The following is a 57,671-nucleotide window of genomic DNA, read 5'->3' on the forward strand; positions in this document are numbered from 1 at the left end:
TTTCATTTTACTTCACTATTCGATTGTTCGAATGTTCTATTATTCAATTATTTTATAACCCTGATTCTGTAACTGTTGATAGATTCATGCAGCAAATTAAAAACTACTCCATGAAACAAAAATTTAGAACCTGGTGATCTATTGTGCAAAAGAGGGGTTTTGCTATAAGTTAATTAGCCTTCTCTTCTTTCTCTTTTGGTTGTGCTGTTTTTTCCGGACGCATTTGGGGAAAGAAAATCACGTCCTGTATAGATTTAGCATTTGTCAGCAACATCGTCAAACGGTCGATTCCAATACCCAATCCAACTGTAGGAGGCATTCCATATTCTAAAGATCTCAGAAAGTCCTCATCCAGCATCATAGCTTCCTCATCTCCTCTTTTGCCTAATTCAAGCTGTTCCTCAAAGCGTTTTCTTTGGTCTATTGGATCATTTAACTCTGAAAAAGCATTACATAACTCTTTACCATTGCAAATAACTTCAAATCGTTCAACAAGACCTTCCTTACTGCGATGCTTTTTAGCCAGAGGTGACATTTCAATAGGGTAATCAGTGATAAAAGTGGGATTAATTAATTTCGGCTCACAATGCTCACCAAAGATTTCATCTATTATTTTTCCTTTACCCATATTGTCTTCTAATGGAACATTCAATTTTTTAGCAACCGCTCTTAAACCGGCTTCATCCAGATCATCAATCTTTTCGCCGGTAAAGTGTTCGATTGCTTCAAACATAGTATATCTCTTCCATGGTCTTTTGAAGCTCACTTCTTTTCCGTAAATGTCAATTTCCGTATTATTATGAACCTTCAATAGTATGAATTCTATCATTTCTTCAAACAAATCCATCATCCAGTAGTAGTCTTTGTAAGCTACGTACAATTCCATCATTGTAAACTCCGGATTGTGAGACCTGTCCATACCCTCATTTCTAAAATCTTTAGAAATTTCATATACCCCGTCGAATCCACCTACAATAAGCCTTTTTAAATACAACTCATCTGCTATACGAAGGTACAATGGCATGTCTAAAGTATTGTGGTGCGTCACAAAGGGTCTTGCAGCAGCACCTCCGTAAAGAGGTTGTAATACCGGAGTTTCCACTTCCAGATAACCTCTTTCATTTAAAAAATCACGCATTGCCTGAATGATTTTTGTCCTTTTAACAAAGGTTTCCTTAATTTTCGGATTGATAACCATATCTGCATAGCGCTGACGATATTTAAATTCCGGGTCGCTAACCGCGTCATAGACAACACCTTCTTTTTCTTTTACAACAGGAAGAGGCTTTAAAGATTTTGATAAAAGTTTTAATGATGTTACATGTAGGGTTGTTTCTCCTGTTTGAGTAGTAAAAACATGACCGCTAACGCCAACAAAATCTCCTAAATTAAGAAGCTTTTTGAATACAGTGTTATACAGCGTTTTATCTTCACCGGGACAAATTTCATCTCTGTTTACATAAATTTGAATTTTTCCGGCACTATCCTGAAGCTCTGCAAAAGAAGCTTTACCCATAATGCGAATCATCATGAGTCTACCGGCCAAACTTACTTCCTTAAAATTTTCAGGATTCTCTTTAAAGTTTTCCTTTATTTCGGTGCTGAGGTGGGTAACCTCAAAGCTTTCTGATGGATAGGGCTTAATGCCCAGTTCTTCTATCTCTTTAAGAGCTTTTCGTCTGATAATTTCCTGTTCGCTTAGTGCCATATTGCCGCTTTAAAATATTATTAATTATTGATGCACGGAAAGATTCCTTTCATTAAAGAAAATTAAATTTCCATATAATACATCCTTTTGGGAGGTGCAAAATTAGAAATAGTAATCCAAAAAAGATAATTTTAGAGAAAGTCTGTTTACTCGAGGATTTTAAACTCTGTTCTTCTGTTCATTTTTCTACCATCAGGGTTGTCACTTCCGTCTTCTAATTGATTAGGGGCTACCGGATGTTCAGAGCCGTAACCTTTGGGGATAAGTCGGTCTTTATCTATTCCGGAATCGAGCAAATAGTTTACACAACTTTCAGCTCTTTTTTGTGAAAGGCTTTGGTTAAAAGCGTCACTTCCAATATTATCTGTATGGGAGCTTAACTCAACTTTTAAATCCGGATTTTCTTTTAGTAATTCATAGAGTTCATCCAGAACTTCTTTTGAAGTTTCATTCAATTCATATTCATTGTATTCAAAATAAATATTTGAAAGACTATAGGTTCTGCCGGCTTCCAGCGGCTCCAGATAAAAATCGAGGTAGAGGCTGTCCTGAACATGATTTCCGCTCAAAAAAACAGGTGTTGACTGCGGGAGAAATCCACTTTTTGAAATTTCCAGTCGGTAGTCTTTTCCTTTTTCAAGGGTTAGATATAAGATTTCATTAATGGCAGTATCCATTTTTTTAGGCATTAGTTCAGTAGTTTCCCAATTATGTGCAGAAACAACAAAAGATTCCAGCGCTTCTCTGTCACTCTGATTACTTGCAGACAATACTAAAACGCTGTGAGTAGCCGGTTTTCTCTCTACTTTAAAAATGTCATCACAACATGTTAGCCCTCTGAGAGACATGGTTCCCGGTCTGTTTGAAACAATATAAAAAGTGTTTGCATCTTCACCTTTTACAAAATACATATCATCTAATGGTGAGTTAAAAGGTAGTCCAAGGTTTTCAACTTGCGTCCACCGAAGCCAGTTATCATCCGTTTTAAACAGGTCAAACCCACCAAAGCCGGGGTGTCCGTCAGAGCTGAAATACAAAGTGTTTGTTCCCGGTTTAACATACGGGCTCCGTTCATTTCCTGCAGTATTTATTGGCGCTCCGAGATTTTTGGCTTCAGAGGCAACACCATTTTGTGAGATGACAGAGTACCAGATATCTAAGCCCCCTTTACCACCCGGTCTATCAGAAGCAAAAAATAAAACATCTCTTCCTTGTCTATCTGTCGTAACACTCGGGTCTGTTAAAGTGTAGCGTATATTATTTACATGATCATTTAGTTTTTCAGGTTCCTGCCAGGTATTATTTTCATAAGTTGTTCTAAAAATTCTACATCTGAGTCTGCCGCTCGGTAATTCTACGCAGCGGGTAAAGTAAAAACGCTTTCCGTCAGGCGTAAAGGATCCGTGTCCGCTGTGAATACCGGGTTCATTTACCGGTTGAGGAAGGAGCTGCCCCGGGGAATAAGTGCTGGCTTTGATTTTACTTCTGTAAAGGTGTGCAGTATAAGTCCACCTTCCAAATTGCGCTTTTCTTAAATTAGAATCTATATTTATAGAAGAATAAAAAAGGACTGAATCACCTAATACGAAAGGTGCAAACTCAGTATAAGGAGCATTTATGTTTTCCCCGACAGATTCTACCGAATATGGAAGTGTATCCTGTAAGTTTGACATTGCAAAAAGACAGTTTTGAATGTTGTTTTCAGCGAGTAGTTTATATTCTTCTTTATTTCGGGGAAATTCTGAGTTTTTGAAATTAGTCAACCGAACAATCGCCCGATTATATTTTGCTTGTCTGAGTAAACTTACTCCGTATTTATAATTAAAAAGAAATGGCAATTCACTTTCAGCATCTTCAGAAGTAATCTTTTCCAGGAGGTCAAAGTATATTGCGGCATCTATAAAATTTCTCGTTTTAAAGTGCGCCAGTCCGATTTTCCAGATTGCTTCAGTATTTTTTTCATCCTGTTCAAGCGCTTTTTCAAAATAGTCTATGGCATCGTAGTAATTTTCTCTTCGAAAATCACGGTTTCCCAACCTCAATAATGCCCGCAAAGGAATAAGCTCCTCTTCGACAACAGAAATTGAGTTTTCTGCGATTAAAGGACTTCCCGAATCCTCAAAAAGCTGAATGAAAAAGATTGTAAAAAAAAATAAAATAAACCGCATTATCCCTTTTTATAGGTGTTTATAAAAACTCAAAAGGGACTTATTATATTGTAAAAGATTAAAATCGTGGGCAAAAGCGAACTGGCGTAATGCTTTGACGATCTTCCATACCGTGTATATAAATCAGAGAAAGTTCAAGTCCACCATTCCCGCGACTTGCTGTTCTAAGGTCAGAAGTGTTTATGTCATAGCTGAAGCCTACTCTCAGGTCACTGATTTCAAAGCCTGTATACAAGATAATTGCATCCTGCAATCTGTGCCAGGCACCAAAAAATACAGTTGAATTTCCGGATAAGTCATAGCCTAAAGCAGAACCTATGCTAATTTCTCTTGCTTCACTTTGCATCATAATTAGGAAACCGGGCATTATTGTAGCATAATCACCCACTCTGATGTCAAATCCACCATGACCTACATAACGGTGCTCTAATCTATTATCTGAGTTTTCAAGAAATGACTCTTCCGGTTGATTTATGTGATGCAATGAAAATCCACCATACCCTAAAGCTCTGTCAGAAATTACTGATTGCCATAAAATACCTGCATTAAAATCAGGATATAAAATAGAAGTGTTGGCAAAATTTTCACCGGAAGGCAGTCCGGTATTCACGTTTCCGTCTGCATCAATCTGCGATTCAAAAATTAAACTGTTAACATCTACTCTTTTTTGAACTACTCCGCCCTGAACGCCAACTGAAATAGAGTGTCTGTTATATTCATCCAACACCTTGTGATATGCAAAAGAAGCGGTAGCAGATTGAGTTGTAAGGTTCCCGTCTCCGGCTACGTCACTATAAACATTTAAGCCGACACCCATTTGGTCAAAATTGAGTTGGTTTCTAAATAATGAAGCATCAAAAGAACCTCCATAAGTGACATATGGTCTGGTGACAGAAAAGTATTGATTTCTGTATATTCCCGCAACCCGAAAACTCCCGTTAAAATTACCTGTCATTGCAGGGTTCAAATTAAGGGGAGATGCAAAATATTGTGAAAAATGTATGTCTTGAGCTTTTACTTCTTTTAAAGTAAACAGACAACTAATTACTATTGCTACTAAACAAAATATGCGAATCTTCATTCTTAGATAGTTTTAATCGAACTAAAATACAAAAAAACGAATAATGTAATAGATATTTATACTTTAATCATTAAAATAAAAATAACTGCTAAGTCTAATCCTGTATTTTTTCTCCAAAAGCCAAATCTCCTGCATCACCCAATCCGGGAACTATATAAGCTTTTGCTGTCAGCTCATCATCTATATCTCCTGCCCAAAGATGCACTTCAGGGAGGTTTTTCTTCATATGTTCAATTCCAACAGTAGAGGCTATTGCTGTTACAACATGTATCTTTTTTGGCTTGCCGTATTTGAATAGCTCTCTGATAGTTAAAACCATTGAAGCTCCGGTGGCAATCATGGGGTCAGAAACTATTAAAACTCTATTTTCAAGAGAAGGGCAGGAAGCATATTCTAATTTTATTGAGAAGTCGCCACTTTTATCATGTTTTCTAAAAGCAGAAATAAAAGCCGAGTCCCCATTATCAAAAAAGTCAAGCAATCCGTTATGCAAAGGAAGTCCCGCTCTTAAAATTGTTGCCAGAACAGGCTGTTCTTTTAAAACTTTACAATTTGCAATTCCAAGCGGGGTTACAACTTCTTTATCAGCCCACTCTAATTTTTTGCTGATTTCAATTGAAAAAATAGCGCCGAGCCTTTCGAGGTTTCGCCTGTATCTGAGACGGTCTTTTTGAATTTGAGCATCCCGAATTTCGGCCATATACTGAGAGGCTAAGGAATTTTTCAAGCTAAGGTTATGCACCATAATGTCAGTTTTTAAGCATTTTAAGATACCAAGGTAATATATTTCTTTTCAAATGCCAATATCTGGTCTCTTCGGCACCGAAACTTTTAAAAAAATTAGCAATAGATTCTATCATACTTCCCTCAAAATCAAGCGTTTTTTTAGTACCTGCATTGCTTAAAATAATATAATTAATCAAATGATGCATTGCACATTTTTCTTTTCCTTCCGCATTTGATGCCGGTAGAATATTGTAAATTCTTTTTTTGTCAAAGATAAAAAACCCGGCGGAAATCAACTCTCTGTTTTCATTTAAAACCCCAATTACCTGACCCACTCCATAATAAATGCTGTGATGAATAACTCTATGTAAAGTGTGATACTCTTTGTCCTTTAGTGCTTTAACTTTACTGCCCGGATTGTTTTTAAAAAGCTCTACCATTCTTTCCGGTGATATGCCGGCAGTAATATGCAGTTTATGCTTATCTGCCTTTTTGAGGTTTCTTTTCAAATTTTTTGAATAGGATTCAAAAAGTGTTTCATAACTCTTGTTGAGATTTAAAAGCAGGTTTACCCGGGGGGTTAGCTCATAATCAGGGTAGCGAAACTCATTCATCTCATTGAGATAGATGTCTATATACTTATATTTCTCAGGGATATTTTCAAAAAACATTGTAAATAATGCTTCATTAAATCCAATTCTGGAAAAAATGCCCAATTGCTGTGCAAAAAAAGGTTGAAAAAGATAATCTATTCCGAATTTTCTGTTGAACACCAACGGAAATACAGCATGATAATTACCGAGAACCATTCCTTCCCAATTCTCACAGATATTGTCGAGATACCATGTATATCCGTAAGGCCTTGGATTATGTGCAAAATGAACACAACCGTTCCATACCTTATCCTCAATATCTTCTCTTTTTAGTATTTTAATTTTCATGAAGTCTTTTTTACTCTAAAAACCTAAACAAACAGTTATGGTTTCATTATTTTAAAAAGCTAACAACATTAAGAGTGATAAGTTTTTTAATTAAGAGTTAAAAGTCTTGTCTCCAAAGCGGCATTGTCATACATCTCGGGCCTCCAAGTCCTCGTGAAAGCTCCGCAGACCTAACTTCTAAAACATCTACACCGGCCTCACGCAAAGCTCTGTTTGTGTGCTTATTTCTATTGTATGAGATAACTCTGCGAGGACCAATTGCAAAAACATTTGCCCCGTCATACCATTGCTCCCGGGATGCATAGTCAGGGTTTCCGTCACCTGTAGAAATAACTTCAAGATGATCGATTTCATTTTTTAAAACCGAGACAAAGTCCTCTTTAACAGTTTCCGTTACTATACTCATTTCTCCACTGACACCTTTTTCGTCTGCCCGGTAAACTTTAGTTTCCAATATGGCCTCTAAAGCATCGGGATAAGTTACAACCAGATTTTCATCAATGATTGTAAAAACAGTATCCAGGTGCATAAAATTTCTTTTATGTGGTAAATTAACTTGATAAACCCTTTCTACACTGCTGTTTTTAAATAGATTTCTGGCAAGTTCCTTAATTGCTGATTCGTCTGTTCGCTCACTGTTACCTACCGCAAGTGCTTTTGATGAAAGTACTATTACGTCTCCTCCTTCAATACAGGGCTTATCATCGTCAAAAGTAAACTCTCCCCCATCAAAAACGGGTACAAAATGCTCTTTGAAATCAGGATGGTGTTCAAAAACATTTCTTAAAATAGCAGCCTCTCTATGTCTTGCCTTTGTTTTCATTCGACTGCATATAACTCCCCCCGGAGTAATTGCTGCAGGGTCTCTCATGAAATATAAATTAGGTAAGGGGTGTATCAAAAAAGTTGAGTCAGACTCATTTTTTAAAGTAGTGGTTTTAATTCTATGCTTTATTTCCCGTACTTTTAAACCTCCTATCATAGCGTTTGCACATTCGGCAGTCGAAAAACGATCGATAATTTCCTCCGCCAATCTAGCATGACTACTTCTTTTTAAAGCATCTTGAAAACATTTCAGCAAAAGATCATCATCTATAAAGATGTCAATGAGCAAATCTTTTAAGCGGTAAATTTTTGCGCCACAAGACTGACTTATTAAATTGGTAAATTCCTTATGCTCTTCCTGAACACCTTCGAGATAAGGCACGTCTTCAAAAAGGTATTCTTTAATATTATAAGGAGTTAAACGGTCTATTTCTCTGCCCGGCTGGTGGGTTAAAACTGCTTTTAAAGTGCCAAATTCACTATTCAATTTGAGGTTCATGATTAGGTTTTTTGCAAAGCTACAACTTTAAATTATCATAAGATATTTTGAATGCCCGGAGAATATATTATAGTGTATAATGCCTGCCTTTAGAATATATAGTCTTGTAGAGTGATGCTTTCAGAGAAATTAAAATCTATTTTTTATACTACAAAAGAAAATGTTTATGATGTCAATAATTTTTAAGATATTTGCAAACATTTAAAAATCTAAATACATAGATTTGTTTGTTGAATTTAAAAAAACCTTGTTTTTTGTATTGCTGATTGCCTGCTTTACCCCATGGGCAACAGCACCTTTAGCCTTGTTAGCCGGCATTTTGTATGTAGCAGTTTTTGGATTTCCTTTCACCTTCAATGTGAGTACAGTTTCATCAAAACTTTTAAAAATAGCAATTGTTGGATTGGGTTTTGGAATAAGCGCTTCAGAGATTCTTAATATAGGTGTAAAAGGCTTACTATTAAGTTCGGGAGTGGTTATCTTTACTCTTTTAACAGGTTTGTTATTTTTAAGACTCTTCAGACTCCCCTTAAAAGCAGGGATATTGGTCGTAAGCGGAACAGCAATTTGTGGAGGAAGCGCAATAGCAGCAGTAAGTCCTATAATTAAAGCAGACTCAAAAGACATGGGCTTGTCTCTTAGTCTGGTATTTTTGTTAAATGCTGTGGCTATTTGGTTGTTCCCATATTTGGGTATGCTTCTGAATATGGAAAGTGTTTCATTCGGTTATTGGTCTGCTCTTGCGATTCATGATACGAGTTCCGTATTGGGAGCAGCATCAGTTTTTGATGAAAAAGCACTGGAAGTAGCCACAACAACTAAATTGCTGAGAACTTTATGGATTATTCCACTCAGTATCGGAATTTGGATATGGTCAAAAAAACAATGGCCGGAAAAAAGTGGTAGCCGTGGAAAGATAGCTTTTCCTTATTTTATACTATTCTTTATATTAGCAGTGCTTATGAACAGTATTCTTACAGATGGAAATCAGATATTTGAGCAACTGTCAAATGTTTCCAGAACCTTGTTAGTTGTCGTGTTATTTCTAATAGGAACCGGCATCAATAAAAAGGACTTCAAAATGTCAAATCTAAGTATCATAATACTAGGTGTTGCGCTTTGGGTATTGCTAAGCACTACTAGTTACTTTGTGATAACATCCTTTTAAAAATTACTCCGTAAGTAAAATTTCATTCTTTTCTGTTATTCTGGACTCAAACTGAATTCCGGCAGCAGGAACCAAATCTTTTTCAATTATTTCTACACTCTGCCTAAAAGATTGTCTCAGCCTGTGTATTAAGTTTTCTCCGGAAACCTTAAAAGAATCTGCATTTACAATGACATCCGGCAAAGGCAAAATCTCATATACCGGCTTATTTTCCCGGTAGTATCTGTGTACCCAGGTTGGGGTATAAGTTATAGCTTTAATTTGTATCTGCCCTGTAGTGTGATTTTTGTTTACTTCTATGTTTAAAATAACACCGTCTTCTGTGTATCTGTTATTTAACGTTTCATAGCGCTGATTGGAAATAAAATTCCCCAAAGAATAGGCCACAACTGTTATGTGGCTGTCTATTGGTGATTGAATAATTTTAACAGGTTGCAATACGTGTGGGTGACTTCCAAAAATTATATCAACCCCCATGCGGTTAAGAGAGTCTGCAATTTCCCGTTGAAAATGATTTTCGCTTCGATGGTATTCATTTCCCCAATGCAGGTAAAAAATAATTACCTCAGCCCCTTTAGATTTCATGGAATCGACAGTTACTTTCATTTCCTTAAAAGCATCATTAAGCTTTTCATAATCAAAAGAGTTAATTAAGTTTTGATGTTCCTTTTTTACAATTAAACCATTTATAGTTTTTTGGTTGTTGACTTTAGGGGATTCATAAGTATAAGAGGTAAAGCCAATCGTAATCTCGTTTTTATTTTTAAGTATAAAATTATCGGTAAGCGTGTCTTTTCGTGTACCTGCACTCAGTAACTTGTTTTTTTCCAATACGCTCAGTGTTCTCAACATACCTTCACCTCCCATATCATACAAATGATTGTTTGCAGTGGAAATAATGTGAAATCCGGCAATTTTAAGTGCTTCTGCCAATGCATCCGGAGTATTGAATTTCGGGTACCCGCTGTATGGTCTGCCGGATCCGGCAAGAGTTGTTTCCAGATTTCCAATCAGAATGTCAGAAGCATTAAAATACGGACTCAGAAAGGCAAAATTATTTGTAAAGTCATATGTGCTGTCGTTAACTCTCTGGGCATTTATTTGCGTTTGATGAACCATTATATCTCCAACCGCACTAATCGTTAAAGTTGTGTATTTTGGCTGCCTCTCTTTCGTTGAATCTACTACTTTGACAGAACTTACATACTCATCGAAAGTTGTGGTTTTAGTATCGGCAGAAGTGCAGGCATTTAAAACAGAAAAACCAAATGCTAAGACAAGAATTAGCGATATTCTATAGTGGCCTGAAAACAGGCTTTTCCAAAAAATGATATTAGATAACATCTATAGGAGTCGTTTGTTAAGGTATACGAATTTAACAAATAAAGGATATCTATCTAAGGATTATGATTTTAAGTTAATCAAAATATTCAGGGTTTAGCAATGCTACCGATCGAATAGATTGAAAATCTTTCAAGTGTATTCTGTAATATTCGATTAATTTATTCAGCAGGAAATTTTTTACTTTTTCATTAAAATGTAGTGTACTTTCTTTTTGTAGTAATGCATTTAGAAAAGAAGTAGCCGGACCTTCAATGATGTCTGCATAGTCAGGTTTTGAATCACAAAAAACACCCTCTCTCATGTCGAAATATCGTTTATTTTTCCCTTCGTTTTGAGGTTGAAAACCAAGAATTTCTGATAGGTTTAGTAAAAAGTGAAAGACAAAGTCATTTTGATTACCTGAATTTTCCAATGTAAGTATGTCTCCATAAACAAATTCAAAAATTTGCTCATTGAAGATGTCTTCAGGCAGGGAGCGATACAGAATTTCTGCGATAAAAATGGCAGTAGTACTTTTTGATATACTATTTGGAATTTTTGTTATAACCGGATTGGGGTAAGCCTCTTTTATTCGTTGAAGGGATCTGTTTTCTTTAAAATAAAAAACGATGTCCAGTGGTTGAAGGTGCTGGAAAAGACTGTTGTTCATTCGGCTTTTTGTTGTTCGAACTCCATTTATTATAAATGATTGTAACCCTTTGTCCTGTGTTAAAATCTTGCATATAATGCTGGTGTCACCATATTTTATATGATGCAATACAATTCCTTTTGTTTTATGCAACATATAACAATTTCCTTTTAGCGGACAAAAAATATTTTACTAACCATAGTTTCTTCTCCGGTACTGTTTGTACTAAAAACCAGATAAACGCCGGATTTTGCTTGTCCTCCGTTGAGTCTGTTGCCGTCCCATATTGCCTGTCCGCCTAAAGCACGGGTTTGATAAACCAGCATTCCGTTCACATCTGTTATTCGTACATCAGCATTGTTTACTAAGCCTTTTATTGCAATGGGGCCGCTGTATTCAGGTCTGACAGGATTAGGATATACCAGTACATTTTCGTGCGTTTCACCTCCTCCGGTTGCATCACTTTTATACGATACTATTCCTTTATCTGTACCAATAAATACCTCCCCATTTGAATCCTGTATAGATATTGAGGTTATTACATTAGAAAGTAGCGGACTGTTATTAACCGTAAAATGGTGAATTTCTTCTGTTCCATCGGCTGATACCAGAAATATTCCGTTATTGGTTCCTACCCATTTTCTGTTAGCTCCGTCTACGGCAATAGCATTTACTCTTTCTGCTTCAAAAAGATATCCTGCAAAGCCGTCAACAACAGTGGTGATTTGCTGTGCATCACAACCCTGATCGCTTAATACTTGTCCGGCACAGAAAAAAACAGCCACCCCTTCGGCTGTTCCAACCCAGATTCTACCCTCTTTATCTTCGGCTATGCTTAATACATCCGCTGAGGGTAAATTACCATTGCCGGAACCTGTTCCCAGTAATCGGGATTGATTATTTGAATTGTTTTCGAGGTCTCCATTTTCAGAAAAAACAAAAAGACCGTGAGTGTTAGATCTTGAAACAATAAACCATTTTTGATTTCTGCTGTCGACGATTACATCTGTTAGGGTATTTATACCGCCCGGTGGGCGAAAGTTAAACCATTTATCATCTGCCGTTTTAACTGCAACCGGGTCCGGTGCCAAAAAGTTACTTATCCACAGGTTTCCGTTTCTGTCAAAAGCTAATCCTGTAATGTTAGTTCTTAATGCATCACCCAAAGCAGCCTGTAAAGGACTGTTATATTGACTGTAGATAGATAATTCATCATTTTTCCAGCGTATCAATCCATTGTAAAAAGAAGCAAAGTAGATTTCTTTTTCATTATTGGGATTAGGGGCAAGATTTATAATATTAAAAACGGTATCCAAAATTGGGCGGTTAAAACGATTGTAGGAATTCCACCAATTTCCGGTATATTCTAAAAAGCCATCTCTGTTGAAGGTATAGTTCCATGAGAGATTTGCTCCACCCGGTGCAACATAAGTTCTGCCATTTCGGGAGCTCATTCTGAAAACCCTTGATGTCCCCGGACTGTTGGGCCGGATTTGACTAACTGAATTAGGACTCAAGCGTACCAATCCTCTGAAAACATCTGCAACCCAAAGAACCCCACTTTCATCAAAAAGTGCATCTGAAGGTCTGACAATAGAATTATTTGTATAAATTAAGCCATCTAAATCGGTGTCATATACCAAAATCCGACTGTCTATTACATCTTCATTGTCAATTTTTTCCTGCGGTAATATCAATTTATTATTGGAAATGCGCATTCTGTTAGTACGCCAGTTTGCTTCATCAAAAACAATTTCCCATCCGCTACTTCCTTTTTTTAGCAAACGGTTATTCAACATTGCAAAAAGGCGGTTATCATAGGTAATAATGTTTTGCACTTCACCGGGCATTAAATCACCGGTATGTGGCTCCCATGACCAAAATTGAAAATTTGCTAAAATTGGGGCATCTAAAGGGGCCTTTCTAATTCCCTGAGAGGTAGCTGCATAAATAGTATCTTCCAAAAAACTCACATTATTTACACGTAGTGGGTCTCCATCTTCCCCTATATAGTAGGTATCAGCTATTTCATAAGACTCTAAATCAAGCAAAACAATTCCGAAAGCGGTCGATAAATAGGCAATTTCTTCTTTAATTGTCACATTTAAAATCCTTTTATCACCTAATATATTAGCTCTTAAAATATCAGAAACATTAGTAAACCGGCCATTTTTTAAAATGTCGATATTGCTGTTTTCGTAAATGATAATCAGCTTTTCAAGTTCTTCATGATACTTCAGTATGGTGACATCTGTATCGGCCAGACCACTGTTTTTATCAAATAGCTTGTTTGCCCTGTCAGACTTTCCATGAGAAAAAAAGAAAATGCTGGTTGCACAATACACATATTCGTTGTCTATGGCCAGAGAGTAAGCGTTTTGATGTGGTACATGAACATTCCAACTGCCTATAGGCCTTGAAAAACCAATAATAGTAGTAGAGAAGAAAAAAAATACAATTAAATAAAAGAATCTTTTGCTTCCTTTGTTGCGAGCCTGTCCGCTTTGATGAATTAACATAAATAAATTAAGTAACAAAAATCGAGTATAACAAAAATACAAACGAAATCTATCAATTACTATTATAATATGGTAAAGAGTTCGATTTTCTTCATGTTTTTCATGCTTACTTTACCAATATATTTTCAGACTTCAATAGCTTCAATTATTGATAAATAAGTTGTATTTTCGTGCATCTATAAAGGAACGATATATGGAAAATGAAAAGAAAGATTTGTCTTTAGCAAACAATCAGTACACAGCAGACAGTATTCAAATTTTAGAAGGACTGGAGGCGGTTAGAAAAAGACCGGCTATGTACATTGGTGATGTAGGGGTGAGAGGTCTTCATCACCTTGTTTACGAGGTAGTTGATAACTCTATTGATGAAGCAATGGGCGGTCATTGTGATATGATTGACATCACGATTCATGAGGATAACTCAATCACTGTTTTAGATAATGGTAGAGGTATTCCGATAGAGATACATAAAAAGGAGAAAAGAAGTGCATTAGAGGTTGTTATGACTGTACTTCATGCGGGAGGTAAGTTTGACAAGGATTCTTATAAGGTTTCCGGTGGTTTACACGGTGTAGGTGTCTCTTGTGTTAACGCCTTATCTGTAAATTTAAAAGCAGTAGTCCATAAAGATGGCAAAAAATATATGCAGGAGTATGAAAAAGGAAAGCCTGTTTATGCTGTAAAAGAAGTAGGAACTACTGATATTAATGGTACGGCAATTACTTTTTTACCGGATGAAAGTATTTTTCATGACATTAACTATAAGTATGAAATCTTATCTGCGAGAATGCGAGAATTGTCATATCTGAACAAAGGTGTTCGTTTGACAATCCGTGACATGAGAGAGAAAGATGAAGACGGTAAGGTTTTGGAAGAGTCCTTCTTTTCAGAGGGAGGCTTAAAAGAGTTTGTCGTTCACCTGGATTCTACCAGAGAGTCTTTAATTGAAAAACCTATTTATATTGAAAACGAAAGAGATAATGTGGTTGTGGAAGTCGCCATTTTGTATAATACCGGTTATTCTGAAAATCTACATTCTTTTGTAAATAACATTAATACAATTGAAGGAGGGTCTCACATAGCCGGTTTTAGAAGGGCAATTACAAGAGTATTTAAATCTTACGGAGAGAAAAATCAGTTGTTTTCTAAATTAAAATTTGAAGTAACCGGAGATGACTTTCGGGAAGGTTTAACCAGCGTAATTTCAGTTAAGGTTCCTGAGCCACAGTTTGAAGGTCAGACGAAAACAAAGCTAGGAAATTCAGAAGTTGTAGGAATTGTTGATACCTCAGTAAGTGAGGTTTTGACAAGTTATCTGGAGGAAAATCCAAAAGATGCCCGTCAGATAATCAATAAAGTCATTTTAGCTGCTACAGCCCGACATGCAGCAAGAAAAGCAAGAGAATTAGTTCAGCGTAAAAGTGTTCTTAGTGGAGGTGGTTTGCCGGGTAAGTTAGCTGATTGCTCAGAGAAGGATGCTGAAAAATGTGAAATTTATTTAGTCGAGGGTGATTCGGCAGGTGGTACAGCTAAGCAAGGCAGAGATAGAAACTTTCAGGCAATTTTACCTCTTCGAGGAAAAATTCTGAATGTTGAAAAAGCCATGGAGCATAAAATTTACGAGAACAATGAAATTAAAGATATTTTTACTGCTTTGGGGGTAAATATCGGAACGGCCGAAGACGACAAGGCTCTAAATATAGAAAAGCTAAGATATCACAAAATAATTATCATGTGTGATGCCGACGTCGATGGAAGCCACATTGTTACCCTTATTCTAACATTTTTCTTTCGCTATATGAAGCCATTAGTTGAAAGAGGTTATGTCTATATTGCCACCCCACCCTTGTATCTTGTGAAAAAAGGCAAGCAGTTTCGTTATTGCTGGACGGAAAAAGAGCGCATAGAAACAATGAAAGAGTTTGCCGGTGGTGGAAAACTGGACTCAGTACATGTTCAGCGATACAAAGGTCTTGGTGAGATGAATGCTGAGCAGCTTTGGGACACAACTATGGATCCGGAATTTAGAACTTTGCGACAAGTAACTATAGATAGTGCAGCTGAAGCAGACAGAATATTCTCTATGCTTATGGGTGACGATGTTCCTCCTCGCAGACAGTTTATCGAGCAACACGCTAAGTATGCAAAACTAGACGTATAAGAAGGTCTCAGAAATTTTAATTTGCTTTATAATCCAACCATAAAGCCAACCCTTATAACAGGATTTCTGTTGACGGAATATTGGCTTTGTAAAAGGTCAAACAGAGCCATAAAGTAAAACGCAGAATTTCTTCCAACCGGTTGAGCATAACCTCCACCTAAATAGAAAGCATCTACGTTTAAGCGTCCTCTTTCTACAATTCCTCCTGTATTGTCAATTACAAAGCCTTCCAGGTTTATAACTTCATATTCCGCATGTGCAAAGAAGTTTTCTAAAATGTAAAAGCGGCTAAATACGCTGCCTCCGTAAATATTTGTGCTGAAATTATAAGGTCTGTAATTAAAATATTGATAAATTCCTCCTAAACCTAAAGCCAGACGGTCTGTTACAAAATAACCTGCCATGGGAGATACATTAACATAAGTATATGTACCAAATCCGGCACCTATACCTCCGCCCATAAAAAATCTGTCCCATTGAAATCCCCTATCCCGCTGAGAAGGTCTGTCCTCTCGCTCCATTTCTTCTTCAAGGAATTCAATTTTTTCTTCTGCTTGCAATAAAAAAACAGAAGTAGTAAACATAAGAAAAGCTAAAAAAATGATGCGCATAGACTAAATTATAGGTGTAAAACGGCTTTTTAAGAAAACAATTTTATAAAAACTCTTTTACTTTAAACTTACGAATTGAAAACTTTGTTCAATATCTTTGATTTATTGCTTTTTTAAGCCGGAAATAATTATTCATTTAACATAGTGATATGGGTATCACTTAATTTATTAAATTTGTTAAAAATACGAGTTTTTAGTCATGAGAGATAATGAAATATTTGAAATCATCAAAGATGAATCACAAAGACAAAGAGAGGGGCTTGAGCTAATTGCTTCAGAAAATTTTGTCAGCGACCAGGTTATGGAAGCGATGGGTAGCGTAATGACCAATAAGTATGCAGAGGGATATCCCGGTAAACGATACTATGGAGGGTGTATTCATGTTGATCGTTCTGAGACACTTGCTATTGAAAGAGCAAAAACTCTTTTTGGAGCAGAATATGCCAATGTTCAACCCCATTCCGGAGCACAGGCAAATGCAGCGGTAATGCTTGCTTTACTGAATCCGGGAGATTCTATTTTAGGTTTTGATTTATCTCATGGCGGTCACCTGACTCATGGTTCACTAGTGAACTTTAGCGGTAAGCTTTACAAACCCCACTTTTATGGTGTTGAAGAAGAAACCGGACTTATAGATATGGATAAAGTTGAAAAAACAGCTATGGAAGTTAAGCCAAAGCTGATTATCTGCGGGGCTTCAGCTTATTCAAGAGATTGGGATTATGTAAGGTTTAGTGATATTGCCAAAAAGTGCGGAGCTTTCTTATTAGCCGATATATCACACCCTTCCGGAATAATTGCCAAAGGATTGTTGAATGATCCTTTACATTACTGCGATGTTATAACAACGACAACTCATAAAACCTTGAGAGGTCCAAGAGGAGGCTTAATTTTAATGGGTCAGGATTATGAAAATCCTATGGGTCTAAAAACGCCTAAGGGTGTTGTGAGAAAAATGTCTTCGATCTTTGATTCAGCAGTTTTCCCCGGAACCCAGGGCGGACCATTGGAACACGTAATTGCTGCTAAAGCTGTTGCCTTTCACGAAGCACTGACAGATGAGTTCATGACATACACGGTACAGGTGTTAAAAAATGCAAAGGCAATGTCTGAAAGCTTTATGGAAAAAGGCTATAAGCTTATTTCAGGAGGTACGGACAATCACCTTATGCTGATAGATTTGCGTTCAAAGAATATCACCGGAAAGCAGGCTGAAGCTGTTTTAGGAGAAGCGGATATAACCATTAATAAAAACATGGTTCCTTTTGACGATAAATCTCCTTTTGTAACTTCAGGAATGAGGTTAGGAACTGCTGCTCTTACTACACGAGGAATGAAAGAGTCGGATATGAAGCAAATTGTAGAATGGATTGACACCTTAATTCTCAATAAAGAGAATACAAATACGATAGAAAAAACAAAAAAGGAAGTCCATGATTTTGCCATCAACTTTCCGGTTTTTACTTGGTAGATTTATACTGATATTTCTAGTTTATTGTTTTTTTACTTTTAAAATAACCGCAAACTCTAAGTATGATTTCAGTTATGAATTTAGCCAACTGATAAAGGAAAAAAATTATACTGAAGCCTTAGAAGCTGTCCATAAAAGATTTCCTGTTTCAAGTGATTTGAAATTCTTCAATTTATCTTTAGTTGAAGTTCATGCAGGAAACGGGGATGCTGCACTTGACTATCTGAACCAAATTGTCTTTCCTGAAAAATTGTCAGAATTCGTTTTTTTAAAGTCTTTTGCACTGTTTTTAGAAGCAAGCTTTGAGGAGACAAAAAACTATTTAGAAGAAAAATCGGGGATGCTAAATGAAAATAAAAAATTGGCAAATGTCTACCTGAAAAGCCTTTTAGAGCTTACTGACTATCAAAAAGCAGTTCTATTTTTAGATACCACACAAGCTTTTGACAAAGACCAAAAGCAATTTCACCTCTGGAGCATTATTTTTTATCACGGAATAGAAGATTGTAAAAATGTAGCTGCACATGCTATGGAACTTTACAATTCGCAACAAAACCCGGGTTTCTATAAAGCCGGACTGCTAAGTCTTGCTTGCGCAAAAGAGTGGGAAATCGTTCAGCGTTATATTGAAAGGGAATCTGAAAATAATTTGAATGATACCGTTGCATTTATTAACTGGCTTTCTCATAATCAGTTTCAGCATAAAAATCAGGAAAATAAAGACAGGGCCTTTCGGTCTTATGTCAATTTTAAACAAAATCCTCAGCAGCTTTTAATGTTAGTACTGCACTTTTTGTATCAGCAATGGCTTTACCTTTTACTTATAAGTCTTTTATTTATCTGGTATTTTTTTCTTGTTCCGAAAAAAAAGAGCAAATTATAATAACTATTTAAAGTCTTTTTAGCGATTTTTTCATCATAGTTGGGTGTAAAATTCCACACTTTTTTTAATTTTATTTATATAGATTAAAGACAATAAAATCAGCCAGGTATAGCTTTGAGTTTCAATGTTGTCTTTTGGCTGCATTATTGAACAGCATATTACAAGAAAAATATTTTCTTATATAATTTAAATGTATATCTGATGAAAAAATTAATGATTGTTTTAGCTGTATTGGCTTTTGGTCTTGCAGCATGTAATAAGGATGAAAAAAATGGTGAAGCAAAAGTAGAGTTCCGCCTGATTGATGCACCTGAGCTTTATGATGAGGTGAATGTACACATTATTGGTCTGGAACTTATAAGACCCGGAGGGCCTGTCAGTTTAGCGGTTAACCCGGGGGTTTATAACTTATTGGACTTTACCAATGGGAACGATACTATAATTGCGACAGATTTTATTCCGGCCGGAAAATTAAATCAAATAAGATTGATTTTAGGTGAGGACAGCAATACGATTGTAAAAAATGGAGTCGTTCACCCTTTAAGTACTCCAAGTGCACAACAATCCGGTTTAAAAGTGAATGTAAACCATGATTTGGTAGAAGACATGGAATATGTTTTTTGGATAGATTTTGATGCTTCTAAATCTATAGTTGAAACCGGCGCAGGAGCATTTATTCTAAAACCGGTTTTGAGAGTATTTCTGGATGGTGTTTTTGGAACTCTTTCCGGCAATGTTTCTCCCGTCTTGCAACCGACTGCCGTCTCAGCTATTACAGGGTCGGATACTATTTCTACCTTTATAGACCCCAGTGGCGGATTTTATATTATGGGTCTTGATGCCGGTACTTATGAGGTTTTAATTACGCCTCCGGCTCCTGCTAATGATACGATTATATCAAATGTTGATATCGTAAATGGACAAAATACCGATTTAGGTACGGTACAACTAAACTAACTATGTGGACGGATATGCCAGTCTGATAAAAATCAGGGTAAAAGCTTTTACCCTGATTTTTTATTTTACAATTTTACTGAAAGCTTACAGCTAAGTGTTATAAAAACTATTATTTAATAAAAAAGAGTATGAGTTGTATCAGCTTTTGTTCACTGACCTAACCCATACTCCTTTTTCTAAAGCCTTATTTTCCTTACGGTTTATTCAACAATAATCTTATTGGTTACAAAACGACCTGTTTCTAAATCTGTCAGTCGAATAAATAGTAAACCTTTTTGAGCATTTTCAAGATTTATCTCTAAAAACTGGCCATAAGTAACCGTCTCATAATAAAGACTTCCTTTCACATTATAAATTTGAACTTGCCAGTTTGTGTTAATACCTGTTTCTATAACAAACTGTCCGCTATTCGGATTTGGATAAACATTAATCTTCGATGTTAAGTCCGCTTCCTCAATATTGGTAATTACAAAACTTCCTGTAGACACATCATCTGTCAGATATAGTTTATCCGGAGCACAATCAAACTCATAAATAGCATAGTAGTAGGTTGTGTTGGGTTGCATACCGGTTAGGTTTACAGATAATCCTGAACCTGAATAAACAACAAATCCATTACCCAGTTCTGTACCTGCTGTGCCGTAAGCCTGATTAAAAGTATAAGCAGTGCCGTCAGTTGGAGGCGTATCAGGACTTGCACTTTCACTAATAACTAACATTCTGCCTGTGCCGTCTCCATTTGTCCAGTTTAAAATAGCATCTGTTGAACTCAACGGATCGACAATCACATTAGAAGCATTAATTTCAGGTCTGGTACATGGAGGCAATACCTCTAAAACAATGGAACCGTCCAGCATAGGCGTTTGATCGTCTTCTGCAACTAAAAGAAAGCTTTCTGCCTCATCATAAATGAGGGCAGTAAAATCGTAAACACCGTTTGTCATAGCAAATGGACCTAAGCCATTCGTACTGCTGAGAGTTCCGTTTCCGTTACCCTGAACTAAAGTAACACTTCTTGGAACATTTGAAATATTTCCAAACTCATCCGTAGCTCTGACAGTTATATTAAAAGGTTGACCTACTATGATTTGAGAAGGAACATTTGCAAAAACTAACTCAGTAGCCTCTACAACTATCAGGTTTTCCATAGGGTCGGTAAAGATTGTACTTAGCTGAGCAATCCCTGAGCTTTCACAGTCATTAGCTGTTACTATGTCTTCGGGTAATAAAGCCAGCTGCACTCTTTCACCATCGGGAGCTGTTCCGGCTAAGAAACTGATACGTAAAGTAAAGTTTGCTGAATCATTATCCTGAGCTATCATATCCGGTACTGATGTGAAGATGATCTCGTTACTTTCAATAACACCATTTCCTATTTTAGCTGTACCATTAAACAAAGCAACCGCTTGAAAAACCTGCGTAAAGTCACTGATAGTATTTGCCGGGCCGGGGATAAATTTCAGGTCCGTAATAATTGTTGGCAAATCATCCGGATCGGAAAGGTTTGCTCCGCCATCTCTAATTGTAAATTCCAGAATCTGAACACCATCTGTAATGTTATTTATAGGCCCTGTATTTGCCGGGTTAATAGTAGGACTGCCTGAGTTTGGTACAATTACCAAATCACTTTCAGGAGCATAAAAGTTTTCAGAATCTACTTCAATATTTCCAAGACCAATTCTTGGGCGGGTACCACCACCAGAGCCATCTGTATAATATAGCCATCTAAGGTGAACAACTTCTTCATTGTCAGCATCTGCCGGAATAATTACGTTTTCAAAACGAATGCTATCACCATTTGAAAGGCCATCAGAAGAAAATTCAAGCGCACCCGGTATATCTTCAAATAGACCCTCATCTCCAACACGATACTGCAAGCGAATATTATAAATCCGGCTTCCTCCTGTTTGGGTTATTAAAGTTCCGGTCCAGCTCACGTTTAGATTTGCTCTGTTAGAAGCGTCTAAAGCAAGTAATGCACCACCCATAAAGATATTATTTACCGTAGCGCCACTTTGGCAATCATCAAACTGAGGACTGCCGGTATTGATAAAGCTAATACCATTGGAGCCTTCTCCATTTATTCGTGGCCTTGCAGATAAATTATATGCACAATTATAAGTACCGGCTAAATCATTGTATATCAAGCCGGGATCTTGCTGATTTGCATATTGAAAAGTCATACTTTCGGGATAAGTGCCTGCCGGTTCACTTGCATCCCACTCAGTGAAACTATAAGCTCCTTCACATAGCTGAAAAGGTGTTGGTAAGTCAAGGTCAGGAAGCGTTTCACCAATTAAAATAATACTTGAAAAATTAATGTTTCCGGAGTTTATCAATAAAGAATCAAAATCAGTCGCAATCAGGTCTGCCAGATAGCGAACATAAATAGTTGTAGTATCAACTTCTCCGTTTGTTTGAGTTAAATTTAATGAAGTGCTGTATCCAAAAGCCTCTGTAAGAGAAATCTCAAACTTGGCAGGAGCATTCAAACTAAGGTTTTGAGTCAGGTTTTCAGCAGCGATTTCGAATGACTGTGCAGCAGGAGTAACTCCAACTATAGTTTCAAAACTGATGGTATCCATACTTGTCCATACTGTTGGAAGAGGAACACTTGATTCAGAATAGGCTAAAATAAATTCCCCGGTTTGAGTAAAATTCACTGAAGAAGTGATGTTTCCACTGCCTGCAGCCGAGCCAAAACCACCTAAGTCAATCCAATCAGCGCCATCTTCCTGTGCGATACGTAAAATACCCGGATCAGAAACATTATCATCTGTTCCGTAACTTAACTGAATTTCTCCATTTACTATTGATGGAGCACCTGAAGAAACTTCTAAAATGTAATGTCTTACAGAAGAAACAGAATCTAAAGTAGAAGGGAGAAATTTCAGCGGAGCCGAACCTTCTATTTGCTCAAAAGTATATTTTGCAGCATTTGCAGCAGATTGAGTTATGCTGATAGAAGCCGGTCTGTAGTTTCCGGCTTTTCCGGTAGGGAAAGACAGTGTTACAGCTGTATCTGTATCTATAACTGCTGATGCAGGTCCATTGATAAATGAATTTATGCTGCCACCACTTAAAGCATAGCCGGGGCCAAAAATTAATTGAGCATTTTCGCTGGTATTTACATTTCCGGAGACCAAGTCCAGTCCTCCTTTTAAATACATATTGGTTCCGGCAACTAAGTTTCCGCTTGCTTTATCTACGATTATATTATAAAGGGTATCAGCATCTGTGACCATCGAGTTAAAATTTTGATTTCCCGTTCCATTAAAGATAAGCGTGCTTTGGCCTTCATCTATTTTGTCAACCGTTTCGCCGTAAAAGTAATTACCTCCAATGTGAATATTATTATCGAAAAATCTTGCATTACCGGTAAATGCTCCCGATATGGTTAAGTTTGATTTTATAAAAATGTCATTGTTACCGCTATTGGGCCTGAAGTTTATATTATCTGCCTGAGTGCTGATATTCAAAATGTTCAGATGCGCTGCGATAGGCTCATTGTTGTTATTCCCCTGAATATTATGTGAGTTGTTATCATCAAAGCGGCTTAAAACTACAGCACCGGTAAGCGTATATCCGGATGAACTTCCGCCCATGGAAAGATTATTTCCTACTATAATCAGACTACCTCCGTCAACGAAAGATGCATTAGATCCATAATTAGTCGATAAACTATTTTCAATATAAAACTCATTAGCATTGATCATAAAAGAGCCTGAAGTTTTAGTGCTTTGAAAATTATACATCAAAAAGTCATTGTCTGATGCAAAAACCTGCATTCCATTTCCTGAGGTAGTTATGTCTAAATTTTCACTGCAAATAAGACTCATATTGCTGTTAGAGTCAATAAAAAAGCTACCTCCTATGGTAAGTTCAATACGACCACTGGCCGGTTCGGCTCCAAATGTATTCTCGTTGGTCAATAAAAGGTTTTCAGAAACCTGAAAATCACTCGTTGCAAATTTATAAGCTCCCGAAAGGACTAAGTTTGCATAAGCTGCTGCTTGAATTTCAGTAGAGTCAGTTTGGTTATAAGAAACTGTGCTTCCACCGGAAAGCTGTCCTAATTGGGGGATAAGTTCATTTTCTAAAATAAGAGTAGCTTCGTTTTGTACATCTATCAATGCATTTAATTCAAAATTATTGGGAACAATAAGTACAGTTGAGTTTGTACCGTCTCCTAAAATTGCTTTTGCATTTGAACCTGTAACTGTCCAGTCTGCGCTTAGCTGAAAGGTATCTCTGTTTACTATGTTAAATCGCTGATCGTTATCACTGAAGTTAAGCGGGCTGTTTCCGCTGCCGTCGGCATTTTCTCCCCAGGTAGTTACATCATTCAGGTCACCGGTGGTTTTGGAATAGAAATTAGTAAAAGAAGTGGCATCAATTCCGGTCAATAAAACATCGTCAATTCGATAAGTACCCGGAGCATCAACGGTCCAGCGTAACTGTAAGTTGCTTAGATTTTCTGCTGACTGTGGTAGGTCTATAGAAACTCCGTTGTTTACCAAATCCCAGCTTCCATCATTGTCCACGTCATTAAAGGATACGCTGTTCCAGTTAATTCCATCTGCCGACCACTCTAAAGTTATTGGTGGTTTTGTGGCAGTCCTTCGGCCACCCCAAATTATACTTAAATTTTCAAAACCAACCGTTGAAAGGTTGTTGTTATAGACAAGGCTTCCAACCTGATTATTGGCAGAGCGGGCTTGAGCACCACCGGATGCACCCGGATAACCGCTTGAAGAACCGGTAGTTGCAACGCTCCAAACAGTTGCAGTATCACCGCCCCAACCGTCAGGAAAGGCAGCTACAGAACCGAAATCTTCATAAAACAGAGTGTCTTGAGCCTTACTTTCTAATAAAAAGCCGCTAAAAAGAAAGCTCAGTAAAATGACAAAAGTTAATTTTTTCATAGGAAATGTTTTGGGTGTATTAGTTTTCAGGATTTATAAATACTGATTTTAAAGAGATAAAATAAGCTTGTTGTTAATATCAATTTTAAAATATATGCAAAAATAATCAAAGACTTCGATAAAACAATTAATAGAGGTTGAAAACCCAACCAATTCTTATTTGGTCCTCTGACCAGGGCAGTCCGGTTTGCTCTTCTTCCAGTCTGTGCCAGTATTGAAGGCGAATCAGGTTGTCGTCTCCATTAATTAAAAAGTTATATGCAAAGGAAATAGTTTTTCGTGTATTTCCCACAATAAGGTCATGTGGATTTAACTCATCATATCTTACAGCAAAAACTGATTTAATAGGTTTTATGAAATATGAAGCCTGAGCCATATAGCCACCGGCTCTAAAAAAATCAGTTTCAGCATTGTATAATAGTGTTGGCTGATTGGGATAGGCCATAATTTGAAGCCATTCTAATTGAACATTCAAACCCATGTACTGAAAGGAAGCATCTGCACCATAAGTATATTTTTCACCATCTACATTTAATAATTGATATCGGCTTCCGGCGGTAACATTTTTATCTGTATATCTGCCGTTTAAACCAACAGAAAACATAGGTAAGGGGCTCACATTTAAATCCATTTCTCTGTATCTGAAACGGGTAGGGTAAGAAAGGTCCGTCCTGAAAACATACTCCAGTTTCCCGCTCGGATCATTATCTCCTGCCAAACCGGTTTCTCCAAGTCCGGTATAAGCCCCTGCATAAACTCTTAGACGTTGTCTCCACATCGACCTGCTCAGCGTTACACCCAAATCTCTGCGGTAATAAACATCTCCCCGGTTCATTTCTGCACGTTGAAAGAAAGGCATTCTTCGAAAGGGAACCATTGAATTTCTGGAAAAAGGCACTTTCTGATAACCGACCTTTATATCGACAGGCAAACCGGTATATGAAACCCAGGCATCCATTAAAAAAGGATTTTCCCCATCATATTCACTTAAGGCTAAGCCTGAAAAGTCAGCCTGCAACTCATAAGAAAAATCATGATAGTGTCTTCCGTCTATTTTAAGCTGAGCATCTTTCAGTCGGAATCTGTTCTTTCGAAAATTTGTTTCATCATCCGCATAAAAACGATAATTGTAGTAATTTGTAAAAGCCGCTCCTATTTCGATGACATGATCTTCTTTTGTAATAGTAAATTGCGCCTTTAAGGTTTGAGAAAACCCAATTACAAAGCCCAAAACAAGAAAGCAAGCAAGGCTGTTTCGATGAAAAAACCGTGTATAGAACATTTATGGAGTGTTTACCGGTGATTTAAAAATATACAATCTTTCCATATCATCACTAATTACATAGAGCTTATTATCCGGGCCAAAGACAAGTCCCTCCGGATTGATTATTCTCAATGGAATTATGAGTTCCGGCATATATGTCAAAGGGTTAACTTTTATGATTTTTCTGTCCTCATCACTCAACAACCAAAGGCTGTCATCATACCAGGTAGCATCAGAAATATCTCTTGCCAACTGAATGATTACCTTGTTTGTAACCTGAAAGTCATGGTTTAATTCAAAAATGACAATGGGGTCTTTCTCGGTAATTAATATCCACTTAGATTTTGCATGATTATAAGTAAAAGACTCAAAGCCTTTATTTCTACCACCGGAATAAGGAACGTAAACCGTTCTTTGCAAACTGAGATTCTCATGGTCGAAAAACCGGATTCTTCGATTGCTTTCTTCCACCACATAAACAAAATTACTGTCTACATAAACAGCTTCAAAATCTATACCCGTAAAGGAAGATTTGCGAATTATATCACCTCTGAGGTTTGTTTCATATAGATAGCCGTCATCGCTTACTATAAAAAACCCATCATTTGTTAGGTTCATTGTTATTCCTGAGGGCTCCGGAATAGATAAAAGGATAAATTCTAAATGTTTGGGCGTTGGCAAACGCTCTGTTTTTCTCATGTCACGCCTGTCCTGACTCCACAAGTCAAGGGGCAAATGAAGTGAAAAAAGGAATAAGAACAGAAATAAAGCCTTGAATTGAAACACTTGGGTGTTAAGGAGTTTATTCATTTGGTTTGCCCGGTGTAGGATTTATCAAAAAGAACCAGTTAGGACCGCCATCAGGAATTCTGCCATAGCTGACACCGGATTGCTGCGGACCAAAAGTCAGCGTATCTATTGCAATAAAAGTATTTTCATCTTTTTTATAAAAAATACCTATTTGCTCACCGTCTCCGGATAGTCTGAAGTTGGTGTGAATATTTGAAGCTACTGTATCATTACCGTCAGCAAATAACACTATATACTCTTTTGCTTTTAATGTCATTTCAGGAAGCAGATACATGTCCGGCTCTTCTAAATCATCGGTTATATACCAACGACCGGCAGCTAAGGTGACAGTATAGTTTCCGGGATAATACAGTTCTATCCAGTCTTCATCCTGACCAAATTCATTGGTGAGCCTGCTTCCGCGTGCAACAAACTCATTGATGAATAAAAACCCCTTGTCAATTTTATCAGACCATACATCTTCGGACATTGGCACCGGTGCATTTACGCCTTCAAAAATTCTGTCTTTTGTACATGCATTTAAAGCAAGCAAGATGACGAATAAAATTAAATACCTATGCATGATTTTTTTACAAAAATCGGCAAATATCAGCAGTTGAAAAGCTTCGGAAAGTTAAGTTAATATTAAATTTTGGACTAATGGAAAAGGAGGTTACGATTACTTTTGGATTAACTCTCTCAAACGCCTTAGTGCCTGTTGGTTTTCAAGATTTTCTACAGACTCTAAAATGTCATATTTTTCTTTAGTTGTCAGCCTGAGACTCAGGGCAACTCTTTCTTCTTTTTTACCCGGTATGTAGTTAAAATTTATCAGGTCTGTGGGAACGTCTAAAACATCTTTTACAAACTGATACATAAAAGCATTATTATAATCATGTTCTTTACTCAGATTTGAATATAGATTTCCTACCGGGGTAAACATTCTTGAAAGAAAAGTTGGTCTTCCGAAGCTGCCAAAATCGTCTTCATGTTTAAACGCTCTGATTTGAACAAAAATAACCCCACCTGTATGTTCATTAATCCAGTTTTTCATGGCATGCACATATCTGGTAGCTAATTGCAGTCCGAAGTTATCCCGAAAGCCGGCATCCATCACTTCTGTTTGCGGGCTTGTCGGTAAGCTTACATTTGGCAAAATATAGGGATACGTGCCATTCATTCTTACTGCGGAGATAAATCTTAAATTGCCACCTCCCTGTTCCTCAAATAAGTTTTTAAAATCGACAGCATCTACCACAAAGTTGTCAATTTGACCGCGGTTTAAAACCGGCCTCATTAAATATCTGACCGGTTGTGGAGAAATCAAAAGCTTTCTACCATCATTTATTATGGTAGGTGTAATAATCATTTTCGGGATAACTGCCTGAGCTTCATATTCCAGATATTCATCTAATCGCTTATCTAAGTAATAGCCATTATTTCTTAAAAAAGATTCTTCAAAAACAAATCCGCGGTCTTTATGATAAGTATGACCTCCCCATTCAAATTTTTGCCAGGGATAAAACAAATCGTTTACAACACTGGTAAAAATTAGCGGAGTTAATAAATCCTCCGCCACATTAAAACTATATGCCGGGTCATGAAAATCATCAATATTACCGAGTGTTTGTTGTAAATACATTTCCCGTGCTTGTGCAGCTCCAAACATGCCGCCACTGGCACCGGTTATCATAGTTGTATAATTAAACAATTGATTGTCCATCAGGCTGTCGGCTTTTTGTAAAATCCGGTATGTAAACATGGCAGCACTATTTCCACCTCCGCTGATAGACATTACTATCATTCTTGGTTTTTCTTTGCCTAACTTTTCTTTCCAGTTGTTTAAAATTTGCTCGTTGTGTCTGATATCTGCCTGCATATTTTCATATTCAGCCATGCCTTTGAGTTTTGCCAGAGAATACTCCGCCGGTGGAATATTGTAGTCAAGGCCATAAGCGCGATTATCAAAAATAAATAAATCGTATTTACTTACCTGATTTAGTCCAACCAGTAAAAAAATAAATAAAGCTGTCTTCCAGGAGCCCATCCAAAAAGAGAAAACCCCCGACAAAGACATCAATAAGGCAAAAAGCAGGAATATACTGGCTGCTGCCGGAATTCTAAAGGCCTCATAATCAATTAAAACACCCAATGCGGCCAATAAAAAAATACTCACCAACTGTATAACTAAGGCATTGAAATGGTGTTGCTTAAAAACGCGTTTTAGTATATTGTCATCATAGTGTTCAACACTTCGGGTGTGTCTGATTTTAAAGGTGCTGGTGATAAAGTAGTCCACCTTCATGATGTTGCTTGTTTGCTGCAGGTCTTCCCACTTTTGGGCTTTGGTTTTTGTGAGTTTTCTCAGTGGGCTGTCTTTAGGCATTCGAAAGCCAAACAATTGAAAAACATTTTTATTGGTGAAATAGAAATAAAGGCTTGACAGCATAAGGCTTGCCACAATGCCCAACAGTAAGCTTAAGATGAAATAAATTGCATTTTCCTCCCCCCGAAATTCATTATTGATTTGAAAAACAAAAATGTAAAAGGAATAGCTGGCGATAAAAAATACAGGTAAAATAGAATTATTAAGAGAAAACATGGCAAACGGCCTCTTCAATGTAGCCATAAAGGGAAAACGGTGACTGTTCAGTACATAAGTTGTAATATTCCAGGTTATCAGGAAGCCTCCCAGAGTAAGGCCTACTAAGAAGAAACTAAGGAAATTCACTTCTCCGACATATTCCGGGTCTAAAAACAGAAATGAAATCCCGTGTGTTTTGCCAAAGCTTCCGGCAATTATAAACCACAACCAAAGCCAGATTAAAAGCAGAACCAGGTGATGCTTAACATGCAATACCAATAAACGAAAAGGGAAAAAATAAGGCAGACTTTTTAAAAATTGCATATTATGTCTGTGAAATAAGCATGATTGTAATCAGTTTTTCAAAAATATAAGCTTTTTTATTAAATCAGTCTATTACGGAGGAAATGTCAGTCATTTTTTATGAAAAAAAGCACTTATCATTAAAAGCCTCATTAGTAATGTGTCTGATGTTATAAATATTAATTTTTACGTAAAAAGAGACTTTTTGTTTTTTTGGAAGAAGCTACTAAATCTTTTGGGATAAAAAATGAAAGAATATGAGTGGTAGATGTGGGTTTTAAGGCAGTTTTAAAGAATGTTTGAGGGGATTTCAACGACTAAAACAATGAGAAAAATCCGGTTTTTAATTAAGCAAAAAAAGCATGCTAAAAAAGGCTTAAATATTTTCGAACAGTTGTGTTTAATTTAAAATCATTTTTTTTATCTTTGCGTCACCATTTTGGAGAGGTGCCTGAGTGGTCGAAAGGAGCGGTTTGCTAAATCGTCGTACCGTTTACGCGGTACCGCGGGTTCGAATCCCGCCCTCTCCGCAGAATCAAAGAAAATTTCGGGGTGTAGCGCAGCCCGGTTAGCGCACCTGGTTTGGGACCAGGGGGTCGCAGGTTCGAATCCTGCCACCCCGACTTTTTGAAACGCAAAGCTTTATTTTTAAGGCTTTGCGTTTTTTGCTTTTTGGGCAGTTTCTCCTGAATAGTGTTGGCTGTTTTTTTTGTGGAAATAGATTCTTTCTAAAGGGATTTAAGGAGACGCTTATATACCTGGAAGAAGATCTCCCGGAAGCCGGATTTTATTCGTTGGATATCCCTGAGCAAAGTGAAAGTCCTGTTCTGGCATTTAACTACGACAGAAGTGAATCCGAAATGTCATTTGTCGATGCTGCAACGCTTAGAAATTATCTTCCGCAAACAAATTTTGAAATTCTTGAGGTTACTAAATTCGCTGAAATTCAAAAGGCGATGGTAAGCCTTAACTTTGGTAGTGATTTTTGGAAATGGTGTATTGCTATTGCTCTGCTTTTTCTTGCTTTTGAAATTTTACTATTACGCCTTTGGAAAAAGTAGAGAGGGAGAGAGGAAAGAAGACCCAAGAGCCCAAATTCCAAGTAGACCAAGACCCAAGGGAAAGTAGGCAGCGGCAGTAGGCACTAGGCAGGGTGAGAAGCCAAGAGACCAAGACCTAAGAGAGAAGTTGAAAGTAGAAAGTTTATAAAGTCTGAAAGGAATATGGTAGCATTTTATGGAAAAATTATGATTGCAAATTTAAGGAGAGCACAGTGTATCTAATTGTCACTCAGGTTTTTTCTATAATTTTTATTTCTTTAGGCATACGGAATTTGATTATGAATGAAGAAATAATTGTCAGCCCACCAATCAGAAAAATAGCATATTCAACTCCGAATAAGTCGGCTGTAATACCGGAAATTACAGCACCAAAGGCATAACCTAAATCTCGCCAAAGTCTGAAAGTGCCTATACTTTCTGCTCGTTGTCCTGGACTTGTGGCTTGGGCAATGGTGCTGAGGAATGTGGGGTAGACCAATGCCGTTCCTAAACCTAAAATTGCCGATATGGAAGCTAAAACATAAAAGTCGTTACTAAAGGGAATGAGCAAAATAGCCAGACCTTGTAAAAGCATTCCCCAAAACAGCATTGCTTTTTTTGAGTAATGGTCAGACATTTTACCTGTAAAAAGTTGTCCTATACCCCAAACAGTTGGATAAATAGCAGTGATTATTCCAATATTAGTATTGTCGAAATTAAGCGCAAACAAAACAATTGGGAGTAAACCCCAAATCATTCCGTCATTGAGATTGTTGATTAATCCTGCTTGTGTTACTGAGCTTAGTGTTTTGTTTTTAAATGTTGTATCAAAAAACACATTTTTAAGTTTTACAGTATTGTCTGTTTTGCCTTCTTTTTGGACAAAAACATTAGTATCTTTTACCCATAAGGCAGTTAATATAAAACCAACAATGGAAATAAAAATACCAATGTAAAATGGGTAAGGAGTGACTCCATACCTATTGGCTACATAACCTGTCAATAATGCTACTAAGCCAACTGCAAAATACCCTGCAAACTCATTTAAGCCCATTGCTAACCCTCTGTTTTTTTCACCGACAAGATCTATTTTCATTACCACTGTGCTGCTCCAGGTTACACCTTGGCTTACTCCCAGTAGCACATTGGCAAAAATAACAAAGCTCCAATTGGGGGCATACATTAACATAAACGGAACCGGTATTGCGATTAACCAACCGTATAAAAGCAGATTCTTTCTTCCAAATTTATTAGCAAGCCTTCCCGTGTAATAGTTGGCAATGGCTTTTGAAATTCCGAAGGCTGTTATAAATGAAAGTATGGCTGTCTTTGAAGCTATCCCAAATTCTAACTCAGCAAATTGCGGAATAATAGTACGTTCCATTCCAATCATTCCACCAACAAAAGCATTGATGATTACCAAAATGGTGAATTGCTTCCAATTTTCTCTTAGTCCGAGCTTTATATTATCTGTATTCATTTTTGATTTTATAGAATACAAAGGTCTGATGATTTAGTAACTAATTATTTTACAAATGATAAATAATCAACGAATTTCAGCTCTTATTCTGCTTAACGACACCTGGGTAATTCCAAGATAAGTAGAAATATATTTAAGAGGGATTTTTTGGACATAGTCAGTTGTTTCTAAAAGCTCTAAATATCTTTCTTTTGCCGTGTTAAATTGCAGACTTTCAATTCTTTTTACCGTATTCACATACTCTCTTTCAAAAAGCAGACGGAATAGCCTTTCTATGTCGTGGTGTTTATCGTATAACTTATTAAATAGAGAATCGGAATCAATACTTATAATAGTTGTTTTTTCAATGGCTTGAATGCCTTTTAGTGTTGGCTCTCCGGTAAAAAGACTTTCAGCTCTCACGATAAGTTCGTTTTCAAAAGCAAAATGCTCGGTAATATCATTTCCATCCTTGTGATAAAAAATTCGAGCGCAGCCATCTTTAACTAAATAGACCGTTCGACACCTGCTTCCAACATCCTGTATTAAATCATTTTTAGAGTAACTTTTTAAATAAATAATCTGCTCCAAGGCTTCTTTTGCCTCCTCTGAGACCTTATAAATGCTATCAAAAAAAGAATTAATCTCCACAGCTAATTAATTTTAGTTTTTTCAATGTAAAATAGACAAAACCTAACGATACTTTTTATTTTTTCCCATATAGCATAAAAAAGCCCCTGAATTCAGAGGCTTTTTTGTTTTTAAACGATTTATATTTCTAAAGATTAAATCTCATCTTTCTGAAGGTGCATTCTTAAAAACCCTGACATAGCCTTGTAAAACTCGAAGCGATTTTCTTCATTCAGGAAGCCGTGTCCTTCATTTTCTTTTACAAGATATGGAACACTGATATTTCTTTCGCGAAGAGCGTTTACAATCTGATCGGATTCCGCTTTGTTAACTCTTGGGTCTTTGGCACCCTGAGCAACAAATAACGGAGCTTGTATATTATCAACCTGATAAAAAGGAGAGTTTTCTCTAAACATAATACTGTCTTTTTCAGGATGCCCAACCATTTCGTGCATCATATCCAATAATGGCTCCCAGTAAGGAGGAATCGTTTTCAGGAAAGTAAACAAATTGGAAACGCCAACATAGCTGATGCCGCAAGCATATAATTCCGGGGTAAGTGTAAGTCCCGCTAAAGCAGCATAACCACCATAACTGGCTCCGTAAATTGCAATTCTGTCCGGGTCTGCAATACCTTCATCAATCAACCACTTAACGCCATCTGTTACATCGTCTTGCATGGTTTGTCCCCATTGCTTAAAAGAAGACATCCAAAATTCTTTACCATATCCGGTAGATCCTCTGAAATTCATTTGAAATACAGCATAACCTCTGTTGGCTAATAATTGCACTTCAGGATTAAAACCCCAGTTGTCTCTTGCCCAAGGTCCACCATGAACATTCACTACAACCGGTAAATTTTCTGCTTCCTTGCCAACCGGTAATGTTAAGTATCCGTGAATAGTTAAACCATCTCTTGACTGATAAGTTACAGGCTTCATCTCAGCCATTTCTTCTTCATTTAATTCAGGGTTTACTTCTGCTAAAAACTCAAAAGTGTCAGCTTTTCTGTCATACAAATAAAAGGAACCCAAAGACCTGTCAGAATAGGTTCTTACTACCATCATGTTCTCATCTTTTGTAGAGCTTGTAATGCCGTATTCATATCCGTCAAACTCTCTGTCAAGTCTTTTGATAACATCCTTCATTTCATTGTCAATAACATATCTTTCTCTTTTCCAGGAAGTAAAACTTACTGTGGTTAATACTTTTCTTTTTCTTGAGTAATTTAGTCCTGAAACATCAAAATCCGGATTTTTGTAAATTTCCTCAATTTCCTCTCCGGTTCTGATATCCATCTTAACAACAGCTGTTTTATCTCTGTTTAAGTTAGATAAAGCATAGACATTTTTGTTATCAAAGGTGAAAAACAAAGGGCTTATAGACTCCGTAAAAGGAACTGTTTTAACCGATTGAAATTCATCCTCTTCAGTTTCTCTGTAAAGCAAAGTAGTGTTAACTCCGCCTTCAATTTTTAATGCTACGCGTATTTTTCCGTCGTGATCAGTTAACCAACCCATTATAGGGTTGAACATATCGGTGTTTTCGGCTAATTGTTCTAAATCACCGGTCACTATATTTAGTCTGTAAGGCTCATGAAGCTGAGGATTGTTTTTGTTAAGCCCAATTATCATTTCGTCTTCAATATCTTCCAGCTCATCTATGATTTGTGCTCTGACATCTTCAAATGGTGTTAAATCTCTTTGATTTGAACCGTCTTTATTAACCGCATAAATTCTGTAATTTTCATCTCCACCACGGTCGTTTAGGTAAACAAGTCTGTCATTATTTGCCCAAAAGTAGGCCATTATATCACGATGCTCGCTATCCGTAATGCGCTTAACATCTCCGGTTTCTCTGTTTTTAACATGTATGTTTAAACGGTTTTCATAAGGACTCAAATAAGAAATATATTTGCCATTCGGAGAAATTTGAAATCCTGTCTCTACCGGGTTTTGAAAAAAGTGTTCAACAGGTATACTTCCTTCATCCATTTCAATTAATTTCAAAACTTCTAAAGAATCATTAACAGGATCAATCAAGGGAAAGTTTGATTCTCCGTTTTTAGCAGTTTTTTCTCCATCAGACTCATTACAGGCGGTAAAAAAGGGAACAAAGCTGACTATCATAAGTATTAAAAGGTTTCTTTTCATTTTCCGGTATTTAAATTTTAAGTTGCAAATTTAATAAAAACATTTTTATTCTTTCTAATTCTAAACAAAAACTAAAATGTAATGTATCTCAAGCTTTAAGATATTAAGCCGAATAGATTACTTTTATTTTTTTAAAAAAGCGTAAGTTCGTATTTAAATGAAAAGCTATTATAAGAAAAAAGTCATTGAGGCAGGCTGTGATGAAGCCGGCAGAGGGTGTATTGCAGGTCCCGTTTTTGCGGCAGCGGTAATTCTGCCCGCTGATTTAAAAATTGAGGGATTGAACGACTCTAAACTACTTTCAGCAAAGGAAAGAAGTCGATTACGCACAGAAATAGAAAAAAAAGCTATTGCCTGGTCTGTTGCAAAATGCAGCGAGGACGAAATTTTTAAACACAACATTCTCAGAGCTTCTTTAATGGCTATGCATAAAGCATTGAGGGGCCTATCTGTATATCCGGAGTTTATATTAGTGGACGGAAACCGATTTGTCCCTTTTGATGAAGTAGAGCATTTTTGCGTAATAAAAGGAGATTCAAAATTTACTTCTATTGCCGCGGCATCTGTGTTATGTAAGTTTTACAGAGATGAATATATGCTTGCATTACATGAGAAGTATCCGGTTTATAAGTGGTCAAAAAATAAAGGCTATCCGACTATCGAACACAGAAAAGCTATAACAACTTATGGTTCTTGTGAATATCATCGAAAGGGTTTTCGCCTCTTATCGGAAAAGCCGGTTGAAAAGCTGTTTTAAGCAGTGTTGAACTAAGGTGATTTTTGCCAAATTTCAGCCGGTATGCTAAAATCAACGAGAAGCTTTTTAACAACATTACCTTTCACAATATGCTGATTCACAATTTCTTCAACATCCCCGGCTTCTACTTTTCCATAGACAATTCCCTCAGGGTAAATAACTACTATGGGGCCGTATTCACAAAAATCAAAGCATCCGGCTCGCTGGGCTCTCACTTCTGAATTCAGCTTTTTATCCTTCAACAATTTCTTAAAAGCGCCTACCAATAAAAGCCCGTTTCTTTCTCCGCAACAGGTTCGCCCCCCTTGCTTTCTTTCATTGGTACAGACAAAAATCTGATGATTATATGGTGTATTTGATTTCATAAGGCTTAAAAATAAGTATTCGCTCCATATTTTTTTAACCAGGCTTCGCTTTCTCTATAATCAGGCATAACACTTTCCACGCATTTCCAATAAGCAGAAGAATGATCTCGGTGAATGAAATGTGCTAATTCATGGACAATCAGGTAATCAACTATCTTTTCGGGACACAAGAGTAATCGGGTAGAAAAACTTAAATTGCCCCGGCTGCTGCAACTGCCCCAAACTCGTTTGTTATTTCTGAAACGAACTTTTTTAACCTCTACCTGAAAGTGTTGACGATTTATGACATCGACTTTATCTACCATATAGGAGTTGAAAAACTTAGCCAAAGCTCTTGCTAATGTTTCCGAAATTTCTTTTTTACTTCTTTGTATATGAGCCAGAATGTGAATCTCATTATTTTTAATACTTATTTTTTCCCGATTTTCTACTACTAAGAAATTTATTGAATAGGTCTGCCCAAAAAGTTTTAGCTCGTTAATTTTAGAGTAATCTTTATAAAGTTCTTTTTTTCTTTCAAAAAAGTCAGGAATTTCTTGCAATTTTTGATTTGCCCAATCTGTATACTTAGAAATGTAAAAGTTTTTTTCATGTTTATTCATTCCTTTCGGTAAACGAATAATAACACCTGTTTTACAAAGGGAAACACGGGAATTTGATCTTTTTTCAATGTAAACATAAATGTTTACTGCGTAGTTGTTGAAGTAGATGGTATCGTGAAGCGTTTTATTTATTGCTCCTGCCATTTTCTCTTCATTATTTATTTACTTGATTGATATACTTTTCAATAGCCATTGTCATTGAAGGAGTGTCTTTGGTTGGGGCTTTTATCTGCATTTCGAGTCCGGCATCCTGAATTGCTTTTTCCGTGTAAGGTCCAAAGCCACCAATCCGGGTCTTGTTTTGCTTAAAATCCGGAAAGTTTTCAAAAAGAGACTTTAATCCGGCAGGACTAAAAAATATGATTGCATCATAAGTAAGATCTTTGAGGTCAGATAGGTCAGTGCTGACTGTTTTGTACATAATTGCCATATCAAAGTTGACATCATTTTTTTTCAGGGTATCCAAAGCATCTTTCTTGTGCACATCAGAGCAGGGAAGTAAAAAGCGCTCTTTTTCTTTATGTTTGATAACCAGTTCGATTAAGCTGGAATTGCTTCCGTTACCAAAAAACACTTTTCGTTTTCTGTATAAAATATACTTTTGCAAATACAGCGCAATTGATTCAGAAATACAAAAGTATTTCATGTCCTGCGAAATTTTTAATCTTGATTCTTCACAAATTCTAAAAAAGTGATCAACGGAATTGCGGCTATTGAAAATCACAGCAGTGTATTCCGGTATTTCTATTTTGTTTTTTCTGAAATCTTTATAAGAAACGGGCTGAACTTCAATAAAAGGACGAAAGTCTACCTTTATCTTATATTTATTTGCAATGTCAAGAAATGGAGATTTTCCATTTTCAGGTGGGGGCTGAGATATTAGAATTGACTTTACTGGAGGTGCAGTCTTATTTTTTGCCATACAAACTAAAGTTTGGTTTTATATCAATTGCGCATTTTGTAAAATTTTAATAAATAAAATCACGGGCACAATTTCAAGAGTGCAAATATACAAAAAAAACAACTTTTTTTCTGTTAAAATATAATTTTTCCCAATAATTAATCCTTTGATAACCCTCATAGCAATTACAAGAAACACTATTACAATTGATATGTAGGCTGAAATAGCAGAAACCTCAGGCGTAGAAAAGGCTATTAACAAGCTAAAAGGAATTAAAAGAATTCCGGTTGCCTTATATATTTGCCAACAGTTAAAGCTGAATAAGCGCAATGAACTACCAAAAGGAAATATTAATGCCATAATCCGTATCAGTAGTGTTTTAGATAAAAATAACAATACGATTATTCCCAATATCCATAAGAAAACTGAAATACCCGCTTTGTTTAATGTAATGCCCAGCAAAGGAAGTAGATAAAACAGCCATAAGCTGAAGCTGATTAAAAAAACAATATTCAATAGCAGATAAGAAAACTGAACACCTATTTTTTGGTCATAATAAATTTGCTTAGAAATGGTTACGCTGCTTAAAGAGCGCCAGATATTCTGATAGTTTCTGCCGGTGACGTTTTTTGTTATGGCAATCAAGAGAGTCAGTACAAGCAATATAAAAAAAGCAGTATTCTGATTGGTTTTTATTTGCCGGGCATTGATTACTAAAGTTGACGTTTTGCCTGGTTTATTAAGTATGTCGTGTTCAAAAAAATGTTTGGGATATTCTTTAGATGGGAAAAGTATTTCCTTTGCTTCAAAGTCATCATAGGGCCCGTTATTTTCTACAGCTGCCTCAGCGAAAAAAAAAGTACTAAACAAAACTACACATAAAATTATGCTATATAATGAATTCATTTTTGGAAACATTATACACATAAGTTCATTTTTTTAATCTTTAAAGTTAGCAAAAAGCAATTATTGAGCTCATTCATTTTAATATTAACGGACTTTATAAATTTTACGTGTCATAACATGATTACCATTGTTAATGCTAAGAATATATTGACCTGCAGGAATCCCGGTTAAGTCAATTTTAGATAAGTAATAACCCGGAGAATTCTCATTTAGCTGTTGTTTGAAAATCGTTTTTGCACCCATGTCCGTAACCGTCAACTTCAGATTTGCCTCTTCAAATAAATAATACTGTAAAGTAAAGTGATTTTCAAAAGGGTTAGGGTAAGTACCCAAAATAGTCATTGGAATTGATTTCTCAGGACTGCTTGAAAAAATAGAAGGTGCCGGTGCCAAAGAAGGGTTTGGAATATCCTGAACAGAACCCGTTGGTGACTCCCTGAAAAAACGCTCCTGATGATTTACAAACCAGGATGCAGCCCTGCTATCTTCATAAATTCTTTCGGTAACTGTTGGCACATGATACCAATCTGCCTGGGTTCTGTCTTCTGTGATATCTAAAATTGTGTAACCTCTTTCTGTAATGTTGGCCCACTGAACATGACTATTGGCAGCTTGTATTAAGTTCAAAGGCAACTGGAAAGGGAATCCGGGCGATGTAATGCTTGTTGTTACAACTTCTACAGCCACATTATTTCCACTGTTATCTATTAGGTTATTCGCCCATGAAGTGTGGATGTCACCGGTTAAAACCACAACATTCTCTACATTATTCCCTAAAATATCATTGTATAAATTAGCTCTTTCAGCCTGGTATCCGTCCCACTGATCGGCATTTAAAACCTGACCCAAAGCCCTTAAAGGAGCCATCATCACCTGTTGCCCAATTATTTTCCAACGGGCATTTGAGTTAGTCATTTGATCTATCAGCCAGTTATACTGCACATCTCCCAACATAGTTCTGTTTGGGTCATTCAAATCTGAAGAAGTAACTCCTAAAGGTTCATCTCTTGCATATAAACGGGTATCTATCATTATAAAATCGACCAAATCTCCAAAGGAAATATTTCGCCAGATTCGTTCAAAATCAGAAGGGTCGGGTCTTCTCATTGGCAACCATTCATAATAGGCGGTGATAGAGTTACCTTTTCTATCAAACCAGTCACCCTGAGAAGCATCATGATTTTCTGCACCGCCAAACCATGAATCATTAGCACTTTCATGATCATCCCATACAACTATCCAGGGGTAATTTTGATGTGCCAGTTGTAAATCCGGGTCTAAACGGTAATGTGAATAACGAATTCGGTAGTCTTCTAAAGTTACAGTTTCGTGATCCGGATTATGTGCTCTTTCAGCAGTAAAGTAACCGTATCCGCCCGTTTCATATTCATATATATAATCCCCAAGATGAATCACCAAATCTATATCATTTCTGCTTGCCATTCTTTCATAAGCATTGAAATACCCTGCCTGATAGTTCGAACAGGATACTACAGCTACTCTTAATTGATCAACATTACCGCTTGGAGCCGTTCGTGTTCTGCCAATAGTGGAAGTTTCTCCTAATGCATTAAATCGAAAATAATACCAGGTATTCGCTTGCAATCCATCAGCATCAACATTAACCGTGTAATCCTTACTTGCATCCGTTGATGTATTACCACTATTAACAATTTGGTTAAAGAGGGTGTCTAAGGCGATTTCCCATTCTACATCAATAAAAGCCGGGTCATTGTCTCCGGGGGTTACTCTCGTCCATAAAATGACTCTGTCTGCCAATGGATCTCCACTGGCCACTCCATGATAAAACGGAGCAAGTTCAGGGTTTAAACTAAATCTCTTAGCCGTTGCCTGCAAATCAAATATGCAGAGATAGATAAATAGGGCTGTAAAAACGAAATAAGTACTTTTTGTAAACTTCATAATTGCTTTAAAATTGATAAACAAGGTTGGTAATTATTTGATAAAAAGTGGTTTAATTGACTAAGGTTAATTTTTATTTACATCAAAGTCGCTCATGTCTGTTGCCTGACTTGTGCTTTCAGAGGGTTCGAGCTCTTTTAATTTTGGTAAATCTTCCGGTCCGTTAATACCGAAATGTTCAAGAAATACTTCACTGGTTGCATATAAAACAGGCCTGCCGGGGCTATCCGAGCGACCTTTAATGGAGATGAGTTCTTTCTCCAGTAATTTATGTATAGTATAATCAGCACTAACGCCTCTGATGTTTTCAATATCTGATTTCGTTACAGGTTGCTTGTAAGCGATAATTGCCAAGGTTTCTAGAGCTGCCGCAGACAGTTTCTTTTTTTCCTTTATGTTAATTTGCGTTTTAACTATTTGATAATAAGGTTCTTTAGTGTAGAACTTGTATCCCATATTGACCTTTTCTACTGAAAAAGGAAATTCATCACTATTGTATTTTGTAATTATCTTTTCAAGTAATAGTTCAGTCTCCTCAAGAGAAAAAGTTTGTTGAAAACATTTTTCTAAAGCCTGCAAAATTTCTTCGGGACTGATAGACCCGGTGGAAGAAAAAATAAGGGCTTCTATATGTTGCTGTATGTTTTGCATAACTCCAACAAAAATAAACAAACTGTTTGAATTTTATGTACTTAAAAGCTTTATAGAGAAACACTTTTTTTTGAAATTAAGAAACAAAAACAAAACTGGCACATTATGTGTATTTTAGCATTCTGAAAGTTTTAATTAAGTGACTTGATTGTGAAATCAATCGGGTTTAATACATATAAAATTTAGTATATGAAAAACCTTATACTTTTAGTTGTCTTAAGTATTTTTACTTTTTCTGAGTCTGCTTATTCACAAAGCAGAGTCGTTTTTACAGAAGAAAGCAGCGAAACATATGTTTTCAGAAACCAACAGGCACAATCCCAGTCCGGGTCTCAGGTGTATGTAAACAGAATTATCAATTTACTGGGCAGAGGCATTCAAAAACCGGTCAATCAAATACGCTTTGATGTAAAAGTAGATTATAAGCTGGAATATATAACTTCAAGCGGAAATATTGCAGAAATAGCCCTTTCAATTCCTGAAATGTCTATTGCAGGGGACTATCTCTACAAAGGTTTTCCCATAGCTGAAGAACTCAAGCCCTCCGCAATTGGAGCGGAAGTTTCTCTTCAGGGAAGAGGAGGAGAGTCTGTTTTTTATGAAATGCGTCCAATTATTTTTCAGGGCGTTCCATTTCAACTTTCAATAACAGAAATTCCGGATACATTCACAGTCAGGCGATTAAATTTGAACCGGATAAATCTGATTTATGATAATAATTCTTTAGGTGCATTAAGCCAAAGGGTTCAACTTATAGATGCGTATTATTTAAGTGAAAGTCAATTGTATGATGTAAATAGAATTTTAAAAAGTATTGACCCATATAATCTGGAAAAGATTGATGAAAATCAACAAAAATTGAGTCAGGCAGAGCTATTGCTTCAGCAAATGAGTAATTGGAGGTTTCCTCGCCTGTTGCCCTTAAGCTCCTATGATCCCGTGAGCTATGTACCAAAATTTAATGCAGCGGGTATGCAGGCTGCTGAGGTGAGAAATGAGTTGCAAGAAGTAGCCGGAAATCTGGATAAAATGTATTACGACAGAGGTATGCAGGCATTAAACAGAAGTGATTTTGAAAGTGCTAAAAGTGATTTTCAACGGTCTCTTCAGTTCAATCCGGATGCTTCAATAGTTGTTTTTCAATACGGATTGACGCAACTGGCAATAGGAGATACCTCAGATGCTATCACTACATTGTTAAGGGCTGAGAAAATGTCTCACGAAACAATGAGCATTCCCAGACAGATAAATCGTGCATTGAAAGATATCTATGACGGAGATATAAAAACGGCAGAAGAAAAATTTCAAAAAGGCGATTTAAACGATGCCTATTACTATTTTGACAGAGCGCTTTACGTTTGTAATCAATCTCAACAGTTAGCTTGTACTCAGGCAGCAAGAGAGGGGTTTAGCAAAACTACTGAAGCAATATTTACCGCTTTTTTAAGTGATAAGGAAGCCGCAATGGGAAAGGAAAATTATAATGAGGCTAAAAGCATTTTGGATGAGGCCAAAAAGTTTGCCGGGGAGCACGATATAAGCAGAGGAGAGGCCAGAGTAGCTGATGCTGAAAAAAAGCTGCATCAAAATATTTTCGACGAAGAGGTACTACGAGCTAGAAGGTTTGTACAAAACAATGCTTATGAAGAGGCTTTTGAAGTTTTGGAAAGTGCATACAGCAGACAGGAAAATTATAACATTAAAGTTTCTGAAGATTGGAGTCAGTTAACAAAAAAAACAGCAGAAGAAAAAGTTTTAGCTTTAAGCAATCGCGGTCAATCTTTTCTGAATCAAAACGACTTAAGAGGTGCTGAAAGAATATTGAGTGATGCAGACAGAATCAGTAAAAAATATAGGATTGAAAGTAAGCCAGAAATTAGTGAGGTATTACAGGATTTAAATCAGAACATTGTTGAATTGGTATGTCAGAATGCATCAAATACTATTGATAATTTATTGACTAACGCAAATGGATATGAAGCGGAGAAAATTTTTATTCTGGCAAGAGGAGAACTTGAGAAAGCGCTGAAAGTTGCTAAGGAAAACCAAAATTGTGCTTTATCAAGAGCAGATATTGAAAACAGAATTGAAGACATTGCTTCAGCAGCAATTTATCAGTCAAAGCTAATGGACGCAGCTAAAGATATTACAGCCAGAAGATATTCAGCGGCAATTGAAAAGTATATTTCAGCAGAGCAAATATTTATTGAAAACAGACTGGAATTAAAAGGAATTGAACATCTCAATTTGAATGAATATGTTGAGTATAGGCGAAACAGACAACTCTCGGAGGCAACAGTTCAGTTTCACCTTAACAATAGTGACTACGAAGAGGCTTTGAGTATGATTCATTTTTTAGCAGATAACAGATACAGCAGTGCCACTATCAGAGATCTTCAGCGACAACTTGGAAAAGCATTTGCTCAAAGAGATTTTTTTCAGACTCAACCTCCACAGCCCAGAAATAAAGTTAGTGAGTATACAGAAGATAAGCGAAGACTACGTTTTTTAAGAAGAGCCTATATGAGAACATGGAAAAGCTTATAAAATTAGTTTCCGGTTACGAAAAAGGCTGTTTATTTTTATTTTTTTTACTTTCCTGTAATAGCGTTTCTATGTCACATGATGCAGATGATATAAAGGTTATTGCTCACCGTGGAGCCAGTGGTGTGTTTCCTGAAAATACGATTGCAGCTATTCAGGCAGCCTATGAAATGAAGGTAGATTTTATTGAGATAGATGTTCATCAAACTGCTGATAAAAAAGTTGTTGTTATTCATGACAAAACTGTTGACAGAACAACAAATGGAAACGGAAAGGTAGGAGAGCTCAGCATTGAATATATTCGAAGCTTAGACGCAGGGCTTTGGAAGGACAAATCTTTTGCCGGCGAGAAAGTCCCGCTGCTTGAAGAAGTTTTTCCTTTTATTGATAACAACACTCAATTGTTATTAGAAATAAAAAAAGGGGATGATTTTTATCCCGGAATTGAAGAAAATATTTTAAATATACTGCTAGAGCACAATATGCTTGACAAGGTTATTATTCAATCGTTTTACCCGGAAGTTTTAGTGCGTTTAAATACACTTAATCCCGAACTCAGGTTGCATCAACTTTTAGTACTTTATGCCCCCGGACTGCCCTTTCATATAGACACTTCCCCCAGGTTTAGAAACTTAAAAACACTTGATTTTGTTGAGCAGGTTAATATTTACAGTAAGTTTGCTTTTCGTCCGGTAATTAATAATTTACGAAAAAATAATTTTGGAACTTTTGTTTGGACTATTAATGAGGTAAAGGATCTGAAAAAGTTTATGAACAAACCAATAAATGGAATTATTACAGATTATCCGGAGAGAATGTTGGATCTTAAAAAGGATTAAACAGATATTTTTCATGCTACCTTAATGTATTCGGTTATTTTTTTACAGAAAAGCTCATTATCTTTACAATTCAAGTACCTAATTTAATGAAATCAATATTCTTAGCAATTGCTTCTCTTTTCATCAGTTCCGTTTTATTTGCACAAACTATCACGCATGGCCCCATCATTGGTGGCGTAACTGATAATTCAGCACGCATCTTAATAAGAACGGTTGTTCCTTTTTCTTATCAGTTACAAATATCACCAACAACTAATTTTTCTCAGGCAACAATTTATTACGGACAGACATCTACTTCAGATTACAATTTTTCCATAAAGGATGTCAGTGGATTACAATCCAACACACGTTACTATTACAGAGTAGTCATCGGAGGTTCTGTAGTAGCCGGTCCGGACTATTTTTATACCTTTCCCTGTGTAGGAGAAAGCATTGACTTTGCTTTTCATTTCGGGTCGTGTACAAATAATAATGTTCAAAATGATGTGCTTTTTGATGTGATGCAAAACTATAACGCTCGTTTTTTTCTGCATTTAGGAGATTGGTTATACCCGGATACAACAGATAATTTACCGAACAACACAAATTTTTATGCAAATGATTACGATTTGATTGTAGGTTCATATAAAGGTAGGTACAGTTACCCCAGAATGAGTGAATATTTAAAAAGAGTCCCTGTGGATTGGGTTTATGACGATCACGATTATGTTAATGATAATACTTCCCGAACTACAGCATCTTATACTAATTTTGGAGTAAGTCCAACCATAATGGAAATTCCTTTTCCTCCACAAACGAGAAGAAATCTTATAGAAGCTTATTACCGCTTTTTTCCGGGTTATGAGGAAGTTGATAGTACAGAAGGGATTTTCCATAGTTTCCGATTCGGGAATACGGAGGTTTTTATGATAGATAATCGAAGTGCAAGGTCTCCAAATACAAATTCACTTAAAAATGTGAATGGGCAATGGGTTTTTGATCCGGATCCTGACCATACTATGCTGGGAGATGTTCAGCGGGCATGGCTGTTGGACAAGCTCAAAAATTCCACCGCAACCTGGAAATTTATTGGTTCAGGCACGGCTTTTAACAGAACCTATGGAGATGCGTTACAATCTGCTTTAAATCTTCCAAATTTAGCCGGATTGCCAATTTCAGCTTTGTTGGTTGATTCATGGAGTGGATTTCCATTAGATCAGGATACGCTTATTAATTGGATTAATGCACATAATATAGACGGTGTGGTGATGATGAGTGGTGATACACATACATCCGCTATTGGCAATGCGCAAACAGGAGGCATCACAGAAATGATGGCCGGCTGTTTATCCCAAAGTAATTCTACGCTATACACTACTGTACCGTTATTAAATCTGGGATTAGTATGGTCTGAAGGCGGACAAGGAATAGATGGAAATTTAAATACAAACAATGCTTTTGGAAATGTAGAGGTTTTTGGAGACGATTCTGTAAGGCTCACTTTAATTGATGAACAGGAAAGTGTTTTAGCAACTTATACTGTTTATAGTTGCAGTTATCAAAGTGGCTTAACTATGCAGGTAGATTCAGTACAGGATTTACGTTGTGCTGATATTGAGGATGGAAAAGTATATTTATCTGTACAGGGAGGAGCTGCACCCTATCAATTTTATGTAAATGGAGTTGAAAAAGGAAGTGAACCGGTTTTAAGCGGATTACCTGCCGGTCGTCACCTTATAGGACTTAGAGATTCTAATGGATGTTCTTTAGAAGCTTGTGTGGAAATTGAATCTCCCCCTTTACTGGAATATGCTGTAGAAGCTGAAAATGTTGTCTGTCATGGCGATACAAGCGGAAGTATTCAATTAAGCATTAATGGAGGTGTTCAGCCTTATCAGCTTAATTGGGAAAACGGCCAAACATCTCAAAACTTACAGGGGTTAAATGCAGGTTTGTATATTTTTGAAATCGAAGATGAAAATAATTGTGTTTATACCGATACAGTAACTATTTCTGAACCTTTGGAATTAACAATCAATGCTCAGACCTTTTCCCCGAATTGTCATGATGAATCAAGCGGTAGAATTTTTATAAATACTCAGGGAGGAACTGCACCATACGGATATATCTGGGCAGATGGAAGTTTGCAAGCTAACCGACAGGGTTTATCTGCGGGGAACTATGCAGTTACCGTTACAGATTCTAAGGGATGTGAGGCTATCGGTAAATACATACTTTCAAACCCGGATCCAATTGAAGTATCTATAGATACAGTTTTTCCAACTTCAGGTCAATCAAATGGTGCGATAGATTTAACTGTCAGCGGAGGCACAGCCCCTTTTTCATATAGCTGGAATACCGGTGAAACAGTATCGCTTTTAGAAAATCTTTCAAGTGGATTTTATCAGGTTACTGTTACTGATGCCAGAGGTTGTGAAAAAATCGTAGATGTCTTTTTACCCTTACAAACAGGGATTTCCGGGGATGTGGAAAGTCCTAAAATAAGTGTTTTCCCAAATCCGGCGGGTGAAATTTTTTACATAGCATTAAATGGTTTTCCTGAAACTAAAGCAGAGATAAAGCTTTTTAATAGTGAAGGGAAATTGTTGGTTGACTTTGTTGCAGAAACTTTTCAAAATGCATTGATTCCTATTGACATTAGTGATTTGCCGGGAGGTTTCTATCTGTTGCATTTTGATACTAATGAGCATATCTACAGAGAAAAACTTTTTATACAACGATAATTTTTTGCTTAATTTAATCAGGATTTTATAATTATTTAATACTGCAGAAATCAAATCCAATTATAAATTCATAATTTAGCCTTTCGATTGATTACTTATGTATAAGAAAACGTACAATTTTTGGGTTTTAATTTTTGCTTTTTGCTTTTTACTTGGAAAGGATACTAAAGCGCAATTATTACCTTCTTTTGGTGATTCAAGAGTGGGTTCAACCGGTTTTCAGTTTCTGAAAATCGAACCCGATGCAAGGTCAGCTGCAATGGGAGGAGCTTTTATTGCTGTTGTTGATGATGTATCTTCCCTGTATTGGAATCCGGCAGGACTAACCCAATTAGATTCCCAAAAACTTCACCTTCAATTATCACATTCCAGTTATTATTCAGCCATAAATTATCAATATGCAGGAGTTGCATGGCGTTTGAGCAGTCAGAGTGTAATAGGTGCTTCTTTGTATTATTTAAATACAGGAGACATGAATGTAACAACGGAGTTTATGCCTTTTGGAACAGGTCAAACATACAGGGCGGTCAATATGGCGGCAGCCCTTTCTTTTGCTCAGGTTTTGACTCAGAATTTTAGTTTTGGAATCACCGGAAAGTATATTAATGAAAGTATTGCAGAAGTTACCGCACAAACGGCCGTTGTTGATTTTGGTTTTCAATATGATGTAGGCTTGGCAAATTTAAGATTTGCTGTTGGAATTAATAATTTTGGTTTTAATACCCGCCCAAAAGGAGAAATTGAGCATTTGACCTTAAACGGTCCTCAGTTAATAGATGAGTTTGAGGAAATTGCTGTTCCTGCTATATTCAGACTTGGTCTGGCTTGGGATCCTTTAGTTTTAGATGACCATAGAATAACGGTTTCCGGGCAATTGAATCACCCGACAGACAATAATGAGACGTTTGCCTTTGGCACCGAATATACTTGGAATCGTTTTCTCTTTTTTAGAGCAGGATATGAATTCGGTGTGGATGAGGGAGGGTTTCCGGCTTTTGGTTTTGGTATGCAGTATGATCGTGATTTTGGCAGACTCAGTTTTGACTATGGTTTTACAAATAAAGCAAGTTTAGGCAATATACATAGATTCACTATAGGGCTTTCGCTCCTTTAACAGAAGATTTAAATGAAAAATTTGATAAAGATGAAAAGCAACTTACGCTTATATTTACTACTTGCAAGCCTTGGCGTATTCTTGCAGAGTTGTGATTTTTTGTTTGGTTCAAGAGAAGATGAAACAGTAGATGAAGTCTTTGAGCAAGGCAGGATAGACCCGAATCTCATTCCTGAAAATGTTGGTTATGTACCTATATTTCCTTATTGGGAAGGATTTGATCAACCCAGAGATGTTTATGTCGGATACGATGAAATGGTTTATGTTATAGACAACCGGGGAGTTAATATTCTGGATAGAAAAGGAGAATTGCACAGAACTATAAATATCCCTAATGCAGGGAAGGTGGTTCAAAGTCGTCAAATGCATACTTATGTAACCGGAAGAGCAGATGTTGAAGTGGGTGGTCAAATGTTTAATTTAGCAGCAGTTTACAGAATTTTGGGTGCTTCTACTTCCGGAACTCCGGAAATTATTGATACATTGATACATCCTTTTGCTGATGCTTCAAGAAACAACACTTCCTTCAGACCTAACGACGATCCTCAGGTTGAGTTTACCGGAGTTACTACATTGGCGGACAATACCTTATATGTCTCCCGCAAAGGGCCGAGAAATGATTTGACAGCTATATCCAGACCGGATAATACTATTTTGATTTTTAATAATGCCGGTGAAAATACCGGGCATACCTCAGGCTTAAATCCCGTAACATCAAACCTCAGGAGTGTACTTGATGTGGGCGGTATTGCTTCGTTTGCAGCACCCCCGCAAAGTTTAGGTGGATTTTCTACCAGTGGGGACTTTTTGTTGGTACAGCAATCTCCGCAAGCAGAATATAAGGTTTTATGGATAAAGAGAGTCATTGACCCTGAAACAGGTATACGTTTTGAAGAAAATGCAAATTTAGTTCAGTTTGATTTTACTCGTGCTGACCGTTTTTTATATGAGCCTAATCGCTTTAAGAAGCCTTCAGATGTTTATGTAGCTACTGATGCTCAGGGCTATATTTTTGTAGTAGATGCCCAAAAAGATTCTTTATATCAGTTTACAAGATCCGGTGCTGAAGGTGTGAATCCACCCCCAAACTCTCCGGATACTAAGAATATAATTGTTTCTTTCGGAGGCTCCGGAAATGGCCCTTTTCAATTTAACGAACCGTCCGGGGTATGTTACCACAGAAGAGTTGTATATGTTGCAGATAAAGGAAATAACCGTATCGCACGCTTTAAGTTAAGTACCGACTTGGAATAAAATTACGTTACTTTTCGAAACGGATTTATATAGAAAAAAGACTTTTTAATTATCAACTTTAAAAAGTTTATATACTTTTATTAAAAAAAGTATCATTTTACCCGCTAACAATAAAAAGAAGATTAGACCCGGTGTGTTTTGGCCACCTTTCCTGCTATTATTGTTTGCTGTGCTTAGTTCTTTCTTTTATCCGGAAGCTTTTTTGAAACAAATTACCGGTATTAATGATTGGATACTCAATCAATTTTCATTAGTATTTTCCTTAGTGGCATTTCTAATGTTTTTAGTCTGCCTGATTGTTTCATTTACACCTTTAGGTAATATAAGAATAGGCGGTGAAGATGCCAAACCTATTTTAAGTAGATGGAAATGGTTTTCCATAATTTTATGTACGACAGTCGCGATAGGTATTTTATTTTGGGGAACGGCAGAACCACTATTTCACATAACAGAACCTCCGGAATCTCTGGGTATTTTATCTTTTAGCAAAGAAGCTGAAAAATTTTCAATGAGCATTCTCTTTTTACACTGGAGCTTTACTCCTTATGCTATTTATTGTGTACCGGCTCTTATGTTTGCTCTTTGCTTTTATAATGCCGGTAAAGAGTTTAGTCTCGTATCTCCAATGTATCCAATCATAAAGGGTAAAGCCACAATCCATATTCGCCCATGGGTAGATAGCATATGTCTTTTTGCATTGGTAGCCGGCATGGCAGCTTCGCTTGGGGCAGGTATTTTAAGTTTAAGCGGTGGTATCAGGTATTTATTCCCATTAGGAGATACTTTTTGGCTAACCGGACTGATAACTTTTTTTGTTATACTGACATTTACAGTATCAGCTGCAACCGGTTTGTTGAGGGGTATTCGTTTTTTCTCGGATATTAACCTAAAAGTTTTCTTAGGTCTTTTGATCTTTTTACTTTTTGCAGGCTCTGCTCCTGCCATATTCAAAGCCTTTATTCAGGGTACTACCGGCTATTTAAGCTATTTTTTACCCATTAGCCTTAATATTGGCCCTTTAGGTAATGACCCCTGGATAAAACTATGGTCTGTTTTTTACTGGGCCAATTGGATGGCATGGGCTCCGGTTACCGCATTGTTTCTTGGTAGAATTGCCTATGGCAGAACGGTAAAGGAGTTTTTACTATTTAACTGGGTGCTACCTTCTTGTTTTGGGATTTTTTGGATGTCTGTTTTTGGTGGGATGACTATTCAACTCGCTTCTGAAAATAATCTACTGTTCGGAGGTTTGCTTGAAAATCTGGGGCCGGAGTCGGTGATTTACACTGTTTTAGAATTATTGCCTCTTGCTGTACTCAGTATTCCGGTTTTTATCATTGCAGTATTCGTTTCTTATGTAACTGCTGCGGACTCTAACACAGAAGCTATGGCAGCATTAAGTAGCCGGGGAATTGAGCCGGACTCACCGGAAGCCTCTGTTAAAGTTAAAGTAATTTGGGGAATCACTATAGGTTTGGTGGCCTGGATAATGATTAGTGCAGCAGATATTCAGGGCATAAGGATGTTATCTAACTTAGGGGGATTGCCGGCTATGTTTTTACTTTTTATCATTTCATTGGCATTGATTAGAGTTGCAATTAATCCCAACAAGTTTTTTAAGAAATAAATTAAAGATGTTTTTCAGCATCCCAGTTTTTAGACTTAAAGTATTTATTCGCAGAGTTTATTGCCGGTTCTTCAAGAGTTGTTGCCATTGAATCGTTCCATCTGTTCAAAAATCCAAAAAGACTTATCACACCTAATATTTCAACAATTTCCCCTTCATCCCAATGTTTTCTAAGATTTTCAGAGATTTCCTGATCAACATGATTTGGTAAGCCTGAAGCAGCAATGGCAAAGTCTAAAGCGGCTATTTCAGAACTTTCAAAAGCAGGGTGTGTTTTGTATTCCCAAATGTTTTTTAATTTAACTTCCTGAACGCCATATCTTTCAGCGGCTCTTATGGTGTGCGCCTGGCAATATGCACAGCCGGCAGTAAAACTACAGATGTAACCGATTAATCTTTTTAATCCGCTGTTTACCCTTCCTTTGTTTTCCATCACGGACTTATTAAGTTGCACAAATGCTTTTGCTATTTGAGGTCGGTGCGACATTGTTAGTACACTGTTTGGGCAGAACCCGAGAGTTTCATTGAAAAAAAGAATTAATTCTTCCAGTTCCGGATTGTTTAAATTTTCAATAGGCTTAACTAATGGTTTGTTCATTTTTATTTTTTTAATCATTAAAGTTTTGAAGCTGAGTATCCCAATTATAATCGTTGTATTTTAACTTATATTTACTGAAGTCAATATTAAATTGTTTGCTTAAAATCCTATTAATTCCTGACCTTCCTCCAAAGTCGGCTCTAAACCATAAAAAAAGCTTACTAACGTAAACGACTTTTTCCTCTTCATGAATTTTTGTATCTGTCTCTAAAAAAGATTCAGTAGCCAGTCTTAATTGCGCATCAATATCTTCGTAGTTGTAAAAGGCTATGGGCGGGCAACTCGTAGCTCCGCAGTTTAGAGCAAAATGTAGCCTGTAATCGGTCTTTTCCACAGCAAGATGTCTGATTTTTTTACCCGGAAAAGGATCCGGAAGATACCCTAAACCATATTTCCACCTGTATTTTCGAAGAATACCATGCTCTATTTCATCAAGACTAAAAAAATGATTCGCAATGGGGATTACTTTTTTAGTAAATATGGCAGGCTTTTCTAAATTTTTCTGAATGGCCAATATCTGAAAGTATGCATTGTAAATATTAATCCAAAAAGTGAGTTTAGCTTTGTCGGATGGAAGACCGATTCTCAGGCTTTCAAATGAAATGTCATTAAGCCTTTTTTCTATAGTTGAAGTAGGTTCTTCCATTTTGACCTGAAGTAACAGCTTTTCTGAAAGTTCAATTAGTTCATTATTTACAGAATCATCCACCGGTTTCTCCTTTTGAATATAATTTAGATGTATTCCCAAAAGCAATACTATAATAAAAGTCAGTAACTTCACCTTGTAATAATATGTATTTGAAAAGTTTATGCTAAGCTATGACAATTTAGTTTAACAATTGCATAACAAAAAAAGCCTATAAGTGTTATGAATGCAGTTGAAAATTTTATAATTGATTATGAGGGTCAACAAAAAGATATTCTTTTCTATCTACATGATTTGCTTATAAAAATTCCCGGGATAGAGCCCAAAGTACGCTATGGGATACCTTTTTATTATCGGAAAAGTTGGATTTGTTATTTAAATCCGGATAAAAAAGGAAATGTAGAATTTGCATTTCTCAGAGGAAATGAGTTAGAAAATAAAAGTGGTTTGCTTCAATCCAAAGGTCGCAAACAAGTTATGGGAATTACTTATTCAAAAGTTGAGGAGATTAAGTATGAAGCGGTCATTGAAATTATAGAGGAAGCTCTGAAATTGGATGAAAATGTGCCTTATGCCTCAAAAAGAAAACCAAAAGAATAGGGAAAGTAAAAAGAGATTGCCTTTTAACAGACAACCTCTTTAAACTGCTTGGTAGTGTATATAAATCTTTAGACTATATATAAAGAGGAGTGATTAAAGTCTGAAGCCGACTGTCATAACAATCTGGTTTCTGTTTACCTCATTTAATGAGCCCACGCCACTGTCATCAGGCATGGTATAAAAACCTAAAAAGTCATTAGACATTCTTCTGGCAAAACCCAGATCTAAATAGAAGCTTTCTTCTCTAAATCCGATTCCTCCGGTAATAAATTGTTGTATTTGATCTCCTCCTGCTGTTTCTACATCATCTTTAAAAGGAGAACCATAGTATGCATAACCGGCTCTAAGACGGATGTTATCAATTACTCCTTCTGCACCAACTCTTAAGTTAGAAGCGGGACCATATAAATTTCTGATATTATTATTTTGCTGACTGGCTGTTAATTGGTTTCCGGAACCGAAGCTGTAAAATGATTCGCTGTAATCAACAAATTCATAATCTACAGAAAGAAATCCATATTTACTGATTATGAAAGCAGCACTTCCAATAACTCTCCATGGAGTTGTCAGATTGTATGAAAAATTACCGTCCGGGGATTCGCGGGTAATAGTTTCCGAGTCTAATCGGTTTGTCATATTGCTGCTGTATTCATCTTCCAGTCTGAAATATGTCGGAGAATGAACGGCAGCACCTAATCTTAGCCAGTTAGCTACTCTGTAAGCCATTCCACCCTTGAAGTTAATTCCCCATCCTTGTGTTTGTAGTTCTCTGTTTACATCCAAAGATCTAAAGCCGGGAATAGAATCCAGTACATCTCTTTCGGTAAAACTTAACTCATTTGTATAATTAACTCTTGGAAATCCAATTGTTGCTCCCATATATAGCCTGTCATCATAGTTTCCTGCAAAAGACAAAGTAAATTCATTAATGCCGCCTCTTTCATCTATAGTTGCATTTTGCTCAACCATTCCATTGGGAATTCTTGAAACATAATTTGTCGAATCACCACTTACCGGATCAACTAAAAAAGTTTCATAAGCTAATGATGGCTCAAAACCAACACTTCCAGGGTTTATGCCTGAAGGATGAGTTCCTCTGAGTTCATTGGCATAAAAATTAGATATTGAACTTTCAGCATTAAAACCACTGTAAAATTGTCTGCTTTGGAAATTATTGAGACGGTTAAATCCGAATGCAAATGAGTAAGCCCGCCATTTATCGTGCATATTATTTCCGCGACTGTCAACTAAAAGGTTTGTATGTACAAAACCGAAATTCGAAAAGTTTAAATTATAATGAATTTCTTCAGCCTGATTTCCCAAAAAATCACTACGATGATTTGTGACATTGAATCCGGGTGTAATCATAATTTCATTTCCTCTATAAAGTCCGAGACCTGCGGGATTAAATGATGCTGAGGAAAAATCAGCTCCGAGGGCTCCGAAAGCTCCACCTACGGCTATACTTCTTGCAGTTCCGCCGAAGTTTGTTTGTGAATATCTTAGTGCGTCAATTTCGTTTTGAGCTAACAAAGGGCAAGACAGTAGTAACCCCATAAATATGGACCAATATTTTCTCATGTTTTATAGTTTCTAAAGTTTAAGAAATAGTGTTTTTCAATTGAAAAATAAAATTATCTGGGACCTCCTGATCTTCCACCCCTTGAAGGTGCACTTCCACCACTCCTACTTGGACTACTTGAAGGGCTTGCACTTCTGTTGGGAGAACTGCTTCTTGAAGGACTAGCATTTCGCTGCGGAGTACTTCTTGAAGGACTGGCACTTCTTTGAGGCTGAGTTCTCGAAGGACTAGCGTTTCTCTGTGGTGCAGACCTTGAAGGACTGGCATCTTGTCTTGAGGGACTCGGTGAAGGAGTCGCTCTGTTTTGAGGTCTCGATTGCTGCTGAGGCCTGGATTGCTGTTGCTGTGGTCTTGACTGCTGTTGCGGTCTTGACTCTTGTTGCGGTCTTGACTGTGGCTGCTGAGGCCTTGACTGCTGCTGTTGTTGCGGTCTTGATTGCGGCTGCGGTCTTGATTGTGGCTGTCTGTTTTGCATTTCAGGAGCAGACCTTCTTGGTGTAGTATATTCACGGCTTTCTCTGGTTTGCCCCCTATCTGGTCTCGAATAGTTATATTGTGGCCTTTGCTGTGCACTCCTTGAAGGCTGCTGTCCGGCCTGACCTCTTTCTGTATAAGAATCCGTAGTTCTGCCAGGCTGATATCTCTGAGGAGTAGTTTGTCTGCCTTCAGTTGCTCTGTCCTGCATTTGCGGATTAGACGCATTTGCATCTCTAACATTGCCTGTGCCCTGTGGAGCTCTTTCTGCAGGGGTAAATCTGTCTGCTCTTCCGGCTGTTGAAGCACCTCTGTCACTAACCCTTGGGTCAGATTGCATAGTTGAAGATTCTTGATCTCTTCCACTTACATTTCTGTCGGAAGGACTGAATCTCTCAACATTATCTCTTGAACTAACTCTGTCAGACTGAGCTGCTCTACCTGCGTCAACTCCGCTTCTTTCTGAAGAAGATGTTGCTTGACGCTCGCTGGTTCTGGTATCTTCACCACTTAGACGAGCTGCTCTGACTGCCTGGCTTTCTGTTTCATATCTTCCACTGGTACCAAATGCTGTATTCGTTTGTCCACTACCTGATCTGGGTCCATAGTAAGAAGAGGAACCTGTAGAACCGGGGTGCCATGTTGAACTGGCAAAACTTCCGTCATAAAATCCGTGATTATAGCCTGCCCAGTAGCCATGGTTATAGCCGGACCAGTAACCGTGACGATATGAAGAGCCCCAGCCCCAGCCCCATCCGGAACCCCAGCCCCAAGATGAATAACTGTACCAACCTCTGGTATACCATGGACGGTGCCATGGAGAATGCCATGAAATATATACTCTCGGCCTCCATATTGACCATGGATTACAGTAGTAAATACTTGTACCCCAATAAAACGGGTCATAGCCGTAATAATATGGGTCTGTATAGTAACCGCTGTAAAAACTGTGAGTATGATGAGTTCGGTGGAATCTTCTTATACGGGTTGTGTAGTAATAATCATGCCCGTAATAATTATTGTAGTAATTATTAGTAATATAAGTATTTCCATACTCATCTTCATAAGACTCTGTATAACTATCTGTTGTATAAGATGTATTATAAGAACTTTGCCCGGGTGTATAATATAAGTCATCATACTGCGCATAAGCAGAGAGCGTTATGCCGAGCATAATGCTTGTTAGTAATAGTGATATTTGAGTAATCGTTTTCATAACTCTGTATTTTAAATTTAAATTAAAAATTTCTGGGCACTTATCCAAGTTTAAATTATTAAATTTGCCATTCTGATTTAACACTTTTATAGAGGCAAATAGTGTGCCAATAACAAAATAACATGGGAAAAGAAATAACAAAAAAGTCTGAAGACTTTGCACAGTGGTATAATGACCTAGTAATAAAAGGGGGTCTGGCAGATTATTCTGCTGTTAGAGGTTGTATGATAATTAAACCATACGGATATGCAATTTGGGAAAAAATGAAAGAAGTTTTGGACAAAATGTTCAAGGAAACAGGACACCAAAACGCATATTTTCCTTTATTTATTCCAAAGAGTTTCCTGAGCAAAGAGGCGGATCATGTGGAAGGTTTTGCAAAAGAGTGTGCAGTTGTTACACATTATCGTTTGAAATCGAATCCGGACGGCCCCGGAGTTGTAGTTGATGAAACAGCAAAGCTTGAAGAAGAATTAATCGTCAGGCCTACTTCTGAAACTATCATTTGGAATTCATATAAGAAATGGATACAGTCATACAGAGATTTGCCGTTGTTAATTAACCAATGGGCTAATGTTGTGAGATGGGAAATGCGTACCCGTTTATTTCTGAGAACTACTGAGTTTTTGTGGCAGGAAGGTCATACAGCGCATGCAAATAAGGAAGAGGCCGTACTTGAGGCTGAAACTATGCTTGAAGTTTACAAAACTTTTGCAGAAAACTGGATGGCAATGCCGGTTTTAACAGGACTAAAATCAGCGAATGAGCGATTTGCCGGAGCTGTTGAAACATATTGTATTGAAGCTTTGATGCAAGATGGAAAAGCATTACAGGCAGGGACCTCTCACTTTTTAGGACAAAATTTTGCAAAGGCATTTGATGTACAATTTTCCAATAAAGAAGGTAAATTGGAGCATGTATGGGCGACTTCATGGGGGGTATCTACCCGATTAGTAGGTGCTTTAATAATGGCTCATTCTGATGATGATGGTTTGGTTTTACCACCCAAGCTGGCCCCTATGCAGGTTGTGGTTGTACCTATATACAGAAATGATGAACAAAGATTAGCTATTGCCGAAAAAATTGATCCTTTGTTAAAGGAACTGAGAGAAAAAGGCATAAGTGTAAAATTTGATGATGATGATAAATATAAACCGGGCTGGAAGTTCAATGAGTACGAAATGAAAGGCGTTCCGGTTAGAATAGCTGTAGGACCAAGAGATTTAGAAAATAATACGGTAGAGTTAGCCCGCAGAGATACTAAAGAAAAACAAATAGTTTCTTTTGACGATTTATCTGCAAGGATTATCACACTTTTAGACGATATACAAGAAAATATTTACAAAAAAGCATTAAATTTCAGAACAGAAAGTACTCGTCAGGTTAATTCTTACGAGGAGTTTAAAGAAGTTATTGAAAATAAAGGAGGTTTTGTAGAGGCTCATTGGGACGGAACTTCAGAAACGGAAGAGAAAATTAAGAATGAAACAAAAGCTACAATTCGTTGCATAC

The 57,671-nt window shown here is 36.9% G+C and carries 43 protein-coding genes and 2 tRNA genes (1 of these 45 running past the window's edge); 17 read left to right on the forward strand and 28 right to left on the reverse strand.

The features are described 5' to 3' along the window. Positions 1 to 169: 169 nt before the first annotated feature. The 6 genes from lysS to EA412_07150 form a co-directional block, all read right to left on the reverse strand. Positions 170 to 1,708 carry a lysine--tRNA ligase gene (gene lysS / locus EA412_07125; protein ID TVR78995.1) on the reverse strand — a complete coding sequence of 513 codons (1,539 nt, stop codon included), beginning with the start codon at positions 1,706 to 1,708 and terminating at the stop codon, positions 170 to 172. Between the two features lie 146 nt (positions 1,709 to 1,854). Beyond that, positions 1,855 to 3,876 carry a hypothetical protein gene (locus EA412_07130; GenBank protein TVR78996.1) on the reverse strand — a complete coding sequence of 674 codons (2,022 nt, stop codon included), beginning with the start codon at positions 3,874 to 3,876 and terminating at the stop codon, positions 1,855 to 1,857. 58 nt (positions 3,877 to 3,934) lie between these two features. Beyond that, positions 3,935 to 4,957 carry a type IX secretion system membrane protein PorP/SprF gene (locus EA412_07135; protein TVR78997.1) on the reverse strand — a complete coding sequence of 341 codons (1,023 nt, stop codon included), beginning with the start codon at positions 4,955 to 4,957 and terminating at the stop codon, positions 3,935 to 3,937. A gap of 94 nt (positions 4,958 to 5,051) precedes the next feature. Further along, entirely contained in the window at positions 5,052 to 5,702 is a 651-nt protein-coding gene (locus tag EA412_07140; protein TVR78998.1) for a uracil phosphoribosyltransferase, read from the reverse strand. A 4-nt stretch (positions 5,703 to 5,706) separates the two neighbouring features. Next, positions 5,707 to 6,624 (reverse strand): hypothetical protein, encoded by a 918-nt coding sequence (locus tag EA412_07145; GenBank protein ID TVR78999.1) that lies wholly within the window; start codon positions 6,622 to 6,624, stop codon positions 5,707 to 5,709. Between the two features lie 97 nt (positions 6,625 to 6,721). Continuing rightward, positions 6,722 to 7,948, reverse strand: a complete 1,227-nt coding sequence (locus tag EA412_07150; protein ID TVR79000.1) for an arginine deiminase — start codon at positions 7,946 to 7,948, stop codon at positions 6,722 to 6,724. Positions 7,949 to 8,165: 217 nt separating this feature from the next. Here EA412_07150 and EA412_07155 point away from each other — a divergent pair, with 217 nt between their 5' ends. Then, positions 8,166 to 9,116: a putative sulfate exporter family transporter gene (locus EA412_07155; protein ID TVR79001.1), complete on the forward strand. Its 951-nt coding sequence runs from the start codon at positions 8,166 to 8,168 to the stop codon at positions 9,114 to 9,116. Positions 9,117 to 9,119: 3 nt separating this feature from the next. Here EA412_07155 and EA412_07160 read toward each other — a convergent pair whose 3' ends face one another. From EA412_07160 to EA412_07170, 3 genes are all read right to left on the reverse strand, one after another. Continuing rightward, a complete protein-coding gene (locus EA412_07160) occupies positions 9,120 to 10,460 on the reverse strand; it encodes a CapA family protein (protein ID TVR79002.1) in 1,341 nt (446 codons plus the stop codon). Positions 10,461 to 10,533: 73 nt separating this feature from the next. After that, positions 10,534 to 11,244: a DNA repair protein RecO gene (recO, locus tag EA412_07165; protein TVR79003.1), complete on the reverse strand. Its 711-nt coding sequence runs from the start codon at positions 11,242 to 11,244 to the stop codon at positions 10,534 to 10,536. 14 nt (positions 11,245 to 11,258) lie between these two features. Then, complete coding sequence (locus EA412_07170) at positions 11,259 to 13,607, reverse strand: hypothetical protein (protein ID TVR79004.1); 2,349 nt, start codon at positions 13,605 to 13,607, stop codon at positions 11,259 to 11,261. 193 nt (positions 13,608 to 13,800) lie between these two features. Between EA412_07170 and gyrB the strand changes: the two genes are divergently transcribed. Beyond that, positions 13,801 to 15,768 carry a DNA topoisomerase (ATP-hydrolyzing) subunit B gene (gyrB, locus tag EA412_07175; protein TVR79005.1) on the forward strand — a complete coding sequence of 656 codons (1,968 nt, stop codon included), beginning with the start codon at positions 13,801 to 13,803 and terminating at the stop codon, positions 15,766 to 15,768. A gap of 26 nt (positions 15,769 to 15,794) precedes the next feature. Here the strand turns inward: gyrB and EA412_07180 are convergent, their stop codons facing one another. Continuing rightward, on the reverse strand, positions 15,795 to 16,379 hold the full coding sequence (locus EA412_07180) for a hypothetical protein (protein TVR79006.1): 585 nt from the start codon (positions 16,377 to 16,379) through the stop codon (positions 15,795 to 15,797). 199 nt (positions 16,380 to 16,578) lie between these two features. Here EA412_07180 and EA412_07185 point away from each other — a divergent pair, with 199 nt between their 5' ends. The 3 genes from EA412_07185 (at position 16,579) to EA412_07195 (ending at position 19,690) form a co-directional block, all read left to right on the forward strand. Next, complete coding sequence (locus EA412_07185) at positions 16,579 to 17,850, forward strand: serine hydroxymethyltransferase (protein ID TVR79007.1); 1,272 nt, start codon at positions 16,579 to 16,581, stop codon at positions 17,848 to 17,850. Further along, a complete protein-coding gene (locus EA412_07190; protein ID TVR79008.1) occupies positions 17,813 to 18,733 on the forward strand; it encodes a hypothetical protein in 921 nt (306 codons plus the stop codon). Before EA412_07185 ends, EA412_07190 begins: the two co-directional genes overlap by 38 nt. Positions 18,734 to 18,934: 201 nt before the next feature. After that, entirely contained in the window at positions 18,935 to 19,690 is a 756-nt protein-coding gene (locus EA412_07195) for a DUF4382 domain-containing protein (GenBank protein TVR79009.1), read from the forward strand. A 200-nt stretch (positions 19,691 to 19,890) separates the two neighbouring features. On the opposite strand, the gene EA412_07200 is transcribed toward EA412_07195, so the two are convergent. From EA412_07200 to EA412_07220, 5 genes are all read right to left on the reverse strand, one after another. Then, complete coding sequence (locus tag EA412_07200) at positions 19,891 to 24,615, reverse strand: T9SS C-terminal target domain-containing protein (protein TVR79010.1); 4,725 nt, start codon at positions 24,613 to 24,615, stop codon at positions 19,891 to 19,893. A gap of 127 nt (positions 24,616 to 24,742) precedes the next feature. Further along, positions 24,743 to 25,897, reverse strand: coding sequence for a hypothetical protein (locus EA412_07205; GenBank protein ID TVR79011.1), 1,155 nt, complete (start codon positions 25,895 to 25,897; stop codon positions 24,743 to 24,745). Then, positions 25,898 to 26,689 carry a hypothetical protein gene (locus EA412_07210; protein ID TVR79012.1) on the reverse strand — a complete coding sequence of 264 codons (792 nt, stop codon included), beginning with the start codon at positions 26,687 to 26,689 and terminating at the stop codon, positions 25,898 to 25,900. Further along, positions 26,682 to 27,251: a lamin tail domain-containing protein gene (locus EA412_07215; protein ID TVR79013.1), complete on the reverse strand. Its 570-nt coding sequence runs from the start codon at positions 27,249 to 27,251 to the stop codon at positions 26,682 to 26,684. Before EA412_07215 ends, EA412_07210 begins: the two co-directional genes overlap by 8 nt. Before the next feature lie 96 nt (positions 27,252 to 27,347). Further along, complete coding sequence (locus EA412_07220; protein ID TVR79014.1) at positions 27,348 to 29,576, reverse strand: patatin-like phospholipase family protein; 2,229 nt, start codon at positions 29,574 to 29,576, stop codon at positions 27,348 to 27,350. A 420-nt stretch (positions 29,577 to 29,996) separates the two neighbouring features. Here EA412_07220 and EA412_07225 point away from each other — a divergent pair. The 3 genes from EA412_07225 to EA412_07235 all read left to right on the forward strand — a co-directional run bounded on the left by EA412_07225 (position 29,997) and on the right by EA412_07235 (position 30,616). Continuing rightward, a tRNA-Ser gene (locus EA412_07225) sits at positions 29,997 to 30,085 on the forward strand. Between the two features lie 18 nt (positions 30,086 to 30,103). Continuing rightward, positions 30,104 to 30,178, forward strand: a tRNA-Pro gene (locus EA412_07230). 42 nt (positions 30,179 to 30,220) lie between these two features. Continuing rightward, positions 30,221 to 30,616 carry a hypothetical protein gene (locus EA412_07235; GenBank protein ID TVR79015.1) on the forward strand — a complete coding sequence of 132 codons (396 nt, stop codon included), beginning with the start codon at positions 30,221 to 30,223 and terminating at the stop codon, positions 30,614 to 30,616. A 229-nt stretch (positions 30,617 to 30,845) separates the two neighbouring features. On the opposite strand, the gene EA412_07240 is transcribed toward EA412_07235, so the two are convergent. The 3 genes from EA412_07240 to EA412_07250 all read right to left on the reverse strand — a co-directional run bounded on the left by EA412_07240 (position 30,846) and on the right by EA412_07250 (position 34,678). Further along, positions 30,846 to 32,075, reverse strand: a complete 1,230-nt coding sequence (locus EA412_07240; protein TVR79016.1) for an MFS transporter — start codon at positions 32,073 to 32,075, stop codon at positions 30,846 to 30,848. A gap of 66 nt (positions 32,076 to 32,141) precedes the next feature. After that, positions 32,142 to 32,705, reverse strand: coding sequence for a Crp/Fnr family transcriptional regulator (locus EA412_07245; protein TVR79017.1), 564 nt, complete (start codon positions 32,703 to 32,705; stop codon positions 32,142 to 32,144). A gap of 134 nt (positions 32,706 to 32,839) precedes the next feature. Further along, the gene (locus EA412_07250) at positions 32,840 to 34,678 is read right to left on the reverse strand and encodes a S9 family peptidase (protein TVR79047.1); all 1,839 of its coding nucleotides are present in this window, start codon (positions 34,676 to 34,678) and stop codon (positions 32,840 to 32,842) included. A gap of 316 nt (positions 34,679 to 34,994) precedes the next feature. On the opposite strand from EA412_07250, the gene EA412_07255 reads away from it, so the two are divergent. Continuing rightward, positions 34,995 to 35,594 carry a ribonuclease HII gene (locus EA412_07255; protein ID TVR79018.1) on the forward strand — a complete coding sequence of 200 codons (600 nt, stop codon included), beginning with the start codon at positions 34,995 to 34,997 and terminating at the stop codon, positions 35,592 to 35,594. Positions 35,595 to 35,605: 11 nt separating this feature from the next. Here the strand turns inward: EA412_07255 and EA412_07260 are convergent, their stop codons facing one another. The 6 genes from EA412_07260 to scpB all read right to left on the reverse strand — a co-directional run bounded on the left by EA412_07260 (position 35,606) and on the right by scpB (position 40,942). Then, positions 35,606 to 35,959, reverse strand: coding sequence for a (2Fe-2S) ferredoxin domain-containing protein (locus tag EA412_07260; GenBank protein ID TVR79019.1), 354 nt, complete (start codon positions 35,957 to 35,959; stop codon positions 35,606 to 35,608). Between the two features lie 5 nt (positions 35,960 to 35,964). Continuing rightward, on the reverse strand, positions 35,965 to 36,705 hold the full coding sequence (locus EA412_07265; GenBank protein ID TVR79020.1) for a M48 family peptidase: 741 nt from the start codon (positions 36,703 to 36,705) through the stop codon (positions 35,965 to 35,967). Between the two features lie 10 nt (positions 36,706 to 36,715). Then, on the reverse strand, positions 36,716 to 37,483 hold the full coding sequence (locus EA412_07270; GenBank protein ID TVR79021.1) for a uroporphyrinogen-III synthase: 768 nt from the start codon (positions 37,481 to 37,483) through the stop codon (positions 36,716 to 36,718). Positions 37,484 to 37,501: 18 nt separating this feature from the next. After that, positions 37,502 to 38,389 (reverse strand): DUF4271 domain-containing protein, encoded by an 888-nt coding sequence (locus EA412_07275; protein TVR79022.1) that lies wholly within the window; start codon positions 38,387 to 38,389, stop codon positions 37,502 to 37,504. Between the two features lie 63 nt (positions 38,390 to 38,452). Further along, on the reverse strand, positions 38,453 to 40,315 hold the full coding sequence (locus EA412_07280) for a T9SS C-terminal target domain-containing protein (protein ID TVR79023.1): 1,863 nt from the start codon (positions 40,313 to 40,315) through the stop codon (positions 38,453 to 38,455). 42 nt (positions 40,316 to 40,357) lie between these two features. Continuing rightward, a complete protein-coding gene (gene scpB / locus EA412_07285; GenBank protein TVR79048.1) occupies positions 40,358 to 40,942 on the reverse strand; it encodes an SMC-Scp complex subunit ScpB in 585 nt (194 codons plus the stop codon). A 189-nt stretch (positions 40,943 to 41,131) separates the two neighbouring features. Here scpB and EA412_07290 point away from each other — a divergent pair, with 189 nt between their 5' ends. The 6 genes from EA412_07290 (at position 41,132) to EA412_07315 (ending at position 51,043) form a co-directional block, all read left to right on the forward strand. Continuing rightward, positions 41,132 to 43,489: a hypothetical protein gene (locus EA412_07290; GenBank protein ID TVR79024.1), complete on the forward strand. Its 2,358-nt coding sequence runs from the start codon at positions 41,132 to 41,134 to the stop codon at positions 43,487 to 43,489. Further along, positions 43,474 to 44,325 carry a glycerophosphodiester phosphodiesterase gene (locus EA412_07295; protein TVR79025.1) on the forward strand — a complete coding sequence of 284 codons (852 nt, stop codon included), beginning with the start codon at positions 43,474 to 43,476 and terminating at the stop codon, positions 44,323 to 44,325. Before EA412_07290 ends, EA412_07295 begins: the two co-directional genes overlap by 16 nt. Positions 44,326 to 44,411: 86 nt before the next feature. Then, the gene (locus tag EA412_07300) at positions 44,412 to 47,048 is read left to right on the forward strand and encodes a T9SS C-terminal target domain-containing protein (GenBank protein ID TVR79026.1); all 2,637 of its coding nucleotides are present in this window, start codon (positions 44,412 to 44,414) and stop codon (positions 47,046 to 47,048) included. A 97-nt stretch (positions 47,049 to 47,145) separates the two neighbouring features. Beyond that, on the forward strand, positions 47,146 to 48,162 hold the full coding sequence (locus EA412_07305) for a hypothetical protein (GenBank protein ID TVR79027.1): 1,017 nt from the start codon (positions 47,146 to 47,148) through the stop codon (positions 48,160 to 48,162). Positions 48,163 to 48,174: 12 nt separating this feature from the next. Next, entirely contained in the window at positions 48,175 to 49,416 is a 1,242-nt protein-coding gene (locus tag EA412_07310; protein TVR79028.1) for a hypothetical protein, read from the forward strand. Positions 49,417 to 49,507: 91 nt separating this feature from the next. Next, on the forward strand, positions 49,508 to 51,043 hold the full coding sequence (locus EA412_07315) for a hypothetical protein (protein ID TVR79029.1): 1,536 nt from the start codon (positions 49,508 to 49,510) through the stop codon (positions 51,041 to 51,043). A 1-nt stretch (position 51,044) separates the two neighbouring features. Here the strand turns inward: EA412_07315 and EA412_07320 are convergent, their stop codons facing one another. Then, a complete protein-coding gene (locus tag EA412_07320) occupies positions 51,045 to 51,641 on the reverse strand; it encodes a carboxymuconolactone decarboxylase family protein (GenBank protein ID TVR79049.1) in 597 nt (198 codons plus the stop codon). Positions 51,642 to 51,651: 10 nt separating this feature from the next. Then, on the reverse strand, positions 51,652 to 52,422 hold the full coding sequence (locus EA412_07325) for a DUF547 domain-containing protein (GenBank protein TVR79030.1): 771 nt from the start codon (positions 52,420 to 52,422) through the stop codon (positions 51,652 to 51,654). Between the two features lie 87 nt (positions 52,423 to 52,509). Between EA412_07325 and EA412_07330 the strand changes: the two genes are divergently transcribed. Beyond that, the gene (locus EA412_07330; GenBank protein TVR79031.1) at positions 52,510 to 52,887 is read left to right on the forward strand and encodes a DUF1801 domain-containing protein; all 378 of its coding nucleotides are present in this window, start codon (positions 52,510 to 52,512) and stop codon (positions 52,885 to 52,887) included. 93 nt (positions 52,888 to 52,980) lie between these two features. Here the strand turns inward: EA412_07330 and EA412_07335 are convergent, their stop codons facing one another. After that, complete coding sequence (locus tag EA412_07335; GenBank protein ID TVR79032.1) at positions 52,981 to 54,468, reverse strand: hypothetical protein; 1,488 nt, start codon at positions 54,466 to 54,468, stop codon at positions 52,981 to 52,983. A 53-nt stretch (positions 54,469 to 54,521) separates the two neighbouring features. Continuing rightward, positions 54,522 to 56,243, reverse strand: a complete 1,722-nt coding sequence (locus EA412_07340; protein ID TVR79033.1) for a hypothetical protein — start codon at positions 56,241 to 56,243, stop codon at positions 54,522 to 54,524. Positions 56,244 to 56,281: 38 nt separating this feature from the next. On the opposite strand from EA412_07340, the gene EA412_07345 reads away from it, so the two are divergent. Beyond that, positions 56,282 to 57,671, forward strand: the 5' portion of a protein-coding gene (locus tag EA412_07345) for a proline--tRNA ligase (protein ID TVR79034.1). 86 nt of this gene lie beyond the right edge of the window; only the first 1,390 of its 1,476 coding nucleotides appear in the window; it begins with the start codon at positions 56,282 to 56,284; its stop codon lies off the right edge, out of view.

The organism is Chitinophagaceae bacterium (assembly GCA_007695095.1).
Classification (GTDB): Bacteria; Bacteroidota; Bacteroidia; order Chitinophagales; family REEL01; genus REEL01.

Coding starts and splice junctions, on each gene's coding strand:
- EA412_07310 (TVR79028.1), top strand. CDS start 48,175: ATGAAAAATTTGATAAAGATGAAAAGCAACTTACGCTTATATTTACTA.
- EA412_07330 (TVR79031.1), top strand. CDS start 52,510: ATGAATGCAGTTGAAAATTTTATAATTGATTATGAGGGTCAACAAAAA.
- EA412_07150 (TVR79000.1), bottom strand. CDS start 7,948: ATGAACCTCAAATTGAATAGTGAATTTGGCACTTTAAAAGCAGTTTTA.
- EA412_07295 (TVR79025.1), top strand. CDS start 43,474: ATGGAAAAGCTTATAAAATTAGTTTCCGGTTACGAAAAAGGCTGTTTA.
- EA412_07335 (TVR79032.1), bottom strand. CDS start 54,468: ATGAGAAAATATTGGTCCATATTTATGGGGTTACTACTGTCTTGCCCT.
- EA412_07195 (TVR79009.1), top strand. CDS start 18,935: ATGAAAAAATTAATGATTGTTTTAGCTGTATTGGCTTTTGGTCTTGCA.
- EA412_07145 (TVR78999.1), bottom strand. CDS start 6,624: ATGAAAATTAAAATACTAAAAAGAGAAGATATTGAGGATAAGGTATGG.
- EA412_07215 (TVR79013.1), bottom strand. CDS start 27,251: ATGCATAGGTATTTAATTTTATTCGTCATCTTGCTTGCTTTAAATGCA.
- EA412_07305 (TVR79027.1), top strand. CDS start 47,146: ATGTATAAGAAAACGTACAATTTTTGGGTTTTAATTTTTGCTTTTTGC.
- EA412_07290 (TVR79024.1), top strand. CDS start 41,132: ATGAAAAACCTTATACTTTTAGTTGTCTTAAGTATTTTTACTTTTTCT.
- EA412_07170 (TVR79004.1), bottom strand. CDS start 13,607: ATGTTAATTCATCAAAGCGGACAGGCTCGCAACAAAGGAAGCAAAAGA.
- EA412_07250 (TVR79047.1), bottom strand. CDS start 34,678: ATGGATGAAGGAAGTATACCTGTTGAACACTTTTTTCAAAACCCGGTA.
- EA412_07140 (TVR78998.1), bottom strand. CDS start 5,702: ATGGTGCATAACCTTAGCTTGAAAAATTCCTTAGCCTCTCAGTATATG.
- EA412_07275 (TVR79022.1), bottom strand. CDS start 38,389: ATGTGTATAATGTTTCCAAAAATGAATTCATTATATAGCATAATTTTA.
- EA412_07130 (TVR78996.1), bottom strand. CDS start 3,876: ATGCGGTTTATTTTATTTTTTTTTACAATCTTTTTCATTCAGCTTTTT.
- gyrB (TVR79005.1), top strand. CDS start 13,801: ATGGAAAATGAAAAGAAAGATTTGTCTTTAGCAAACAATCAGTACACA.
- EA412_07205 (TVR79011.1), bottom strand. CDS start 25,897: ATGTTCTATACACGGTTTTTTCATCGAAACAGCCTTGCTTGCTTTCTT.
- EA412_07255 (TVR79018.1), top strand. CDS start 34,995: ATGAAAAGCTATTATAAGAAAAAAGTCATTGAGGCAGGCTGTGATGAA.
- EA412_07160 (TVR79002.1), bottom strand. CDS start 10,460: ATGTTATCTAATATCATTTTTTGGAAAAGCCTGTTTTCAGGCCACTAT.
- EA412_07260 (TVR79019.1), bottom strand. CDS start 35,959: ATGAAATCAAATACACCATATAATCATCAGATTTTTGTCTGTACCAAT.
- EA412_07265 (TVR79020.1), bottom strand. CDS start 36,705: ATGGCAGGAGCAATAAATAAAACGCTTCACGATACCATCTACTTCAAC.
- EA412_07320 (TVR79049.1), bottom strand. CDS start 51,641: ATGAACAAACCATTAGTTAAGCCTATTGAAAATTTAAACAATCCGGAA.
- EA412_07185 (TVR79007.1), top strand. CDS start 16,579: ATGAGAGATAATGAAATATTTGAAATCATCAAAGATGAATCACAAAGA.
- EA412_07135 (TVR78997.1), bottom strand. CDS start 4,957: ATGAAGATTCGCATATTTTGTTTAGTAGCAATAGTAATTAGTTGTCTG.
- EA412_07190 (TVR79008.1), top strand. CDS start 17,813: ATGATTTTGCCATCAACTTTCCGGTTTTTACTTGGTAGATTTATACTG.
- EA412_07180 (TVR79006.1), bottom strand. CDS start 16,379: ATGCGCATCATTTTTTTAGCTTTTCTTATGTTTACTACTTCTGTTTTT.
- EA412_07220 (TVR79014.1), bottom strand. CDS start 29,576: ATGCAATTTTTAAAAAGTCTGCCTTATTTTTTCCCTTTTCGTTTATTG.
- scpB (TVR79048.1), bottom strand. CDS start 40,942: ATGCAAAACATACAGCAACATATAGAAGCCCTTATTTTTTCTTCCACC.
- EA412_07210 (TVR79012.1), bottom strand. CDS start 26,689: ATGAATAAACTCCTTAACACCCAAGTGTTTCAATTCAAGGCTTTATTT.
- EA412_07200 (TVR79010.1), bottom strand. CDS start 24,615: ATGAAAAAATTAACTTTTGTCATTTTACTGAGCTTTCTTTTTAGCGGC.
- recO (TVR79003.1), bottom strand. CDS start 11,244: ATGTTGCATAAAACAAAAGGAATTGTATTGCATCATATAAAATATGGT.
- EA412_07300 (TVR79026.1), top strand. CDS start 44,412: ATGAAATCAATATTCTTAGCAATTGCTTCTCTTTTCATCAGTTCCGTT.
- EA412_07240 (TVR79016.1), bottom strand. CDS start 32,075: ATGAATACAGATAATATAAAGCTCGGACTAAGAGAAAATTGGAAGCAA.
- EA412_07270 (TVR79021.1), bottom strand. CDS start 37,483: ATGGCAAAAAATAAGACTGCACCTCCAGTAAAGTCAATTCTAATATCT.
- lysS (TVR78995.1), bottom strand. CDS start 1,708: ATGGCACTAAGCGAACAGGAAATTATCAGACGAAAAGCTCTTAAAGAG.